Source organism: Saccharopolyspora elongata (assembly GCF_004348985.1).
In the GTDB taxonomy this organism is placed as follows: domain Bacteria; phylum Actinomycetota; class Actinomycetes; order Mycobacteriales; family Pseudonocardiaceae; genus Saccharopolyspora; species Saccharopolyspora elongata.
In genome coordinates, this window is the sequence record NZ_SMKW01000027.1 from 57,116 (window position 1) to 114,257 (window position 57,142).

Here is a 57,142-nt window from a genome sequence, read left to right on the forward strand (position 1 = left end):
GCGCGCTGGAGCTGATCGGCAGCGCCGACATCCTGATCACCAACATGCGGATCGGCGCCCTGCGCCGCCTGGGCATGGACTACGAGAGCCTCGCCGCCGCCAACCCGCAGCTGGTCTACGCGCACGCGCAGGGCTTCCGCCCCGACTCCGACCGCGCCGAACTCGCCGCCTACGACGAGACGGTGCAGGCGGCCTCCGGGCTGCTGGACGTGGCGCAGCGCGCCGGCGACATCGGCGAACCGGTGGTGCTGCCGAGCATCTTCGCCGACAAGGTCGCGGCGCTGACCATCGCCTACTCGGCGCTCGCGGCGCTGGTGCACCAGCGGGCCACCGGGCGGGGTCAGCTGGTCGAGGTGCCGATGGCCGACACGCTGCTGGCGTTCAACCTCGTCGAGCACCTGCAGGGCCGCACCTTCGAACCGCCGATGGGCCCGACCGGCTTCGCGCTGTCGATGAACAAGGGCCACCGGGCGCGGCCCACCAAGGACGGCCTGGCCATGATCATCCCCTACTCCACGCAGAACTACCGCGACCTGTTCTGCGCCGCAGGCCGACCGGACCTGGCCGAGGACCCGCGGGTCAACGGCGAGTTCGTCGACGCCCGCCTCGACGGCGAGGCGATCTCCGAACTGGTCGAGTCGGTCACCCCGAGCCTGACCACCGAGGAGTGGATCGAGGTGTGCACCAAGCACAGCATCCCGGTCGGCCCGGTGCTCCGGCTCGACGAGGCGGCCGACGACCCGTACGTCCGCGAAGGGCACCTGCTGGACGTCGCCGAGCACCCCAGCGAAGGCAGCTACCGCGTCGTCGGGGTGCCGATGAACTTCTCCGCGACGCCGGCCTCGGTCCGCAGGCACGCCCCGCTGCCCGGCCAGCACACCGACGAGGTCCTCGCCGAACTCGACGCGCGGAGGCTCGCATGACCGCCCCGAACACCGCGGTGCAGACCGAAACCGCCGGCTCCGCGCTCGTGATCACCATCAACCGCCCGGCGGCGCGCAACGCCATCGACGCCGCCGCGGCCCACGGCATCGCGGCCGCCATCGACGAGCTCGACGCCAACCCCGACCTGAGCGTCGGCGTGCTGACCGGCGCGGCCGGCACCTTCAGCGCGGGCATGGACCTCAAGGCCGCCGCGCGCGGCGAGTCGCCCACCGCGCCGGGCAAGGGCTTCGGCGGCCTCACCGAGGCCGAGACCGGCAAGCCGCTGATCGCCGCGGTCGAGGGCTACGCCATGGGCGGCGGGTTCGAGCTGGCGCTGGCCTGCGACCTGGTGGTCGCAGCCGAGGGTGCGCGGTTCGCGCTGCCCGAGGTCAAGCGCGGGCTGATCGCCGGTGGCGGCGGCGTGATCCGGCTGCCGAAGCGGATCCCGCACCACCTGGCGATGGAACTGCTGCTCACCGGCCGCGCCATCGACGCAGCGCGGGCCCGCGACCTCGGCCTGGTCAACCGGCTGGTGGCCGACGGCGAGGCCGTCCGGGCCGCGCTGGAGCTCGCCGCCGAGGTCGCCGCGAACGCGCCGCTGGCGCTGGCTGCGGTCAAGAACGTCGTCCGGCTCGCCGACGGCATCTCGGACGCCGAGGCTTTCACGTTGCAGCGCAACGAAACTCGCGCCCTCCGGGAGTCCGCGGACTTCGCCGAAGGAGTCCGGGCGTTCACCGAGAAGCGCACTCCGAAGTGGACGGGACGTTGAACCGCGAACAGATCCTGCACAGCCTCAACACGCCGCTGACCAACCCGGCCTACGCACCGGCCGTGGCGCGGTTCACCGATCGCGAGTACCTCAACATCGTCTACCGCACCGATCCCGAGGCGCTGCGGGCGGTGGTCCCGGAGCCGCTGGAGTTCGACGAACCGCTGGTGCGCTTCGAGATCATGAAGATGGGCGACGTCACCTCGTTCGGCCCGTACGTCGAGGCTGGGCAGGCGATCCCGGTGCGCCTCGGCGACGAGCACGGCGAATACCTGCACGCCATGTACCTCGACAACTTCCCGGCCACCGCGGCCGGTCGCGAGGCCAGCGCCTTCCCGAAGGTGATGGGCAGCCCGACGCTGTACGTCGACAACGCCGCGCTGGTGGGCACCCTGGACTACGGCACGCTGCGGGTCGCGACCGCGACGATGGGCTACAAGCACCACCCGCTGGACCTCGACGAGGCCAAGGCGCAGATCACGACGCCCAGCTACATGCTCAAGATCGTGCCCGGCTACGACCACCGGCTGCGCGTGTGCGAGCTGGTGCGCAGCCAGATCACCGACGTCGTGGTGAAGCAGGCCTACACCGGCCCGGCCCGGCTGCAGCTGTTCGAGCACGTGCTCGCGCCGGTGGCGGACCTGCCGGTGCGCGAGATCGTCTCGGCGAGCCACATCCTCACCGACCTCACCCTGGGCGGCATCGAGCCCGTCCACGACTACCTGGCCTGACCGGGAGGACATCATGCATCCACAATGGACGAAGGTGGCGGTCGTCGGGGCCGGGACCATCGGCCTGTCCTGGGCCGCGCTGTTCGCCTCGCGCGGCATCGAGGTGCGCATCAGCGATCCGCGCGATGACCTCGCCGACGTGGTGCGCGACGCGATGCCGATGCTGGCCGCGAGCATTCCCGGCGCCGACACCGACGATCTGCTCGGCCGCATCCGGCTCACCGGCGAGCTCGCCGAGGCCGTCGCGGATGCCGAGCTGGTGCAGGAGAACGGCCCGGAGCGGCTGGAGTTCAAGCGGCGGCTGTTCGCCGACATCGCCCGCCTCGCGCCGGAGAACGCGGTGCTCGCGTCCTCCAGCTCCGGCATCATCGCCTCGGCGATCGCCGCCGAACTGCCCGACGAGGTGGCCGCCCGGCTGCTCGTCGCCCACCCCTTCAACCCGCCGCAGGTGGTGCCGCTGGTCGAGATCGTGCCCGGCGAGCGCACGGCGGAGCCGGTCGTAGCAGCCGCGACCGAGTTCTACCGGGCGCTGGGCAAGACCCCGGTGCGCCTGCACAAGGAGATCCCCGGCTTCGTCGCCAACCGGCTGCAGAGCGCGATCATGCAGGAGTCGATCTTCCTGGTGCAGGGCGGGGTCGTCCGCGCCGACGAGCTCGACGAGGTGATGAAGGCGTCGCTCGGCGGCCGCTACGCGGCGGTCGGCCCGTTCGAGAGCTTCCACCTCGGCGGCGGCCCCGGCGGGATCCGGCACATGATGGCCCACCTCGGCGTGGGCATGGCGGAACGCTGGAAGGACCTCGGCCATCCGGAGCTGATCCCGGAGACCATCGCCGCCATCGCCGACCAGACCGAAGCGGCCTACGGCGCAGGCCCCGAGGCGTACCGGGAGCGCTCCGAACTGCGCGACCGCAAGCAGAACGCGCTCAACACCGCACTGCACGACATCGAGCACAACTGATTTGAGGATCATCGCAATGCCCAAGCCCGCCAATGCAAATCCTGACTTCTTCGGCTTCTACGACCTGCTGAGCGAGCCCGAGCGAGCCGAGCTCGCCGAGATCCGCGCGTACCTGGAGCGCGAGATCAAGCCGCTGGCCAACGCCGCGTGGGACAAGGCCGAGTTCCCGTTCGAGGTCGTCGAGAAGTTCGCCAAGCTCCAGCTGGCCGGCTACCAGTACCCCGAGTACGGCGACGGGAAGCAGCGCAGCCCGCTGTTCACCGGATTCCTCAGCCTGGAGCTGAACCGGATCGACCCATCCCTGGCGGTGTTCTCGGGTGTCCACACCGGACTGGCGATGGGCAGCATCTACAACGGCGGCGACCAGGAGCAGCGGGACCGCTGGATCCCGGACATGGCCGACATGACCAAGATCGGCGCGTTCGCGCTGACCGAGCCGGAGGGCGGCTCCGACGTCGCCGGCGGCATGCGCACCACCGCGCGCCGCGAGGGCGACAACTGGGTGCTCAACGGCGCGAAGCGCTGGATCGGCAACGGCACGTTCGCCGACCTCGTCGTGGTGTGGGCGCGCGACGAAGCCGACGACCAGGTCAAGGGATTCGTCGTCGAGAAGGGCACGCCCGGCTTCACTGCCACCAAGATCGAGGGCAAGATCGCGCTGCGCACCGTGCAGAACGCCGACATCGTGCTCGACGACGTCCGCATCCCGGAGGCCAACCGGCTGCAGAACATCAACAGCTTCCGGGACACCGCCAAGGTGCTGGCCAAGACCCGCGGCGGCGTGGCGTGGCAGGCGCTGGGCGTGGCGGTCCGCGCCTACGAGCTGGCCCGCGAGTACGCGGTGCAGCGGGTGCAGTTCGGCAAGCCGATCGGCGGGTTCCAGATGATCCAGGACCTGCTGGTGAAGATGCTCGGCAACGTCACCGCGATGTTCGGCATCGTGGTGCGCCTCAACGAACTGGTCGCGCAGGGCCGTGGCGGCGCGGAGCAGGCGGCGCTGGCCAAGGCGTTCACCACCACGAAGATGCGCGAGGTGGTGGCCTGGGCGCGAGAGCTGCTCGGCGGCAACGGAATCGTGCTCGACTACGAGGTCGCGAAGTTCTTCTCCGACGCGGAAGCGGTCTACTCCTTCGAGGGCTCCCGCGAGATGAACACCCTGATCGTCGGCAAGTCCATCACCCGCCTCAGCGCCTTCGCCTGATCGCCGTCCTGAAAGCCGTCGCCTGAGCGGCTCCGGCCCCGTGAGTGCTTCGGGTGCATAGGGCGCCCCAAAGCACTCACGGGTGCCTACTTCCGCAGCGGACCGAGCTCCTCGACGACCTTGGCGAAACGTCGGTCTCGGAGCTGGTGCGCCAGATCAGCGACCACCGCACCGGGTCGACGTCGCGGATGGCGCGGTAGGCACCCGCTCCGCGGTCCTGCCGAAGTGCAGCTCCTCGGCAAGCGTCAGCAGTACCTCGACATCCCGCAGCTCCCCGTCGGTCCCCACCGAAATCCGGCCGCCAAGCCAACCGGCGCCACAGTAATGCGGCGCGCCGGGTGGCCGCGGCCGAATGCGCTCATCCTCGTTCACGCCCGAACCGGACCAGCGCCAGCACGGCGGCGGCACCGACGAGGGAGACGACGCCGGTGAGGACGGCTACGTGGTTCCAGCCGGACAGTCGGGCGGCGATGTCGTCGTGCGGGGCGGCGGCGAGGACACCGACGACGGTGACCCCGATCGAGGCACCGACGTAGCGGGTGGTGTTGTTCATCCCGACCCCCACCGCGGCCCGGTCGGGCGGAATGGTCGCCGTGGCCTGCCGTCCCAGACCGGCGTTGAGCACCCCGGTGGCGACGCCTGCCACGAGAAGGCCGGGAATCAGCTGCCCGGCGGTCGAATCCGCGCCGAGCCCGGTGAGCATCAGCAGGCCGACACCCGTGGCCGCGAGCCCGATGGCCAACTGCGCCGTGCCGGTCAGCCGCGCGACGAGCCGGCGGCTGAGCACGGCCGAAACGGCGCTGGTGCCGGACCACAGCCCGAGCAGGGCACCGGCTTCCAGTGTGCTCATCCCCATGCTGGTGACGAGGAAGGTGCAGGCGAACGACATCAGTGCGATCACACCGGCGCCGGTGACCGCGGCCGCCGTCGCGGCCGCCGCGAAGTCACCTCGGCGGAACAGCGCGAACTCCACCATCGGCGACCGGCTCCGCAGCTGGCTGATGGCGAAAGCCGTCAACGCGACCGCCGCACCACCGGCGCAGAGCAGTGCCGGCCGGAGTCCGCCTTGGCGCACTTCGACCAGCGCGACCAGCAGCAGCCCCAGCCCGCCGGTCATCAGCGCGGCGCCGAGCAGATCCAGGCGCCGGCCCGGGATCACCGCCGTCTCGGAGAAGCACCACCGCGAGGCGATGGCAATGCCCACGCCGACCGCGGCCAGCAGCCAGTACGGCGCGCTCCACAAGCCGGCGAGATCGAACAAGCCGGTCATCAGCGGGCCGAGGGCGATGCCGAGGCCCATGCTCGCGCCCCACCAGCTGGCCGCCGCCGAGTGGGCTCGGGCGTCGCTGTTCACCGCGGCGACGAGCCCCAATCCGGTAGCGATGACACCGGCCGCGCCAACGCCTTCGACGAGTCGCCCGATGACGAATTGCGTCGCCGTGGCCGAGGTGGCGCACACCGCGGAGCCGACCGCGAACACGTACGCGCCGAGTTCGAAGACCCTGCGGCGGCCGGTCTGGTCGGCCAGTGCGCCCGCGGCCAGCAGGCTCACCGCGAGGCCGGTGCTCATCGAGCTCAGGATCCACATGGTGGCTCCCGGTCCGGCGGCCAGCGCGCCGGTGAGCGTCGCCGCGTTCCCCAGCGGACCCGAGTAGGCCAGCATCGCCCCGAACGTGCTCAGCGACGTCAGGATGAGCGCCGCCGCGAAGGACCTGCTCGCACCGCCGGTGCGCCGATTCGTGGCATCGCGAAGACTTAGTCTGTTCACCAGACCATGCTCGCACGGCGATGGTCTGGTGAACAGACCGCATCGCGGTACAATCGCGTCGTGGCACTCGGAACCGGATACGACCAGCAGGGTTGCTTCCTCGCTCGCGCGCTGGAAGTGGTCGGAGAGCGCTGGACCCTCCTGATCCTGCGCGACTGCTTCTACGGCGTGCGCCGCTTCACGGACCTGCGCGAGCACCTCGACATCTCCCGAGCCGTGCTCACCGACCGGCTCGACACCCTGGTCGAGGCGGGCGTGCTGACCCGGGACGATGCGGGCGGACACCCGGAGTACCTGCTCACGGAGGCCGGCCGGGCGCTGTGGCCGGCGATCTTCGCCCTGTCCAAGTGGGGCGAGCGGTACACCAGCGGGCCGCATCCCGCCCGGATCTTCAGCCACGCGGCATGCGACGCCGACATCGACGAATCCGGACGATGCCCCGCGTGCGGCCAGCACCCGGGCCCCGACGACCTCGTCGTCCGCCTCGGCCCCGGAACGAACGCGATGCACCGCAGCGACCGCGTAGCCCGAGCCCTGCAGAACCCCCACCGAATGCTGACCCCGATCGGCACCGCGACCGAGTAAACGACTCTCCGAGGCCAACCTGGGACACCGACCGGGACGACGGCCCCGGCCTGCCGCCGCGGCGAGGTCACCAGCGACCGACCACAGTGGACACGGCCGTCCGGGCCGACGGCCGCCGTCCCGTCACTGCACGCAGAACTCGTTGCCCTCTGCAATGCCCGAGTTTCGGCACTGTTTTAGCGCACGAAGTCGCGGCACCGTTCTCGCGGCGCCGTTCTCGATGCGGGTGAGTAATCCGTGGGATGGCTCCCTCCCTATGATGCGGCGAGAAACGCCGCAGGCGGAGGAGATCCCCGGTGAGTGACGACGGAAACCAGACCAACCCCTGGCATTTGTACGAGTACGAAGTCGGGCTGGCCGGTGAGACCGCGCGTGCCTGCGTTCACTCCCTGACCTCGTTCCTGATCGGCCTGGGTTGCGCCTTCGCGCTGATCATGGGCGTTGGCCTTCTCGCCGAAGAGGACCTGCTCGATGATCCCGGCCTCGAGGAGGCCGTCGACCACCTCAGCCGCATGAGCATGGGCGTTCTGCTGGCGTTCGTGCTGGTCGTGTGTGCCGCTGGTGCGGTGGCCAGCTTCCTGCGGGAGTCGACCACGTCCAAGGCGATCGTCAACGCGGCCGCGCGGGGCGCGTCCCGCTACGCCGTTCCTTCGCCCGACCAGGTTCGGTCCGTCACCGGCAAACCTGCGGAGGCGCTCGCCTTCTTCGGCTGGGGGAACGCGGCCCTGGCCGGCTTGCTGGGGGTGATCGGGCTGATCGTGGTGCTGGCGGAAGGAGACGACGCCGAGAGCATGCTGATCTTCTCCCTCGTCACCGGCTACGCCTTGATCATGGCCTTCGTCGGTTATGCCAGTTCCCATCTGCTCACCCCGGCCCACGAACGTCGCCATGCCCGGGTCGCCGCGCATTGGAGTTCGAACGACGAAGGACACGCCTGGAAGCCGGCGAAACAAGCACGCCGTGACGGTGCGGGCAAGAAGACTCCGTCCAGGCCGTCGATCGCGAAGCGGTGTCTCTACGGTGCCGCGGGTCTCTGGCTCGGCGGCGCCCTCGCGCTGCAGATGTCGGTCTTGACGCGCTGCACGAGTACTCCGGGGATCGGGAGGTACGAGTGCGAGGAGACCACCTACTCCTCGCCGATCGAGACCCTGATCGCCGGGGGAGTCTGGATCTTCGCGGTCCTGATCTCGTTGGGCGTGCTACTCGCGGCCATCGGCGTGCTGTTCGACTGGAGGCAGCGCAGGTCCGAACGTGCCGAGCTGCGCACGAGGTTGGCCGACCCGAGATCCGAGCGCCCGGCCGAGGACCTGCTGGCTTACCACTCGCAGCGGCAGACACATCCGCTGGCGCGTGTCGGCACGACGATGTCCGGGGCGGGCCTGGTGTTCAGCACGTCCTCCTACCTGGTCGGCAACGGTCTGGGACTGGGCTCGGAGGACGTCTTCGCCGCCTATCGCACCGAATCGCTCGCCGCGATGGTCGTCTCGGTGGGCATGTTCGTCGCCGCCCTGCTCGGCACCGGCATCGTAAACGTGCGCGGTCGCGAACTCCGCAACGCGCTCATGGAACGCTGGCCCTCGCCCCCTTCGTGGTCGGCCGATAGCAACGGGAAGGTACAGCGCGCCAAGCGCGGCCCCGCACTGCACGGCTCGCGCGAGGTCAAGGTCGGCAAGAACAAAACCTCGGGCCAGCGGTGACGCGCACTTTCCTTGGACGGCGGGTTGTTCGGAGGCGGCTCGCCAGGACGCAGAACTCGTTGCCCTCGGGATCCTGCAGGACGATGCAGTAGCCGTTGGGTTCGTCCACCTCGCGGACGTAGGTGGCGCCCGCCGCCTTGAGACGCTCGACGTGCTCGGCGATGATCCGGCGGCGCTCGGCGGTCTTGTCGAGCGCCAGGCCACGCTGGCTGACGTTGACGTCCAGGTGCACCTGGTTCTTCGCGGCCTTGCCCTCGGGCACGCGCTGGAAGAAGACCCGCGGCCCGTCGCCCGCCGGATCCATCACCGCGGCGAAGGCGTCCCACTTCTCCTCCGGCAGCCCGATCTGCCGCCCGAACTGCGCCCACGACTCGAATCCCGGTGGCGGCGGCTGGAGCTCGTACTCCAGCGCAACAGCCCAGAACGCCGCCAGCCGCGCCGGATCGCGGGCATCGAAGGTCACCTGAAACGCCAGGCCCATCACGACCACCTCCGACGCGGACCATAGCCTCGGGCACCGACAGGTCAGACGGCCGCCAGGACGACGTCGGTCTGCGGGAAAGCATCTCCGACGCAGAGCAGCGGCCGCCCGGTCACGGAGGCGACCGCGTAGGTCAGGCAATCGCCGAAGTTCAGCCCCGCCGGGTGCCGCCCCTTCCCGAATCGCTCGTAGGCCTCGACCGCGACCTTCCAGTGCCGCGCCCCGCAGTCGATGACCTCGACCCCCGCCTCCTCGAAGAAGCGCGCGAGCAAGGTCCGTCCGACCACGCCGAGCCGAGCGGCGAGGACGATCCCGGTTTCGGCGGCGGTCGGCCCGCCGACGCCCACCTCGTCCGCCTCCGCGAGCGACTTGAGCAGGCGCTCATGACCGTCCTCCTTGAGGAGAATGGCCACGATCGCCGAACTGTCGAGGATCACACGCCCTCCGGTCCGTAGCCGAGAACCGACTCGCGTTCCGCCCGGGTGACCGGTCGCCCCAGCTCGGAATGCGGCACCTGCGGCCAGGCCTCGTGCTCCAGGAACCTCTTCAGCCGGGCTTCGCGGTCGGCCCGGCGAGCCTGCCGCAGGAGCCGTTCGAGGCGCTCTTCCAGCGAGTGCCGAATCGCACCCGTCTTCGTCTCGCCCGCCAGCTCCGCGACCTTGGCGGCCAGCTCCTCGGTCCGCCCATCCTTGATATTGAGCGCCATGACACCATGGTACCGATCACGGCACCTTTACACCATTCGCTGCAGCTCGGTGTTCCAGTCCAGCCAGTCCGCCGGGTCTCCGTCGGGCTGGGCGTCGGCGTGGCGCAGGCCCAGCCGTTCGACCTCTTCGACGCGTTCCGCGTGATCGGGGGCGAGCGCTGCGCTCAGCTGCGCGCTGCGAGCGGTGTTGCGCTCGACCCTCGGCCTTCGGAGCCGCTCGTAGCTCTCCAGGCTCCCGTGGTCGCGCAGGGCCTTGGCCAGGACCACGGCGTCCTCGACCGCCATCGACGCACCCTGGCCCGTGGCCGGGGATGCTGCGTGCGCCGCGTCGCCGATAAGCAGCATGCGGCCGTTGCGCCAGCGCGGCGTCGGCACGAGGTCGTGGGCGTTGGTGGCGAACACGGTGCCGGTGGCCGCGACGATGCCCGCCGCTGGAGTCGCGTCCGGGCGCAGTGCCGCGAGCAGCCGGTCCCGCATGGCCTCGGCGCTTTCCGCGCCGTCCAGCGGCGGCGCCGGCAGCCGGCTGAACCAGTACGTCTGCCCTTCCGGCGAGACCGCGTAGCCGAAGGCGCTGCGGCTGCCCCGGATCATCTCGATGCGCGCCGGCTCGTGCGGCGGCGCGGCGTGGTCGGCGTAGCCGTAGAAAACCTGCTGGCCCACGTAGCGCTTCGACACGGGGTCGACCAACGGGCGCACCGCCGAGTTCAGCCCGTCGGCGCCGAGGAGCAGATCCCCCGCGACCTCCCGGCCGTCGGCGAAGCGCGCCACCACTCGGTCGCCGTCCTGCTCGGCGCCGACGAACCGCGCGCCGTACTCGATGGGCAGACCTCGGCGATGGACCTCCACCCGCAGCGCCTCGCACAGCTCGGCGCGGCGCAGGCAGCGGAACTCACCATCCAATGTGGACACCGCAGCCTCGGTGCCGTCGCTGCCGGTGAGCCGCAGCGAGGTCAGCGGGAAACCCGCCGCCGGCACGACGCCGATCTGGCGCAACGCCAACAAACCGTTGGCCGCCACCGTCAGGAACGCCCCGATGTCCGCGCCGCTGTCCGGATGCGCCTCGTGCACGCTCACGCCGAACCCGGCCTTGGCCAGCGCCAGCGCGGCCGACGTGCCCGCGATCCCGCTCCCGACGACGACCACGCGCATGGCGACTCCCCAGCTGCCGACCCGACGATTGCTCGCTCGCGATCACCGTAGTCCAGCTCGGAGGACCGCCGTCGGGATCGCGCTCGGCCGAGAGCCCCGGCAAGCACGTCCACCACCGAGATCGGGCCGGTCGCCGACGCGCCGTCACTCGATTCCGGCGGCGTCCATGCCGCGGATCTCCTTCTTCAGGTCGTGGATCTCGTCGCGCAGCCGCGCCGCCAGCTCGAACTGCAGCTCGCGGGCCGCGTTCATCATCTGGTCGTTGAGCTGCTGCACCAGGTCCGCCAGCTCCGCGCGCGGCATCGACTTGATGTCGCGGTCCTCCAGCAGCCCGGCGCTGGCCACGGACTCCCCGGTCGGCTTCTTGCCGCGCGAGACGTTGCGGCCGGAACCGCCGACGGCCACCGACTCCTCGGTGTCCTCGGACTCGGAGTACACCCGGTCCAGGATGTCGGCGATCTTCTTGCGCAGCGGCTGCGGGTCGATGCCGTGCTCGTCGTTGTAGGCCATCTGCTTGGCGCGGCGCCGGTTGGTCTCGTCGATGGCGTGCCGCATCGAGTCGGTGATCCGGTCCGCGTACATGTGCACCTGGCCCGACACGTTCCGGGCCGCGCGGCCGATCGTCTGCACCAGGCTGGTGCCGGAGCGCAGGAAGCCCTCCTTGTCGGCATCCAGGATCGACACCAGCGAGACCTCCGGCAGGTCCAGGCCCTCGCGCAGCAGGTTGATGCCGATCAGCACGTCGTACTCGCCCAGGCGCAGCTGCCGCAGCAGCTCGACCCGCCGCAGCGTGTCCACCTCGGAGTGCAGGTACCGCACCCGGATGCCCAGTTCGAGCAGGTAGTCGGTGAGGTCCTCGGCCATCTTCTTGGTCAGCGTGGTGACCAGCACCCGCTCGTCGCGCTCGGCGCGCTCCCGGATCTCGTGCACCAGGTCGTCGATCTGACCCTCGGTGGGCTTGACGATCACCTCGGGGTCGATCAGCCCGGTCGGGCGGATCACCTGCTCCACGAACTCGCCGCCGGCCTGCGCCATCTCGTACGGACCTGGCGTCGCCGACAGGTACATCGTCTGGCCGATCCGATCGGAGAACTCCTCGAAGGTCAGCGGGCGGTTGTCCAGCGCGCTGGGCAGCCGGAAGCCGTGCTCGACCAGGGTCCGCTTGCGGGACGCGTCGCCCTCGTACATGCCGCCGATCTGCGGCACCGTGTAGTGCGACTCGTCGATGACCAGCAGGAAGTCGTCCGGGAAGTAGTCGATCAGCGTCGCCGGCGCCGACCCGGCGGGGCGGTCGTCGATGTGCCGGGAGTAGTTCTCGATGCCGGAGCAGAACCCGACCTGGCGCATCATCTCGATGTCGTACTGGGTGCGCATCCGCAGCCGCTGCGCCTCCAGCAGCTTGTTCTGCTTCTCCAGCAGGCCCAGCTGCTCCTCCAGCTCGGCCTCGATGCTGCGAATGGCCTTGTCCATCCGGTCCGGGCCGGCCACGTAGTGCGTCGCCGGGAAGATCCGCAGGTCGCGCACCTCGCGCACGACCTCGCCGGTCAGCGGGTGCAGGTAGTGCAGCCGGTCGATCTCGTCGCCGAAGAACTCCACGCGCACCGCGAGCTCCTCGTAGGCCGGGATGATCTCCACGGTGTCGCCGCGCACCCGGAACGTGCCGCGGGCGAACGCGATGTCGTTGCGGGTGTACTGGACGTCCACCAGCGCGCGCAGGAACACGTCGCGGTCGATCTCGCCGCCGACCTCCAGCGGGATGGCCCGGTCCAGGTACGACTGCGGGGTGCCCAGGCCGTAGATGCAGGACACCGACGAGACCACGACGCAGTCGCGGCGGCTGAGCAGGTTCGACGTGGCGGAGTGCCGCAGCCGCTCGACGTCCTCGTTGATCGACGAGTCCTTCTCGATGTAGGTGTCGGTCTGCGGGACGTAGGCCTCGGGCTGGTAGTAGTCGTAGTAGCTGACGAAGTACTCGACTGCGTTGTCCGGGAAGAAGCCGCGCAGCTCGTTGGCCATCTGAGCGGCCAGCGTCTTGTTCGGCTCCAGCACCAGGGTGGGCCGCTGGATGCGCTCGATCAGCCAGGCCGTGGTCGCCGACTTGCCCGTACCGGTGGCCCCGAGCAGCACGACGTCCTTCTCGCCGGAGTTGATCCGGCGCTCCAGGTCGGCGATCGCCTGCGGCTGGTCGCCGGCGGGCTGGTAGTCGCTGACCATGCGGAACCGGCTGTCGGCCCGCGGGATGTCGCTGACCGGCCGGAACTCGGAGCGGGCCAGTACGGGGTACTCAGTCGCGAATGCCACGACAACCAATGTACGAGCCCACCCCGACATCGTGTCGCGTCACGGGGTGCTCAAACGGCCACCAGGGCAGATAATGGATTGCGTCACCCCAGTGCAGGAGGTGGTGTGATGTCGAGCAGCGCACCGATCGCTGGGCATCCGGATCTCACCGAGATGCGCCTGCGCTACGAGCGGGCGGCGGAAACTCCGACCGCTCAGGTGGCGGACGGCTTCACCGTGCTCGGTGGCCTGTTCGTCGCATTGTCGCCGTGGATCACCGGCTTTCACGCAATGACGCCGTCGTTGACGCTGAACAACCTGGTCACCGGTCTGACCGCGACCGTTCTAGGGCTCTCGTTCGCGGCCGCCTACCACCGCACGCACGGCATCGCCTGGACCGTACCGGTGCTGGGTGTGTGGACGATCGTGGCCGTATTCATCATGAGCGGCACCGCCATCATGACCAGCAGCGTGCTGTGCAACGTGATCGGCGGAGCGGTCCTGATCCTCGCGGGTTTGGGCACGATGGCTCCGGCCTACGCCACCCGCGCGACGACCTGACCCCGACCGATCGGAGGTGAGGGAGCACAAGTGGTGAAGGAATAGCGGGCGCGACGACCTTCGGACGTCGCGCCCGCCCGCATACAGTGGCAGGGTGACCACGCAGCGCGAGATCGCCGAACAGCTCGGCCTGCCCGTTCACCCGCCGAAGGTCGAGGTCTTCGACCTCGTGGCGAACACCAACACCGACCCCAAGGGCCACGTGCGCCCCGTGACGCACTACGCGCGCGAGCCCTTCGGCCTCTACCTGGCCCGTCCGATGCCCGGGCATCCCCGCATCGCCGCCCTCGAATCCTGGCTGCTGCCCTCGCTGGGGCTGCGCGTGACCCGCTGGTACTGGCATCCGGGCCACGAAGACGACGTGGACTACTACATCGACGTGGCGGACGTCGAGCCGGGCGAACGGCAGTGGCGGACCGTCGACCACTACCTGGACATCGTGGTGCGGGACGGGCGCGCGGCGGAACTGCTGGACATCGATGAATTCGTGATCGCGGTGCGCGCGGAACTGCTCGATCCGGAAACCGCGGAACGCGCGATGCGCCGCGCCTGCGCCGCCGTCGACGGCCTCGCGAGGCACGGGTACGACCTGCCGAAGTGGTTGCGCGACAACGGGATCGAACTGTCGTGGCGTGGGCAACCCGTCCAAGATCCCGTACCGGACCAGCGGACGCTACCGCCATCCCGGTGATGATCCCGCCACGCACCGAATCGATATTCGACGAGCTCTGAAAAGTTACGTTAAAAACTGGTGCTGTCGATCTTTCAACGCTGTTTTCCCGTTACTGTCTGACGCCGTGAGCGCTGCGATTTCACCCCAACTGGTTGAAGTTATCGACGTCTTCAGCTCGCAGCGTAGGCAGTCGTCCGGTGTCGTCGCGCCGCTGGAGGTCTGCCACGTCGAGCGCTGGGGACTCTCGGTGGAATGCCCGACACCGGACGCGGCGGACCACGCCGCCGAGATCACCTGGCTGCTGCCCGATCTCGGGCTGCGGCTGACCCGCTACCGCCCGCGTCGCAGGCACTCCCGCCGCGGGCCGAGCCTGCTCACCGCGGTCCACATCGAGCGCGAAACCCGGTCGTGGACCACCACCGACCTGCTGCTCGGCCTGGAGGTCGGAGAGCACGGTCGGCCGCGGATCACGCGCGCGGCCGAGTTCGCCGCCGCTGTCGACAACGGCCTGATCCGGCTCAGCGAAGCCGACTACGCGCTGCGCACGGTGCACCGCACGCTCGACGAGGTGACCCGCCACCGGGACATCAACCAGTGGCTGGCCCACCGGGGCATCTTCGACATCTGGTGACCAGAACATGTTTCCAGGCTCGTTCTGCGTAGCGGTGCGGGTAGCGGCCCCCCTGCGGGAGTTACAGAGGCCTTCTCGGCTGTGGGATCCCCGATTTGTGTATGACCAAATACGCGGCATCGGGGCTGTCCTCGCGAGAAGACCTCTGAGAACCCGCGGCGGTGCCGGTTGCGTACGTGGGCTAAGCGGCTGCGCCGCTTCAAAGACAAGACCAGCGAGGTCCCAGCCAGTCTCCCCAGCACTCGTGAGCGTTTTGGAGTGCTCTAGCGCTCCAAAACGCTCACGATCCTTGGCTTGCAGAGGCACCGGTCAGCGGGGCGGGCCGCCGTCGAGGCGGATGAGGCGGCGCTCGACTGCCGCGCTCACCGCCGCCATCCGGCTGTCCACCCCGAGCTTCGAGTAGATGTGCACGAGGTGCGTCTTCACCGTCGCCTCGCTGATGAACAGCTTCTTCGCCAGCTCCTTGTTGCCCAGGCCCTGCGCCAGCAGCTCCAGGATCTCCACCTCCCGGGCGCTCAGCGACTGCTCCGGCGCGCGGCTGCGCTGCAGCAGCCGGGACGCGATCTCCGGCGAGAGCATGGTCTTGCCCTGCGCGGCCGCCCGGATCGCCTGGAACAGCTCCTCCGGCGGGCCCGCCTTGAGCAGGTAGCCGGTGGCGCCCGCGTCGATGGCGCGGGTGATGTCGGTGTCGGCGTCGTAGGTGGTCAGCACCAGCACCCGCGGCGGGGTGTCCAGCGCCAGCAGGCGCCGGGTCGCCTCCACGCCCTCGACGCCGTCGCCGAGCTGGAGGTCCATCAGCACCACGTCGGGCCGGAAGGCGTCCGCCTGCCGCACGGCCTCCACTGCGGTCGCGGCCTCGCCGACGACCTCGATGCCCGCATCCCCGGCGAGCAGCGCCTGCAGCCCGGCCCGCACCACCGGGTGGTCGTCGACCACCAGCACCCGCACCGCGTCCGTCACGAGATCCCTCCCACCGGCAACGTCGCCGCCACCGCCGTGCCCTCGCCGGGCCGGCTCTCCACCGCCAGCGTGCCGCCCGACTGCTCCACCCTCGCCCGCATCCCGGACAACCCGTAGCCGCGCCCGGTGCCGGGGCTCGGGGCGGCGGGGTCGAAACCGGTGCCGTCGTCGCGCACGTCCAACGTGACCTCATCGTCCAAATAGGACAACGTCACCCCGGCGATGCTCGCCGCGCTGTGCTCACGGACGTTGGCCAGCGCGCCCTGGGCGACCCGCAGCAGCACCGCGTCGTCGGCCGCCCTGGTCGGCAGCGGCTCGCCCACCACCTCGAAGCGGACCTCCACGCCCGACTCCGCCGCAGTCCGGTCGGCCAGCTCGCGCAGCGCCTCCGGCAGCGACTGCCGTTCGAGCGCGGCCGGCGCGAGCCCGCGCACGAACCGGCGGGCCTCGGCGAGGTTGTCCTCGGCGACCTCGCCCGCGCGCCGCACGTGCTCGTTGGTGTCGCCGCCGCGCTCCGCCGCCTGCAGCAGCATCCGGATGCTGGACAGGCCCTGGGCGATCGTGTCGTGTATCTCGCGGGCCAGCCGCTCGCGCTCCCAGCTGATGCCCGCCTCGCGCTGAACTTCGTCCAGTTCACCGCGCGTGCGCACGAGCTGGTCGATCAGCGCCTTGCGGCGTTCGCTCTCCCAGCGCAGCTCCAGGAACACCGCGGTGGCCATCGTCGCGACGGCCAGCGGCACCAGCACGTCGACGACCTCGAACTTCGGCGCCAGCCGCAGCTGCCCGAAGATCACCGTCGCGGTCAGCAGCACCACGGCGATGATCAGCGGCTTGGGCCGCAGCAGTCGCAAGCAGACGAAGAACAGCGGCACCGCGCACCAGCTGAAGCTCGGCGCCACCAGCACCAGCGCGCACCAAAGGGCGACCACCGCGGCCAGCCACAACTGCCGCACGCGCTTGCTCTGCCCCCAGAAGACCACACCGAGCACGTAGACCACGACCAGCGCCCCGGAAAGGCCCAGCAGCAGCGGGGTCACGCCCGCCAGGCCGTGCGCGGCGACGTAGCGCGACGCCGAAGACGCGAGCAGCACGAAGAAGCCCACGTGCATCGCGCGGTACAGCCAGCCTCCCGGCCGGAGGTCCTCGGTCAATGCGGTCCTCTCGTCGCGTCGAAGACACGAACCTAAACGGCGCGCTGCGAGCCCGCATCAATGGATCGGTTGATCCGGGATCCACCGGGCAAGGCCGTCGAACGATCCTTTCCGACGACGTCCGGAGCCCTCCTGCGACGGAAGCTCGAAGCACAAGCCAATCGGACCTAGGAGCGAACTCCGATGCAGTCCACCACCCGCAACCGCGCCATCGTCGGCACCCTGGTCGGCCTCGGCATCCTCGGCGGCGCCACCGGCCTGACCGTCGCGCAGGCCGACCCGGTCCAGCAGCAGGCCCCGCAGCGCCCGCCGGCCGCCGTCCTGCAGCAGCCGGTGCTGAGCATCGACGCCGCCACCAAGGCCGCGCAGGCCGCGCTCGACGCCGCCGAGGCCAAGGGCCAGCGCGTCACCGTGTCCATCGTGGACCGCGCGGGCAACGAGCGGGTGCGCCTGACCGGCGACGGCGCGGGCCCGCAGAGCGGCGAGTCGGCGAAGCGCAAGGCGTTCACCGCGGTCGCCTGGGGCCGCGCGACCTCCGAGCTGGGCAAGCAGGCCACCGGCGACGGCGCCACGCTGCGCGACATCCCGGGCACGCTGTTCCTCGGCGGCGGCGTCCCGGTGACCGCCGGCTCGCCGATCGCGGGCATCGGCGTGGCCGGTGCGCCCAGCGGGGACCTGGACGAGGAGTTCGCCCGCGCCGGGCTGCAGGCCATCCAGGCCGAGCTGCGGTAACACCCCCGGGCCGGTCCCCGGTGTCGCCGGGGACCGGCCATCACCCGAGCAGGAGGACCCGATGAGGACCGCGCACACCGGCGCGATCGGTCGACGAGTGGCGGTCGGGATGTTCGCCGCGATCGCGCTCGCCGCCTGCGCCCCGGCCGAGCCGCCGACGGCACCAGCGACTCCCCCGCCGCCCGCGGCACACCAACAGCCCGCCCCCGAGCAGCACGCGCCCAACCCCGCGGCGGATCAACAGCTGCTGAGCGCCGCCGACGACGGCGATCTCGAGCAGGTGCGCGTCGCGCTCACCGCCGGGGCCAACGTCGAAGCCCGCGACGAGCGCGAGCGCACTCCGCTGCTGCTGGCCGCGCTCGCCGATCACGTCGACGTCGCCCGCGAACTGGTCAAGGCCGGTGCCGATCCGGACGCGCAGGACGACCGCCGCGACAGCGCCTTCCTGGTCACCGGCGTGACCGGCAGCGTCGCCATGCTCGAAGCTCTGCTGCCCGCCAACCCGGACTTCACGGTGACCAACCGCTTCGGCGGCATCGCGATCATCCCGGCCAGCGAGCGCGGCCACGTCGACTACGTGCGCGCAGCGGCCCGCGCCGGCCTGAACGTCGACCACGTCAACCAGCTCGGCTGGACTGCGCTGCTCGAAGCAGTGATCCTCGGCGACGGAAGCCGCCCGTACCAGGAGATCGTGCAGATCCTCCTCGACGCGGGAGCGGACGCGAACATCCCCGACCACGACGGCGTCACGGCGCTCCGGCACGCCGAGAACCACGGCTACGCCAAGATCGCCGAGATCCTCCGCTCCGCGACCTGAGGCGAGCTCAGCCGGCCCAGCCGGTGTGCTCGGCCCACTGCCATGCCCTGGGGAGCGCCTCCGCGAACCAGGGTTCCTTGGCGTCCGCGTAGGCGCCGTGGTCCGGGTCGGCGGCGTGCTCCGCCGCCACCTTCCGCTTGAGCGCGAGGTATTCGTCGCGGGCGGCTTCGTCGGCGCGCAGCCACGCCGGGAACAGCAGGGCGACGCGCTGACCCGGCGTTCCGTCGACCCGGACGTGCAAGTTCGCGTAGCGGCCTGGGTCGGCCGACACGTGGATCCGCTTCTCCCAGAGCGCCGGATCGGGCGCGAAGGTGTGCGGGGTGTCGCCGAGGATGCCCGGCAGCACCGGGAAACCGGCGTCGCCCAGCGGCCCGGCGAGCGCATCCGCGTCGGCCAGCGACCGGACCGTCAGCTGCAGGTCGATGATGTCCTTCGCGGGCAGGCCGGGCACCGAGGTGGAGCCGACGTGGTCGACCCGCACGGCCTTGTCGCCCGCCGCCCGCTCGATCCGGGCGATCAGCCGCCGCGCCTGCCGCGGCCAATCCGGATCCGGATCGACCAGCTCGGGCGACCGCTTCGGCGGGCGGCGGCGCAGCCGCACGTTCTCCTCGAACGGCACCAACCGGTCCCGCCACAGCGCATCGACCTGGGCGTGCACGGCATCGACCGAACCGCTGTTGTCCAGCCACACGTCCGCGACCTCGCGCCGCTGCTCGGTGGTGGCCTGCGCGGCGATGCGGGCGCGGGCGTCGTCCTCCGACAGACCGCGGTCGATCAGCCGCCGCACCCGGTCGGGCTCCGGCGCATCGACGATGACCACCAGGTGGTAGTTCGGCGCGTAGCCGACCTCGACGAGCAGCGGCACGTCGTGCACCACGACCGCGTCGGCGGGCGCCTGCGCCATCCGCTCGGCCGTCAGGTCGCGGATCTTGGGGTGCGTGATCGCGTTGAGGTCCGCGCGCGCTTCGTCGTCGCCGAAGACCTTGCCCGCCAACGCCGGGCGGTTCAGCGCGCCGTCGGCGTCCAGGATGTCCTCACCGAACCGCTCGACGAGTTCGGCCAGCCCCGGTGTGCCGGGCTGCACCACCTCGCGGGCCAGCGCGTCGGCGTCGATGAGCACGGCGCCGCGCTCCACCAACCGCCGGGCCACCGTCGACTTGCCGGACCCGATTCCACCGCTCAGTCCCACCCGCAACACGAAACCCATCTTGCCAGCCCACCGGGACCGAGCGGGCCGAAGGTGTGCAGCGAACGGCCTGTCCGCCTCGACAGACGAGACGAACAGGCCGTTCACCTCGACAACTCCAGGGAACGCGCCGCGGGTTCCGGAAAAGAAGCACGGCCCCGCACCTCGGAAGGTGCGGGGCCGTGGTGTTGCCTCAGCCGCTAGGCGTCAGGCTCACGCGCCGCCGGAGAGCTTCTCCCGCAGCGCCGCCAGCTGCGCGTCGCTGGCCAGCGAGCCGCTGTCCTGCTCGTCGCTCGAAGCCGACGAGTAGTTGCCGCCACCGCTGGCCGGCTCCTCGCCGCCACCGGCCGCGGCGGCCGCAGCGGCCTCCGCGTCGGCCTGGCGGGCCTTGACGATCTGGGCGATGTGCTTCTCGTAGCGCGTGTGGGCCTCGGCGTACTGCCGCTCCCATTCCTCACGCTGCTTCTCGTAGCCCTCGGTCCACTCCTGGGTCTCCACGTCGAAGCCCTCGGGGTAGATGTAGTTGCCCTCGTTGTCGTACTCGGCCGCCATCCCGTACTGGGTGGGGTCGAACTCCGAGTCGGGGCTGAAGCCCTCGTTGGCCTGCTTCAGCGACAGCGAGATCCGGCGACGCTCCAGGTCGATGTCGATGACCTTGATCATCACCTCGTCGCCGACCTGGACGACCTGCTCCGGGATCTCCACGTGGCGCTCGGCCAGCTCGGAGATGTGGACCAGACCCTCGATGCCCTCGTCGACGCGGACGAACGCACCGAACGGCACCAGCTTGGTGACCTTGCCCGGCACGATCTGGCCGATCGCGTGGGTGCGGGCGAACTGGCGCCACGGGTCTTCCTGGGTGGCCTTCAGCGACAGCGAGACGCGCTCGCGGTCCATGTCCACGTCGAGGACCTCGACGGTGACTTCCTGGCCGACCTCGACGACCTCGCTCGGGTGGTCGATGTGCTTCCAGGACAGCTCCGAGACGTGCACCAGACCGTCAACCCCACCGAGGTCGACGAACGCACCGAAGTTGACGATGGAGGACACGACGCCCTTGCGGACCTGGCCCTTCTGCAGCTGGTTGAGGAACTCGCTGCGGACCTCGGACTGGGTCTGCTCCAGCCAGGCGCGGCGGGACAGGACCACGTTGTTGCGGTTCTTGTCCAGCTCGATGATCTTGGCCTCGAGCTCGCGGCCCACGTAGGGCTGCAGGTCGCGGACGCGGCGCATCTCGACCAGCGAGGCCGGCAGGAAGCCGCGCAGCCCGATGTCGAGGATGAGGCCGCCCTTGACGACCTCGATGACGGTGCCGCGCACGGGCTCGTCCTTCTCCTTGAGCTCCTCGATGGTGCCCCAGGCGCGCTCGTACTGGGCGCGCTTCTTGGAGAGGATCAGCCGGCCTTCCTTGTCCTCCTTCTGGAGAACAAGCGCCTCGACGAAGTCGCCGACGGTGACGACCTCGGCGGGGTCGACGTCGTGCTTGATCGACAGCTCGCGGGAGGGGATGACGCCCTCGGTCTTGTAGCCGATGTCAAGCAGCACCTCGTCGCGATCGACCTTGACGATGGTGCCCTCAACAATGTCCCCATCGTTGAAGTACTTGATGGTCTGGTCGACGGCGGCGAGGAAGTCCTCCTCCGTCCCGACGTCGTTCACTGCGACCTGCGGCTTGGTGGCGGCTGCAGTCGGGACGGTGGTGGTGTCGGTGGACATCAGGTGGGTTGCTCCGGTACGGATAGTTTGGTCGCTGGATCTACGTTGTTGCCGCGCCCCGGGCCGGGACCAGTGACTCGCTGGACCAGCGAGATCCCGCTCCATAGACCGTCCCTCACCACCGGTGCGACCCGGTAGCCGGAACCGTCGACGGAAGACCCACGACGCGGGCGGTATCGTACGCGCTTTCTCGATCGTCGGGCAAACCGCGGTACACCCGAACGACCGACCGGTCCCGGGCGAGGAGAATGCCCCACGTCCGAGCAATACCCGATATCGGCGGGGAGAACCCTTGGCACGAGCCGATGACCCGGAACACGACGAGCTCCAGAGTAGCTCCGCGGAGCGGCTGTTGGGCACAACGGGTGTGAGCAAACGCACTGTCGACGCGGCGGAATCGCGGGGCGCGAGCCGGCTGTGGTGGGACGCCGACGCCGACGACTACCAAGCCGAGCACGGCGCGTTCCTCGGCGACAGCGATTTCATGTGGTGCCCGGAGCGGTTGCGCGAGGCCGACGCCGGGCTGCTCGGCGACGTCCGCGGCAAGCGGGTGCTGGAGGTCGGCTGCGGCGCGGCGTCGTGCTCGCGGTGGCTGGCCGACCAGGGCGCGCACCCGGTGGGGCTGGACATCTCGGCCGGGATGCTGCGGCACGCGGTCGCGGGCGGCGAGCGCAGCGGGACCGCGGTGCCGCTGGTGCAGGCGAGCGCGGATTGCCTGCCGTTCGCCGACGCCTCCTTCGACCTGGCCTGCTCGGCGTTCGGCGGGGTGCCGTTCGTGGCCGATGTCGGGGCGGTGTTCCGGGAGGTCGCGCGGGTGCTGCGGCCGGGCGGCCGGTGGGTCTTCGCCGTGACGCACCCGATGCGGTGGATCTTCCCCGACGATCCGGGGCCGACCGGGCTGACCGCCACGCACTCCTACTTCGACCGCACGCCGTACCTGGAGGTCGACGACGCGGATCGGGCCACCTACGTCGAGCACCACCGCACCCTCGGCGATTTCGTCCGGGAGCTGGCCGGCGCCGGATTGCGCCTGGTCGACCTGATCGAGCCGGAGTGGCCGGCGGGGCACACCCAGACCTGGGGGCAGTGGAGCCCCCTGCGCGGCCGCCTGTTCCCCGGCACCGCGATCTTCGTCTGCCACCGCTGAGGGAGAATATTTCCAGGCTCGTTTTGCGTGGCGGTGCGAGTTGCGAGGGCGGGCTAAGCGCCTTCGGCGCTTCAAGAACAAATACCCGAGTCAACAGTCGAGACAGCGCTGAGGGGAAGTCGTGGCGACTGCACAGGAGTTGATGCGGGCGCAGCTCGCGCGGTTCGCCGCGCTGGACCCGCAGCTGCCCGACGCCCACCAGCTGCCGGCCGGCGCCGAGGCGATCGTGGCCCGGATCCCCGGCGGCGGCACGGTCGCCGGGCTCGCCGCGCGGAACTCGAGCCCGCCGGGGTCCGCGCAGAGCCTCTGGCAGGCCGGCGAGGTCTTCGAGCTCTTCCCGATCCTCGGCGAGCAGCCCCACGCCGGCATGGACGCGCTGCTGCACACCTGGCGCGAGTGGCTGGCGACGCAGGCGCCGGGGCCCAACTCGGCCTGCACGGTCGTGTGGCCGAGCCGGGACGTCGAGGCGACCAGGGCGTTGCTGGATCACGGTTTCCTGCCGCTGGCCTGCCTCGCCGTGCGCCCCACCTCGCCGGTTGCATATACGAAACTGTCTGGTACCGTAAACATACGTCGCGCCGGACCGGCCGACCTCGACGCCGTCGTCGAACTCACCCTCAGCGAGCTCGAATACGCTGCCATGGTCGGCACGTCGACGTACCGACCAGACGCTCCGCAGCTGAAGCGGACCGCTGCGCACGTGCGCCTGCACTCCAGCGATCCGGTGTGGCTGGCGGAGCAGGACGGGACGCCGGTCGCGGTCGCGGAGTGCGGCTGGGTCGACACCGCCAAGTCACCCGGTGGCTCCCGGCTCAGGCCCGGCACGTGGGCGTACGTCAACTGCGTGTCGGTGCAGGAGAAACTCCGCGGCACCGGCGTCGGCCAGCAGCTGATGGCCACGGCTCACAACGAGTTCGCGCGTGCCGGAGCCGTCGGCAGCTTCCTGTACTACAACCCGCCCAACCCGTTGTCCTCGGTGTTCTGGCCCCGCCAGGGCTACCGGCCGCTGTGGACGATGTGGGAGGTGCGTCCGGCCACCGCGCTGCGCTGAGGCTCGCGCGGCCGGCGCACCGGTCGTGAAAGTCGAGGAGACTGCGTGGAGATCGTCGCCACCGGCGTCGAGGTCATCGGAGCGCACGGGACGCTGCTGGCGCCCACTTCGCTGCGTGCCCGGACCGGGCAGGTCCTGCTGGTCACGGGCGACCCGAACTCCGGCCGCACCGCGCTGGCCCTGGCCCTCTCCGGTCGGCTGCGCCCCACCCGCGGCACCGTGCGCCTGGACGGCGCCATCGACGCGAGCGCGCTGCGGCGCAGCGTCGCGGTCGTCGACGCGCCGCAGATCACCGAGCCCGACGACGCGCTGGCGGTGCGCGACGTCGTCGCCGAAGGCCTGAGCCTGGCGGGCCGCAGATCCGGCCGCCGCCGGGCCCGGGACTGGCTGTCGGCCCGGGACTGGCTCCCCGAAGGCTCCGGCGAGCGGCGCTTCGAGCACCTGGCCGGGTACGAACGCACCCGGCTGCTGACCGAACTCGCCTGCGAGGGCCGCGCCACCAAGGCCCTGGTGCTGGACTGCCCCGACCGCCACGGCGGCGACCCCACGGGCTGGTACTCCCTCGCCGCCCGCCAAGCCGAGCGCGGCCTGGCCGTGATCGCGCTCTGCTCCCCGCACTCCGCCGACAAGCTGGGCATCCCGCCCGCCCGCGTCGGCACGGACAACCCCGAACAGTCCACTCTGGATTCTGCTGAAGGTCTGCGATGACTACATTCCGGCTCGCCGCCACCGAGCTGCGCCGCCTCACTTCGGGCAAACTGCCCAAGCTCGCGCTGCTCGCGGTCACCCTGGTGCCGCTGCTGTACGGCGCGATGTACATCTACGCGAACTGGGACCCCTACGGGAAGCTCGACTCGGTGCCCGCGGCCGTGGTCGTCGAAGACGCCGGCGCGCAGCGCGAGGACGGCACGCGGCTGGACGCCGGCCAGGACGTCTACCAGGAGCTCCTGGATTCCGGCACCTTCGACTGGACCCGCACCGACGCGCAGGAGGCGCAGGACGGCGTCGCCAGCGGCCGGTACACGTTCGCGCTGGTGGTGCCGAAGGACTTCTCCGGGGCACTGGTCTCCCCCGCCGACTTCGAGCCGCGGCAGGCGAAGCTGCAGCTGATCACCAACGACGCCAACAACTACCTGGTCGGCACCATCGCCGACAAGGTGGCCTCCGAGGTGCGCAAGGGGGTCGCGGCCAGCGCCGGGACCGAGGCGGCGAACCAGTTCCTGCTCGGGTTCAGCACCGTGCACGACAAGACCGCGGAGGCCGCCGACGGCGCGGGCCAGCTCGCCGACGGCGCGGGCCAGCTCCGCGACGGGCTCGGGGAAGCCCGGCAGGGCACCGACCAGCTGGCGTCCGGCGCGCACCAGCTCGTCGACGGCCAGACCAAGCTCGCCGACGGCGCCGACCGGCTCGGCGACGGCACGCAGCAGCTGCGCAGCGGCCTCACCGAACTGCAGCGGTCGACCGCGCCGCTGCCGGAGCAGACCGCCAAGCTGGCCGACGGCGCAGCGCAGGTCGCCGCCGGCAACGAGCAGCTCGCCTCCAAGGCGGAGACGCTCGGCGGGCTCTCGCAGGAGATCGTCGACAACCTCAGCTCGACCAAGAAGGACATCGCCGACCAGCTCCGCAAGAACGGGGTGGACGAGGACGCGGTGCAGCGCATCGTCGCGGGCATCGACGAGCTCAACAAGCCCATCACCGACGCCAACGGCAAGGTGCAGACGCAGGTCGGCCAGTTGCGGAAGCTCGCCGACGGCTCCCAGCAGGTCGCCGACGGCAACCGCGCGCTGGCCAACGCGATGCCGACGATGACCAACGGCATCGGACGCCTCGCCGACGGTGCCGTCCAGGTCGACAACGGCGCGCAGCAGCTCCGGTCCGGTGAGCAGCAAGCGCTGGCGGGCACCAAGCAGCTCAGCAGCGGTGCGGACCAGCTCGCGGGCGGCACCAAGCAGCTCTCCGACGGCTCCGGCGAGCTCGCGGACGGTTCGAGCACGCTCGCGACGAAGCTGGGCGAGGGCCTGAACGAGATCCCGAACCCCGACGAGGACACCCGCAACGCCACCGCCGACACCATCGGCGACCCGGTCGCCATCGACACCATGGCCCAGGTCAAGGCCGGCACGTACGGGGCCGGGCTGGCACCGTTCTTCATGGGCCTGGCGCTGTGGATCGGCGGTTTCGTGCTGTTCCTGCTGATGCGCCCGCTGTCCAGCCGCGCGCTCGCCGCCGGGGTCGCGCCCTGGCGGGTCGCGATCGGCGGCTGGCTGCCCGCGGCGATCGTCGGGTTCGTGCAGGCCGTGCTGCTCTACCTGGTCGTGGTCTTCGGGGTGGGCGTGCAGCCGGCGCACACCTGGTGGACGCTCGGATTCCTGATCCTCACGTCGTTCGCCTTCACCGCGGTGGTGCACGCGCTCAACGCGGCGTTCGGGCCGAAGGGCAAGTTCATCGCCCTGGTCATCCTGGTGCTGCAGCTGGTCACCGCGGGCGGCACGTTCCCGTGGCAGACGATCCCGGAGCCGCTGCACCCGCTGCACCAGGTGCTGCCGCTGGGCTACGTCGTCAACGGCCTGCGCCACCTGCTCTACGGCGGGGCGGGCACGGCGGCGGCGACGACCGCGGCCGGTGTCCTGCTGTGCTACCTGGTGGCGTCGCTGCTGCTGAGCACGATCGCGGCCTGGCGCCAGCGGGTCTGGACGCCCACCCGCCTCAAACCCGAACTGTCCCTCTGAGCTTGTTGTTTCCAGACTTGCTTTGCGTGGCGGGGAGGGTGGCGATTTCGCGCGAAATCGCCACCCTCTCCGCACGTCGAGGGTTGATTTCGCGCGAAATCGACCCTCGACGTTCCAGGCGGCGCCGGGGCGCTGATCAGGTCAGCGGGATCGCGACCTCCATGCCGACCGCGTCGCCGGTCTCGTCGAGCCGCCCGACCTGGCGCATCGCCGCGAGGTCCAGGTCGGCGCCGCGCCGCTCGGCCTCGGCCAGCAGCGCGACGACGGCGGGATGCACCGCCGAGTCGATGACCGCCACGCCGTCGTCGTGCCGCCAGCCCACCACGAGCTCCGGCCCCGCCCGGACCTCGCCGCGCACGACCGCCAGCCCCGGGACCCCCCCAGTCCGCGGGCATCGGCCGAGCGACCGGCCAGCAGCACAGCAGCTCGACGTCGTCCTCAGTGGAACCGGCGCGGATCGACGACCAGAACGGGCCGACCGGCGCGTTGTCCGCCGCCGCCAACGCCTCCCACAACGCGCCGAAGGCGGCGTTCGCCTGCTCGTCGGTCAACTCCTCGTCGGCTCCGTCGGAGACCGGCAGCGCCACACCCACCCAGTGCTGCGCGCCGGCCCGCCGCTCCTGGATCTCCCAGTCCGGCGCGTCGCCGTCGAGCAACGCCGTCGCCGCCTCCAGCGCGGCGTCCTGCCGCCGCCGCTGCTCGGCCAGCCGGGCCCGGTGCTCTTCGAGCACCTCGACCGCCTCGCGCCGACCGAGCAGCGCACGCTCGGCCTCCGCCAGCCCGATGTCGGCCGCGCGCAACGCCTTCAGCCGGATCGCCATCTCCAGCTGACCCGCCGAGTAGCGCCGGTAGTTCGACCACGGATCGACCGCGGCGGGCTTCAGCAGCCCCTGCTTGTCGTACAGCCGCAACGCCTTCGCGCTCAAACCGGTCAACTGCGCGAAATCCCCAATACCGAGCATGCGTCCAGTCTGGACCTTGCCCCGGGGACAGAGTCCAGCCTCGTCAGTTCGGCCAGGCGAGGGCATCGTCGGTGCGGCGCGACGCGCCCCGCGACCGGTCGACGCCGGGCTTGCCCCACTGGCTCGACCCGGTGAGGAAGATCCGACGGGTGCACAGCAGATCCCGCAGCGTCACCAGCACGCACATCTCGTAGACGGCGCGTTCGATGCGCCCTTCCTGATCCGCCACGGCGTCCTGCCACTCCTCCGGAACCACGTCGTCCACTGGGATGTCTCCGGGTGAGTCGTAGAAGCGGCCGGTGCCCCAGGACGCGGTGTAGTCGCTGACCAGCTCGCCGAGCGCCGCCATGATCGGCCAGCAGCCGACGTCCCGGCAGCGGAACTCCAGGCCCTCCAGCACCAGCCGGAGAACCTGTTGGTAGTGCGCGGAATACGCGCCCCGCAACACCGTGCGCTTGCGCCGGCTGCGCACGGCTTCGCGGGCGTCGCTGTCGCGCGTCAGCTGCCTGAGCAGCTTCTCGCCGGCGATCGGGTACAGAACCGCTCGCACGGTGTCGTCGGGACGATCCAGGGCAGCCTGGGCTAGCTCGACCAGGAGCAGCTCCCGCGCCTGCGCGTGCGACGTGGCTTCGGCGGCGACGTCGAGCCGCTGCTCCACCCGCTGCCGGAGTTGTTGCAGCAGGCCGACCAGCACCCGCCCGAGCAGATCGGTGATCTCCTTGCGGCGCACGGAACACAGCGCACCCAGCAACGTCACCCGCACCGCCCGCGGCTGCGACCGCAGTTCGTCGTGGTGCGCGCGGGCCGCCCGCACGCACCACGCCTCCACCAGTTCCGCCGGAACGTCGTCGAAGAGCTCCGCCGGAAGCCGGAGCGCCTGCACCACGGCCTGCTTGTCGACCTCCTTCAGGAGTGCGCCCAGCCAGACCTGGCTCGCGGTGTTCTCCTCCAGGTCGACCAGCAGCTCGGACGGCAACCCCAGCGCCTGCAACGACATCAGGCTGTCGATCTCCAGCAGGAGTTCCCGCAGGTCGATCCGGCCCACCTCGGACCGCAGCTCGGCCAGCGACCACTCGGGATGCTCCGGGGGATCCGCCAGCAGCACCTCCAACTGGTCCGCCGAGTCGCCCATGCGAACGGCCACGCGGTGGCAGAGCAGCCTTTCGAAGTCCTGTAAGACCCGGCTCGCCACCTCCCGGGCCTGGTCGGGCCCGGGAGGCTCGACCTCCGTCGCGCGGCAGTGCGCGACCAGCGCGGTAGCGAGCTCGTCTCGGCCCCGCCCTGGACGGACGGTCTCGTCCGTCAGCCACGCCAGCCACTGCCGCTCGTCGCCCAGGCCCACCGGGCATCTGAGCGCATCCACTATCTGCCCCGTCAGGAGCTCAACTGTGTCCCTCGTGAAAACCGAGGTCGAATGCACTTTCACAACCCCGCCCCATGCCCGTGCCCCCAGCACGGATCTTGCCCCGTTGCGCGCAAAGGTAGCGCCAACGCCGACGCCACGATCGAGCGATCACTACACGCCTGGCGGGCGGGGGGCAGGAAGGGGTGCTACTCGGCCGCGGTTTCCTCGGCGGCGTCGTCGTAGCGGGCGATCTCGATCAGGTTGCCGTCCGGATCGCGCAGGTAGAGCGAGGTGATCGGGCCCTCCGCGCCGATCCGGCTGACCGGGCCCTCCTCGATGCGCACCTCGTTCGCGCGCAGGTGCTCCTGCACCTCGGCGAGCGGGTTGGGCGTGACGAAGCACAGGTTCGCCGAGCCGGGCACTGGGTGCGTCGCGGTCGGCTCCACCAGTTCGCTCGCGGCGTGCAGCTTGATCGTCTGCCTGCCGAAGCTCACGGCGCGCCGCTCACCGGGGAACTCCACCGGCGTCATGCCGAGGATCTGCTCGTAGAACTCCACTGCCCGATCGACATCGGCGACGGTGAGGACCAGGTGGTCCACTCTGTCGATGCTGATCATGCTCCTCCTCGGGGTTGGCGCGGATGGCCGCGCCCGACCGACGCCCGGTCCGCACGTGTCCGGCAACGCGCGTACGGCAGGCTATCCGCACCGATTCGACGGGGGGTCGGGCGGGGCCACCGACGGTGACATCCGCCATTCAAAGGGGATGCGCCGCACCGACTCCGGCGAGTGATCACTTCGTGACAGCGCCGAAACGCGAACTCAACGAGTGACGGCCGTCATCCGGGCATGCCTCAGTGCGCGGCGGCGTCCCAGGAGCGGCCGACGCCGACCGAGACCTCCAGCGGCACGTCCAGCTCGTAGGCCGAGCCCATCTGCTCGCGCACCAGCTTCTCCACCTCGTCCCGCTCGCCATCGGCGACCTCGATGATCAGTTCGTCGTGCACCTGCAGCAGCATCCGCGACCGCATGCCGCTGTCCTGCAACGCGCGGTGCACGCCCAGCATCGCGACCTTGATGATGTCGGCCGCGCTGCCCTGGATCGGCGCGTTGAGCGCCATCCGCTCGGCCATCTCCCGCCGCTGCCGGTTGTCGCTGGTCAGGTCCGGCAGGTAGCGGCGGCGCCCCAGGATCGTCGACGTGTAACCGTCCTTGCGCGCCTGGTCGACGACCTCCCGCAGGTAGTCGCGGACCCGGCCGAACCGGGCGAAGTACGCGTCCATCTGCGCCTTGGCGTCCTCGGCGGAGATCCGCAACTGCTGCGCCAGCCCGTACGCCGACAGGCCGTAGGCCAGGCCGTAGGACATCGCCTTGACCCGGCGGCGCAGCTCCTGGTCGACCTCGTCGATCGGCACCCCGAACGCCTTGGACGCGACGTAGTTGTGCAGGTCCTCGCCGGTGCGGAACGCCTCGATGAGCCCCGCGTCGCCGGAGAGGTGCGCCATGATGCGCATCTCGATCTGGCTGTAGTCGGCGGTCATCAGTTCCGCGTACCCGTCGCCGACCACGAAGACCTCCCGGATCCGGCGGCCCTCCTCGGTGCGGATCGGGATGTTCTGCAGGTTCGGGTCCGTCGAGGACAGCCGGCCGGTGGCGGCGATGGTCTGGTTCAGCGTCGTGTGGATCCGCCCGTCGTCCGAAATGGACTTCACCAGGCCGTCCACAGTGGTCTTCAACCGGGTGGCGTCGCGGTGCTCCAGCAGGTGCTGCAGGAACGGGTGCTCGGTCTTCTCGTACAGCGACTGCAGCGCCTCGGCGTCGGTGGTGTAGCCGGTCTTGGTGCGCTTGGTCTTCGGCATGTTCAGCTCGTCGAAGAGCACCACCTGCAGCTGCTTCGGCGACCCGAGGTTGATCTCCTTGCCGATCACGCCATAAGCGTCCTGCGCCGCCTGCTTGACGCGCGCGGCGAAGCGCGCACCCAGCTCGGCGAGCTGCTCGGCGTCGACCGCGATGCCGGCGCCCTCCAGCTCGCCGAGCACCACCAGCAGCGGCAGCTCCAGGTCGGTGAGCAGCGCGCGGCTGTCGATGCGGTCCAGCTCCGCGTCCAGCGCGTCGGCCAGCTCCGCCACCGCGCGCGCCTTCACCAGCTCGGTCGAGGCGGCCTTCTCCTTGGTCTCCGCCTCGTCCTCCAGCAGCGACAGCTGCCCGTCGTCGTCGCCCTGCTCCGCGCGCAGCTCGCGCTGCAGGTAGCGGACCACCAGGTCCGGCAGCTCGAAGGACCGCTGCCCGGGCCGCACCAGGTACGCGGCCAGCGCGGTGTCGCTGGTCAGGCCCGCCACCGTCCAGCCGCGGTCGCGGATGGCGTGCAGCGGCCCCTTGACGTCGTGCCCCGCCTTCGTCGTCGCCGGGTCGGCCAGCCAGGCCGCCAGCGCCTGCTCGTCCTCCAGGGTCAGGGCGGCGACGTCGACGAACACGCCCGCGCCGTCGGCGGTGGCCAGCGCGACGCCGGTCAGGTCGCCGTGACCACGGGCCCACTCGCCGGTGCACGCCAGCCCGACCCGGTTGCCGTTGCGGGCGTGCTTGTCCAGCCACCCGGCCAGCTGGCCGGGCTGCACGACGCCGCCGGAGATCTCGAAGCCCTCCTCGACCTCGGGCTCGGCGCTGGAGAGCGTCGCGAACAGCCGGTCGCGCAGCACCCGGAACTCCAGGTCGTCGAACAGCCGGTGCACCGCGTCGCGGTCCCAGGCCCGCACCGCCAGGTCCGGCGGCGCCAGCTCCAGCTCGACGTCGCGGACCAGCTCGGTCAGCTGCCGGTTGAGCAGCACCGACGACAGGTGCTCGCGCAGCGAGTCGCCGACCTTGCCCTTGACCTCGTCGACCCGGTCCACCAGGTCGGCCAGCGAGCCGAACTGCTGGATCCACTTGGTGACGGTCTTCTCCCCCACGCCCGGGATCTTCGGCAGGTTGTCCGACGGGTCGCCGCGCAGCGCCGCGAAGTCCGGGTACTGCTGCGGCGTCAGGCCGTACTTGTCCTCGACGGCCTGCGGCGTGAAGCGGGTGAGCTCCGAGACGCCCTTCGTCGGGTACAGCACAGTCACGTCGTCGGTGACCAGCTGCAGCGCGTCCCGGTCGCCGGTGCAGATGGCGACCTTGAAGTCCGCCGTGGTGGCCTGGGTGGTCAGCGTCGCGATGACGTCGTCGGCCTCGAAGTTCTCCTTGCTCAGCACCGGGATGTTCAGCGCGGCGAGGACGTCCTGGATCAGGCTGACCTGGCCGCGGAACTCGTCCGGGGTGGCGCTGCGGTTGGCCTTGTACTCGGTGAAGGCCTCGCTGCGGAAGGTCTTGCGGGAGACGTCGAAGGCGACCGCGAGGTGCGTGGGCTGCTCGTCGCGGAGCAGGTTGATCAGCATCGAGGTGAAGCCGTAGACCGCGTTGGTGTGCTGGCCCGTGCCGGTCTGGAAGTTCTCCTTCGGCAGGGCGTAGAAGGCGCGGTAGGCCATCGAGTGGCCGTCGATGAGCAGCAGGCGTCGGTCCTCGGAATGCATCACGGCGGCGAGTCTAGGCTGAAGCTCTGACAGCTTGTACCGGAGGCGACAGGAGGACCCAGGCGTGGCTGCGCTCAACGACGGCAATGCTGTGACCAGCGAGAACGACCGGTTGAACCGGGTGTTGACGGCCGCCGAGGAGCAACTCACCGCGCTGATGGGCATCGAAATCGTCGATTGGGCCCCCGATCGGGTGGTCGGCACCATGCCGGTCGCCGGCAACCGCCAGCCCTACGGGCTGCTGCACGGCGGCGCGAACGCGGTGCTGGCGGAGACCGTGGGCTCCATCGCCGCCGCGCTGCACGCGGGCGACGAGCGGATCGCGGTGGGCCTGGAGCTGACCTGCACGCACCACCGCGCGGTCACCGAGGGCGTGGTCACCGGCATCGCCACGCCGGTGCACCTGGGCCGCGCGACGGCGACCTACGACATCGTGATCACCGATGAGAAGGACCGGCGGACCTGTTCGGCGCGCTTGACCTGCGTCCTGCGCGACCAGCCCCCGGGGCAGTAAGCCCAGCGGGAAAGCACGGGGCCGTGAGTCCTTTGAGCTGCTATGGCAACCCAAGGGACTCACGGCCCCGGAAGCAAGCCCCTGTTACGACAGGTTCTCCAGCACCGCCTGGGCGACGGCCTTCATCGTGGTGCGGCGGTCCATCGCGGTCCGCTGCAGCCAGCGGAACGACTCCGGCTCGGAGAGGTTGTGCTTGTTCATCAGCAGGCCCTTGGCCCGCTCGATGGTCTTGCGCGCCTCGAGGCGTTCGGTCAGGTCGGCGACCTCGGCCTCCAGCGCCTGCACCTCGGTGAACCGGGACACCGCGAGCTCGATGGCCGGCACCAGGTCGCGCTTGGCGAACGGCTTGACCAGGTAGGCCATCGCGCCCGCGTCCCGCGCCCGCTCGACGAGGTCGCGCTGGCTGAACGCGGTCAGGATCACCACCGGCGCGATCCGCTCACCGGCGATGTTGGACGCGGCCTCGATGCCGTCCATCTTCGGCATCTTGACGTCCAGGATCACCAGATCGGGGCGCAGCTCCTCGGCGAGCCGGACGGCCTCCTGCCCGTCCCCCGCCTCCCCGACGACCTGGTAACCCTCTTCGCGGAGCATCTCCACCAGGTCGAGCCTGATCAACGCCTCGTCCTCGGCCACGAGTACGCGACGTTCGACGGGCTTGGCCTCGCGTGTGTCCTCGGCAGCCGGCGTCGTCACCGGGATCCTCCAAAAATCGGGTCCACCGATGCGGTCTGCATCGGGAAACCGCAGCTTACCGGCTGTGACTTCACGCCGAGGTAAACACGCGACGTGACCATTGCGACATCGCGACGATCATGCCCGCGCGCCCCGCCGACGCACGAACAGGACGTAGATCAGCAGGATGGCGGCGAGGCTGATCAAACTCAGCGTGAGCTGCGATCGGACCTCCTCGATGGCGCCCATCGTGACCACCACGGCGACGATCACGACCAACGTGGCCCAGGTCAAGTAGGGGAAAAGCCACATCTTCAGCTTCAGCCGCTCCGGCGCCTCCCGCTCCAGCCTGCGGCGCATCCGCAGCTGCGAGGCCGCGATCATCCCGTAGATGAACAGCGCGACGGCACCGGCGGAGTTGATGATGAAGTAGAAGATCGTGTCCGGCGAGACGTAACTCGCGGCAACGGCGACGTAACCGACCAGTGTGGACAGCAGGATCGCCTTCCACGGCACGCCGCGGCGGTTGATGTCGCGCACCCAGCTCGGCGCGAAACTCCGCCGCTGCAAGGCGAAAAGCATCCGGGAGGCGGTGTAGAGCCCGGAGTTGAGCACCGAGATCACCGCGGTGAACACGACCACGTTCACCACGACTTCCGCGGCGGGCAACCCGAACCTGGCGAAGGCCGCGGCGTACGGGCTGCTCTCGCTGGGGATCTCCTGCCACGGCGTGATCATGACCAGCAGGGTCACCGAACCGACGTAGAACAGCAGCACCCGCCACACGACCGCCTTGGTGGCCTTGGCGACGGCCTTCTCCGGCTCCTTCGACTCGGCCGAAACGATGGTGACGATCTCGGTGCCGAAGTAGGAGAAGACCACGATGACGACGCCGTGCAGCACGGCGAAACCGCCCTTGGCGACGAACCCGTCCAGCGCGATGTTGCCGACCGAGAACTCCGCGCCCGGCCACAGCCCGAGCACGAAGATCGTCCCGCACACCAGGAAGATCACGATGGTGATGACCTTGATGGACGCCAACCAGAACTCGGTCTCGCCGAACGACCGCACCGAGACCAGGTTGGTCGCGGTGAGCAGCAGCATCAGCACCAGCGAGATGACCCACTGCGGCACGACCGGCACCAACGGGTTCAGCAGCTCGGCGCCGACGACGGCCTCGAAGGCGACCACGCCGACCCAGTAGTACCAGTACAGCCAGCCGATGGTGAACCCCGCCCAGTTGCCCAGCGAGCTCCGCGCGTACTCCATGAACGACCCGAGTGTGGGAGCCGCGGTCGCCATCTCGCCGAGCATCCGCATCACGAGCACGACGATCAGCCCGCCCAGCGCGTAGGACAGCACGGCCGCGGGCCCGACGGTGGAGATCACCGCCCCGCTGCCGATGAACAGGCTGGCGCCGATGATGCCGCCGAGCGCGATCATCTGGAGATGGCGGTTCTTCAGGCTCCGCCGCAATCCGATGTCGTCGCCATCGCCTGTCATGGACTCGATCCTGGTTTCATCGACCATCACGGCCCCCCGTGTTCGACCGGCCACCCGGAGTAGAGGCTGTGAACCTAACTCGCGAAGATCACCACCACCAGGGTCCCGAACCAGGACAAACCGCCCGGAGAAGTGGCACACACCCCTGAATCGAGTGGTTGATCAAGGGTCACGTATGCTGACGGAACAAGCCCCCGTAGCCCAATCGGCAGAGGCAGCGGACTCAAAATCCGTCCAGTGTGCGTTCGAGTCGCACCGGGGGCACGCATCAGTGCAGGTCAGCCTACATGCGGCTGAGCCTGCCATTTGGCGTACCATGGGTCACCCATCCTAAACCCATCCTTTTGGGAGATGATCATGGCCCGCCCTCCACTTCCGCTTGGCACCTGGGGCTCGATCCGGGTCCACGGCAGAGTCGACGACGAGTGGGTTCCCAAGGCGGAGATCCCCCCAGAGACGAAGATCACAAGTTGGCGAGCCATGGCCAAGTACAGAGCACATGACGGTGTCACTCGACAAATGGAGCGCCGGAGCAGTAGCGAAACGAAGGCGCGGCGGAGTCTGCGCGAAGCACTCGGCAAGCTAGTCAGCCAGCAGACCGCGCTCGACTCCGGCACGCGCTTCAAGGATGCCGCAGCGCTTTACCTCGACCAGATCCGGACCCGCCGCCGAGGCACTACATACGACAGGTACAAAGGAAGACTAGAGAAGCACGTCTTTCCAGAAATCGGACACCTACTTCTTCGCGAATGCACCGTCAATCGACTCGAAAAGTTCATGACCAAACTCGAGCACGATGAGGTCGCCGCCAACACACGCCGAGGAATCCGAACAGTACTGTCCGGCGTGATCCAGTACGTCATTCGCAATGACGAGACTGGGACCATAAAACGAAACCCTGTTCACGACCTCTCAGACATCGAGGGCTCCTCCAAGAAGCCAGTGGCGATGACGGCCGAGCAACTGAGGGACTTTCTAGCCAAGCTCGACGCCGACAAGGTTGCCAAGAAATCTGACCTGCCCGACTATATCCGGTTCTTGTTCGGCACGGGAACCAGGTTCGGAGAGGCACTCGCCGTTCGATGGCGAGACCTCAATCTCACAGACGAAACATGGAATATCCAGGTTGAGGATACCTCATACATCATCCCACCAGGACATTTGTTCGTCTCGGGCAACATCGTCGCCGTGTCAGGAAAGGGACTGGTCCGGCACGAGGGCAAGACGTTCAAAGCAAGGCGCGTCATCAAGCTGCCCTACTACCTGTATACACTACTACTAGTGCGCAAACCCATCGATGCCAATGAGAACGATCCCGTGTTCCCGTCTGGCACGCTCGGTTGGCGCCACCCAAGCAACATGCAGCGATCCGTTCGCCGAATGCGGGAACGCATCAAGTACCCAGGCTTCACCACGCACGTCGGCCGCAAGACAGTCGCCACCATCCTGGACATGTCCGGGCAAACCGCCCGCGAGATCGCCGACCAGCTTGGCCACGCCAACCCGGCTATGACCCAAAACGTGTACATGGGCCGCGGCGTACAGAACCCCGCTGCCGCCGCCGCGCTTGACGCCGCTTACAGGTAGATGACGACCGGCGGACCCGGCATTCAGTTCCTATTGCTCCGGGTCCGCCGCAGCCTAAATCCCACCCCTTGTAACACTCCGCGACTGCTAGCGACAACGGCAGTCCCTACTACGCAAATGCATCCCATTCCAGGTCCCAGCTATTGAGACAGGAGCGCCACCGGAGCACACCAACGGGCTCCATCCAGCAGATGGATCGGGTTGCCTCGGGCACATCGCGCCACAGCGACGCCGCGGGGCAGGCTGTTCGCGCCCACGACCAGCGCTGGGACACCCTGCTCACGGCAAAGTGCCGGTACTGACCACCGTGACACCCGAGTCGGGGGCTTCCAAAGTCGCGAGGGCGTCACGTCGAGCTGCCTGGTGTCTCTACGGGTTTGCCTAACCGCCTGAACGGATGTGGGCTGAGAAGGTTGTGGCGAGAAAAGGGCTTTGTCGCGACGCAAGGCGAACACGACGTCACAGCGGCATCCTGCTCGCTTGCCGGAAGGCGGAGTCGAGGGCAGCCGCGGCTGCCGGATTGACCGATCCACGCCCCAAGTAGTGGTCCTGGGTGGTCGACGGCCGGGAATGGCCCAGGACGTCGGCGATCTGGCGTGCGGTCAGCTTCGCATCATCGAGCAGAGTGGCAGCCGTCCTCCGGAACACGTGCGGCGTGACCCACTCGAGACCGATCACCTCCCGGATCACTCGCCAGCCGCGCCGCACGTTGTTCGGGTTCCTCCACCCCAGCGTTCGGGACGGGAACACAGACTCCTCGAGACGGTTGGCCATGAACGCCTGGCCGCGCTCGACCTGAACGGTGCCCTCCGCTCCCCCAGCCGGATGCTCCTGCCTGTCCGCCTGGTCGAGCGTCCCGCGCGGGTCCACACGGAGCCGCTCCGCCTGGGCTGCCGACCACACAATGAGCCACCGCACCGTCAGCATCGTGACGACGAACTCGGGCAGGGCAACCATGCGGACGGCGTTCTCCGTCTTGCCGCCGTGCCGGACCAACCCCTTGCCCTTGACGTTGACGATGTTGCCGTTGATCCAGACTGAGCATGGCGGAATTTCCGTGCCATCAACGACCACGGGCTTGTCGGTGAGATTGACATCCTTCCACCGCACCGCCACGGCTTCGCCGATGCGGCAGCCGGTCCCAAGGAGGAACCGGACGAGGTCCGGGAGATCCGCCCCACTGGAGTAGCAGCTCTCGACGACGAACCTGTCCATGCCCACGAACAGCCGACGCCTCTCCTCCGTGGTGACAGGCGACGCCTCTCCTCCGTGGTGAGCGCGCGGACCTTCCGCGGACGGCCCTCGATCGGGCTGACCTCCCGCATCGGATTGCTGTGCAACAGCCCATGACGAACGGCGACCTGGAGGGTGCCCCGGACGGTCGTGCGGACCGATCGCCGGTAGCCCGCCGAATACCCGTCCGCTTCGAGCTTCTCGAAAAACTCTTCTAGGTCCGGAATGCTGATCTCCCGCAGACGCAGGTCGCCGATCCGGTCGAGCACGACGCTCTTCAAGGTCTGCTCATAGGTGTCGCGGGTCATCTCCGCCCGGCGCTGCGCGACTTTGCCCAGCCATACCTCAGCCACGTCACGGAACTTGAAGTCGACGGTCAGTCGCGTCCTGGACTTCTGCAGCTGCTCGATCGCGGACTCCAACCGTTCGACGGCTCGCTTCTCCGTCTGGCCGGAGCGCTCGACGAGCCGCGTCTTGCCGTCGAAGGCCCGGAACCGCGTGCGCGCCCGCCAGGCGACGTCGTCCAACCGCGTCGTGTTGATCTTGCCGCGAGTGCCGATCTGGAGGGGCGGTCGACCCATCTCCGACTCCCTTGCCCAGGACTAAAGCGATGAGTAGACGATGGATACCTCCACCGTCCCGCTAGCCCCGAAAACGCCTCTCCAGGTCACTGACCTGCGAGGACTAGTGCCCCCGGTCGGGTTCGAACCGACACTTGGACGCCACCGGCTGCTGGCCACCGCCGCCCGACTCGCCCGCACCGGCCGCAGACTCATCCTCCGCTACGCCCGCACCTGGCCCTGGACACCCCTACTCACCAGCGCATTCACCCGACTCCACGCGCTCGACCACCCCTGAGACACCACCACAGCCCGAGTTCCGACGATCAAGGACCACAGTGGAAGCACCAGCGGACACGGCCAGGCTGGAGACTACCCCTGCCCACAACCCGGGACCGCACCCACACACTCAAATCCAAGATCATCAAACACCGACGTGAAAGGCCGAGGTATAGCTTCGTTCTCGCTCGTCGCCCGCGCGGATAGGTTCCGGGTCCGCTGGCCCGGCGTGTGTCTCACGAGCCCGGACTCCGCCGTTCGTGCGAATGATCACCAACCGGCCGTGCACCCTTTCTCGACGTGCCTAGGGTGTGCCTTGACCTGGAGACGAGCCGAGGACGGAGCTTGTTGGTGGACGGCTTTCGCGTCGACCTGACCGCCTTAACCCACGCGTCGGAAGGCGTGCGCGACACGATCAACGCGATGAACCGGCGCAAGGTCAGCGACATCGACAGCCCAGCGGACGCCTTCGGCCACGACCGGCTCGCGACGACCGTCGCGGACTTCTGCGACCGCTGGAACGAAGGCGTCAGCAACCTGACCGAGGACGCCAAAGAGATCTCCGGGCGACTCGACCACTGCGTCCAGGCCTACCGGCACACCGACGAAGCCGCCCGGGCACACTTCGAGGGCATCCTGCAGCGCGCTGGCGGCGACGACCCGGCGGCCCAGTAGTGGCAGCCGAACTCGGAACCACCACCGACCCCAAAGCCCTAGTTCCCGGCTTTCCGGACGCAGTCGGCGAAACCGCCGCTGCAATGAAGGCGTACGGCGACAGCCTGCACGAGGCCGGCGACGGCCTCAAACGCATCGACAGCTCCGAAGGCTGGGAAGGCGAGGCAGCCGAGCAGTTCCGGTCAGCGTTCGACGGTGAACCAACGAAGTGGCTCGAAGCCGGAGACTGCTTTCACCAAGCTGCCCAGGCGTTGGAACGCTACAGCGGAACCCTGGCATGGGCACAAGAGCAAGCCAGAGAAGCGATCACACTGTGGGATGCCGGCGAGGCCCAAACCAACTACGCCAAGAAACAGCACGACCGCGCGGTCTCCCAGGCCGAGCAACAAGCGCCCCCGGGTTCCGGCCCCGTCAACATCCCCTTCCAAGACCCCGGCGAAGCCAAACGGCAGCAGGCACGCGACATCCTCAACAGCGCTCGCAACCAGCTCGCGGTTGCGGCCGAGCAAGCCGCCGACGTCGTCGGTAGCGCACGCGACAAGGCCCCTGAACGAAGCTGGCTGGCACAAGCCGGGGAGGTCATTGGCGACGCCGCCGGCGCCGCGGTCAATGCCGTTGCCTCGTTCGGCAACGCCGCGCTCAACCACCCCGAAATGGTCCTCGGCGTCGTCGGCGGTGCCGCGCTCACGGCTGTCAGCGCCGCCGGGGAGACCGCCGGTGTCGCACTCGACGCCACCGGTGTCGGCGCGGTCGCCGGAGTCCCGCTCGGCGCCGTCTCCACCGCTGGAATCGCAACCGGCGTGGGAATGATCGGGGTCGCCATGGCCGGCTTGGGCGCCGAAGCGGCAGGCAACGACTACACCGAAGTCATCGACACCGACGAAGCAGACGCGGCGGCGGAAGAAGCAACGCAGGACCCGGCAGAGCTGTCGCCGTCAGATCGACGTTCCGTCGAGTCATACGAACGACTCATCAAGGAACACGAAGACAAGCTGGACGCCTACAAGCGCGATCCGGAAGCCTACGACAACAAAGGTATTCTCAAGAACGCCCCGAACGACGAGGTCCGCCAGCGGATCATCGACGGCCGTGTCAGGCATCTGGAGAAAGAGCTCCAGACATTTCGGGAGAACATCGACAAGATCTACAAGGGTGCACGATGAGCGACGACGAGTCCGTGGTGTCGGTCGAGGTCCTACGCCAGGTGCTCAACCAGGCACTGGACAGCCTACAACGACAGGTGGGCGAGACCGTCGAACTCGACAAGGACTACTTCTGGTCGATCCCGCCGGAAGCGACCTACGACATCTACACCCAGCCGGACCCGGAACAGCTGACCGTGGGCCAACTCTCCGAGTCCTGGAACAACCTCACGCAGCTGCTCTCTCGCGGAGAACCGGTTCCGCCCTACGCCCTAGTGTGGATCTCCGATGTTCTCAAAGCTCTGGGGCATCAGGCCCGTTGACGGTCTCGGTGCGTTCGATTCGAGCGCGCAGCCACTCCGATAGTTCCTCGAAAGCTGCGCCTCTCGTAGGGTCCCTACGTTACCGAGCCGCCCTGCTCACCCGGCCAACACCACGGCTGGGAGGCAGGCACGTACGTCGGAGCACCGGCGGAACGATCCCCGCACTCGTGAGGTCGGCTTGCGGGCATCCGCATGGTCGTTGCTCTGGTCGGAACAATCCCCGCATGCGTGGGGCCGACTGGACAGGAGCTGGGTACCGGCGGACTCGGCGGGGAACCATCCCCGTGTGCACGGGGCCGACGCGCCGAAGAGGTCCGCTCCGGCGCCTCCGACGAACCATCCCCGTGTGCACGGGGCCGACTCATCCGACAGCGCCCACGCCACCGACACCGACGAACAATCCCCCGCGTGCGCGGGGCCGACAACACCCGTGAGCCCTCGTCACTGATCTTTCCGGAACCATCCCCGCGTGCGCGGGGCCGACGCAGCTATACCTGGCGCGGCTAGATCGTGCCGGGAACCATCCCCGCGTGCGCGGGGCAGACTTACGGATCGCCGCCTGGCAGCTGACCGAGGCAGAACCATCCCCGCGTGCGCACGGGCCGACGGGATCTTGCAGGCCACGAGTAGGTGATCGAGGGAACCATCCCCGCGTGCGCGGGGCCGACAAGCCCTGGCCAAGTCGGTCGGCGTCCTGCGCAGAACCATCCCCGCGTGCGCGGGGCCGACGCGTAACCAGGCGACATGTCGTTCTCACTCCCGGAACCATCCCCGCGTGCGCGGGGCCGACCTGGTGGTGGTCTTGCCGGTCCCCGGTTTCAAGGAACCATCCCCGCGCGCGCGGGGCCGACTGGATATCCCACTGCCGCACGTCGTCGACCAGGGAACCATCCCCGCGTGCGCGGGGCCGACGTCGCGCAAACTGTTTCTAGGGTCGCAGTCCACGAACCATCCCCGCGTGCGCGGGGCCGACGTGGTGCCGTCCGGCTCGCCGAGCTGCAGATGGGAACCATCCCCGCGTGCGCGGGGCCGACGACGACGCGACCGTGGCGGCTGCACTGGCCGAGGAACCATCCCCGCGTGCGCGGGGCCGACCACCCCAGAATCCCGATGGAGGCGGTCGCGTCGGAACCATCCCCGCGTGCGCGGGGCCGACGCCCAGTTCGACGCTCGATGCAGCTGCCAGGAGAACCATCCCCGCGTGCGCGGGGCCGACTCTGCGCTGGCCGCGATCGTGACCATGAACGTGGAACCATCCCCGCGTGCGCGGGGCCGACCACCAGACGATCTACCAGGCGATTCTTGATCTGGAACCATCCCCGCGTGCGCGGGGCCGACGCTGGAGGAGACGGCCAGACGGATGGGCTACCAGGAACCATCCCCGCGTGCGCGGGGCCGACTTTGAGGCGGTGAACCGCAGCTCTTCCTTCAGGGAACCATCCCCGCGTGCGCGGGGCCGACACTTGTTGACCAGCGACGTTAGCGGCGGGAGCGGGCGGAGAGAATGAGTCCGTCGTAGTCAACAGGGCGCCATCTGTCACGTCCGGCGGTTCGTACAGTCCAGCCTTGTTCGTTGTTCGCGGGTTCGACGAGAACGGCTTGGCCGTCTCCGATACGGGTCGCGAGTAGCTCCCAGAGGCGATCACGGATGCGTCGGCTGGGGTTACCGACGAAGACGCCGACGTTGACTTCGACCATCCATCGGGTGAGGTGTCCGCGTAGTCCTTCAGGTGCGGCGATGAGGACAATGACGGTCATCTCTGCTCCGGTGCCGCGCTCGGTTCGTCGAACTCGGGGCCGATGACGGTGATGTGTTGTTCTCCCATCTCTGGCTGTGTCGTTGGGCACTGGGGTTGGTCGGTGGGGTCGGCGTAGTTCACGCCGCCTGGTACCTGGCCGAGTCGTTCGTCCCAGAGCTCGTTGACCTCTGGTTCGGTGTCATCGACCTCGCCGCGTCCGAGGAGTGTCTTGATGTCTCGCACGATCCGGACTATCAGGCGGCCTTGAGTGATGCGGTCCCGAAGGCCCACGCGTGCGTCGCGTTCGTCGGTGACGCCGCGGGCGGCGAGGTCGAAGGCGAGAGGGATGGTGTAGTCGGCTTTGTAGAGGTCGGCGATGTCCATGACGAACGACGTGGCGGCGCCGGTATGGACGAATCCAAGCCCAGGGCTCGCACCGAGTCCTGTGATCACAGCGTGGCAGACGCCGTATAGCGCGGCGTTGGCTGCGGAGAGGAGCCGGTTGAGGTCGTCGCCAGCGGCGAAGGCGTCGCCAGGTTGGTACTCGCGGCCGCTCCAGGTGACGCCGGTTCGACGGGCGTGGTCTCGGTAGAGCTGGCGTATCCGGGCTCCTTCACGGCCGCGGAGCTGCTGCATGGTGAGGGCGGAGACGTCTTCGCCGGGAAACCGCATGCCGTACATGGCTCGGGCGACAGCGAGCCGTTCCTTGGGTCGGCTGACAAGCCACGCTTGGCGCTGCAGGAGTGCGGTTCCACGGCTGGGGCCGATGCCGGCGGCGTACATGCGGACGCCTTGTTCACCGACCCAGCAGACCGCGGTACCGGAGTCGGCGAGGAGCCGGATGGCGCCGTGGGTAACGCGGGTGCCGGGGCCGAGCAGCATCACAGCAATCATCGCCGCCGGGACGCGCACGGTCTCGCGCTTGTTGATGACCACGATCGCGTTCTCGTCGCGGTCGAGATGGCTTCGTTCGACGTAGACGCTGGAGACCCGGTCGACGAGGCGGTGCAGGTCGTGAGGGTCTGCCTTCCACCAGATGTCGGCCATGACTACGGGTTTCCCTCCTGCGGATGCTGGCCGGGTAGTGGCGCGAGGGTGAGGAGTCCGCAGCCGTAGGCCTTGGCGGGGCCGATGCCGGCAAGAAGGTGCTGGGTGAGCAGCTGGGGGTCGGTGACGCGGAGGTGCCCTTCGAAAGTGGCGGTGTGCAGGACGACGGGTGGTTTGCCGCGATTCTTGCTGAAGGAATGCCGGTTTCGGGCAGTAATCCGGACTTCCCTCGCAGGCCCGGCATCGCGGTCGGGTTGAGTGGTGGGGGTGAGTCCGGGGGGGTGTCGGTGTGGGACTCGGGGATCTCGAAGCCCCATCGGCTGGTGCGGACGAGGAACCAGTCGAGCTGCGCGGCGGCGGTGCGGTGCCCGATACGGAACGAGCGGGTGTTGCCATCTGCGGCGCGTTCGGCTTGGCGTGGGGTGGTTTTGGTGGGCGTGGAAGTGTTCTGGACGGGGTTCGCGGTGAGGCGGAAGGCGAATTCCCGGCCGCTGGCGATGCGGGCGAGTAGTGGGGTGTAGTCGGCGACGGCGGCGTGCTCGCCGTCGGCGTCGGGCCAGCCGGCTTGTTCGATGAGGTGGGTCCAGTCGGGTTTGCTGTGGGTGAGGACGAACAGCATGGGCCTGCGGGGGTTGTCGGTGTCCAGGCGCCACAGGGTGCGTTCGCCGGTGGGGTTGTCGGCGATGCCGCCGAGGACGGCGCCGTGGAGCTTGCGGGGGCTGGCCAGCAGAGGCCGGCTGGCAGCGCGGAGCGGGTTGATGCGGATGCGAGACAAAAAGGTCATGATCACCAGCCCAGTAGGGCGAACGGGTCGTGGCCGCTGTCGCCCGGGTCGTTGCGGTCAGCGGCGGAGTCCGGGGCAGGCAGTCCGGTGGGGACGGTCAGCCAGATGTGGCGGATCCGGCGGCTGGTGAACGCGCGCCGGTGTGGGTCGAAGGAGCGCGGGACGTCGTTGACGAGGTCCTCGCCCTGGTCGGGGTCTTCCAGCGTGGCCGACAGGTCGACCCAGTGCCGGGCTTGGGATCGCTGGCCGTAGGCACGGCGGGTCCTGTCAGTGACCTGCCAGCGTTCGGCCGCGAGGACATCGTGGAGGGTGCCTTCGCGGAGGCCGAGGGAGATCGGTTGTGTCGGCACGCAGGACCTTCTGCCCAAGGCCAGGGGGAACGCCGGGTGCCGTACCGCCTCGTCGAGGGTCTCCAGCAGGGCGCGAGATCCGGCGACGGCGGCGAGGAACACGGCGTCCTGCAGGTAGAAGCGGGTGGTGACGTGGGTGTGTTTGGCCGGTGAGGTCAGCTTCTGCACGCCTTTGCTGGACACCCCGGCCTGCGGCAACGCGCGCCCGCGGTAGTCGCTGACGGTGTGGTAGTCACGCAGCAGCGTGCCGGGCTGGTCGACCCGCACTCCCAGGCGTAGGTCGACGAGGTCGTTGACGGGTTCTTCGCGGGCGCGGCCGCTGGCGGCGGCCAACAGGCCGATGACTCCGGATTTGGTGGGCTCGGGGCGGGTATCGCGCCGGTTGAAGGAACTGCGGTCGCCCCAGGACTGCAGCGGCCCGGCCAGGCGCAGCAGCAGTACCGCATCATCAGGGCCGGGCATCAGTTGTTCTCCCCGCGCTCTGCCAGGTGTGTGCGGAGGTCGGCGACGAGCTGGGGGAAGGACCGCGGTTGGCCGAAGGCGTCGGTGAGCGCGGAGGTGGTGGTCTCGTCGTCGGCGTCGAGGGTGCAGCACAGGCCAGTGAAGGCCGGGGTGTCGCCCCAGGTGGAGGTCGCGGTGGTCTGTTCCCGGGCGAGCCTGCGTGCGGAGGTCGTGGCGATCCCGCCGGCCGCGCGGCTTCCGTTGCCGGTGGTGACGGGGTTTTCGAAGGCGGAGACGAGGTTGACCGGCTGGTCGTCGCGGACCACGACCGCCACCAGGTGCGGGAGGGTGCGGTGGGCGAAGGAGTTGGTGTATCCCGACGGCATCGAGCGGGCGAAGGAGGACACGAACAACTCCACGGCCTGCAGCGCGGTCTCGTGGTCGCCGCCGAGGTTGTCCTGCAGCTGGTGCAGGCCGATGGTGGCGAAGCGGTAGAGCGTGGCGGAGTTGAACCCGATGGTGCCGATCATCCCAGCGCCGGTTTCTCCTTCGGGGTTCTGGTCGTCGACGGCGGTGTAGTAATCGAACTCCAACTCCGTGGCGTGCGTGGACACCGCGTGGGCGACCTGGGTGGCGGCGTCGACCTTGAGGGTCGCAATGTCGGCGACCATGCGCCCGAACAACGCCACGTCCACCGGGTGCCCGGTGCCAAAGGCATCCTTGACCGGAAGGTCCTTGACCGCCGCGGCCAGCTCGGCGTCATCGAGCGCGGCCAGCTCCTCGGCCCGGTCTGCCACCAGCTTGGCGACCTCCTCCAGCTGACGGTGCCCATAGAACAGCAGGTAGGCGGTGTCGCCTGCCTTCTTCCCCGCCTTGATCTCCAGTGTCCCGAGGAGCGCTCCCGCCAAACGTGCCGCCGCTTCCTCTTCGAGCGCAGTGCGGTCCAGCAGCAGATTCGTCAGCTCGGCGGCGATCTTCTTCGTGCGGGTGCCCAGGTCCAGCTCGTCGATGCCCCGCTCCGCGAATGCCAGGCGGGTCGCGCGCTTCCACGCCTGCGACGACACGCGGGAACGCCGGACCCCACCGAAATACGCCTCCTTCGGGTTCCCTTGGTCATCGCGGTTGAGGTTCGCCGGGGGCACGGTCTGGAGGATGTGCACGTCGATGTAGCGGCGCTGAGTCATCAGTGGTCTCCGTAACTCTGGTTCGGCTGCGGCGCACCTGCCGCAGCCGTTCGATTCGTATGGCTCGAAAAAAGAAGCGTGCAGATCAGTCCTGTGAGGACCCGGACTCCTCATCGCCTGGTGTCGCTGGTTTCCACGCGTAGTAGCCCAGACCCCAGCGGCTGCGGGCGCGCAGCCGGGCGTCGGAGTAGTGCCAGTCGCGGATATCGTTCATCAACTGGTCGTAGTCCACTGGCTGGCGGACCGTGCGCAGCTGCTCGATCAGCCCCCGCAGCCGGTACAGCAGCGCCGGCACGCTGGTGGCGGTCGCCGCCGCGGCGACCCGCGCATCCAGCGCCACCGGGCTGACCTTCTCTTCCTTGCCCCGCAGGACTTTCAAGGCTTTGCCCAGGTTGATCTTGGGACGGTGCATCGGAATGGACTGGGCCTGCTGGTGCAGTCCGAACAGGGCCAGGGCGGCGTGCTCGGCGGCCTGCTCGACCGAGACGTCGCCGCGCAGCGCGGCCTGTTCGTCGACCGGGCAGGTGTAGAAGGGCCACAGCGCAGGCACCGACCCGGCGGGGCGGCCGAGGCCTGAGCGCATCGCGGCCAGGTCTTCACCGGGTGGCTGCAATGGCAGTTTCGTGCGGGGGTCGGACCGCCACGTGCCGTCGGGGTTCACCCGCTGGCTCCAGTAGCGTTTCGGGGTGGTGTTGGTCATCTCAGGTGGTCCTCGCCTGATCTAGGTCGGGTGCGGGGAGCTCGGCGGCGTTGCTTTGGACGCGGGTGAGGATCTGCCCGATCCGGGCCCGGAAGTTGCTTTCGGCGGTGGCCTGCCGGTAGGTGAGCTCCTTCTCGCCTTGTTTGATGGTGCGACCGGTGAAGGCACTGGGGGCGACGGTGGCGAGCACACGTTCACCAACGCGGAGGGTGATGTGCTTGGCTTTCTGCTCCCACGCAGTGAGTCCGCGTTCAAGCAGATCGAAGTCCTCCCCCACCGTCCGGATCCCGACCATCACCCGCCGCACCACCGGGTCCAGGGCGTGCAGGACGAGTTCGCCCGGCCGGTGGCCTTTATCCCACGGGATCGGCTCGGCACCGGCGGCACGCCGCAGGTCGGCGGACAGATTGTTGACGGCCTGCGCGAGATCCTCCGCTTGCGCGGTCATCTCCAGCAACGCGCCCGGCACCCGCGAGTCGGTGTCCAGTGCGGTCAACGGCAACGGGATGGAGTCGAAGTAAACGTCCTCGAACACCGCCGACTGCGTGCCGTACACCATGCCCAGCAACTCCAGCTGCACGGGATAGTCCGAGGCCATCAGCTCACGGCGGGCCCGCAACTCGTTGATCAACCTGCTGGTGGCGAAACCCGCGGTGGTCGCGGTGGCCGCCCGGTCCTGGCGGTCGGTGGCCAGCAGCGCCTCCAGACCACGCCACGCCGCTTTCCCCTGCGGGTGGCGCCGAGGCCGCCGCGGCACGCTGGTTCCGTTCTTGCCGCCGGTTTTACCCGCGGAGGTGAGATTCCAGGCGGTGTGCGGCTCCACATCCGGAGTCGTACTGAGGCGGTCGCCGGCGGCCAACACCACCCGGGTCACCCACGGCCCGTCGGGGGTGGTGTCCGGGATGAGCCGGACCCGGCGCGATTGCCATGTCCACACATCCAGCAGGCCTGCGGCTTCGCGGGTGTGCCACTCCGAGCCCGCCACCGACAACTCGCTGCGGGTGTCAGGGGTGCGACGTTCCCACTGCGGCAGGTCATCGGAGCGCAACGCCGGGCCCGAGGGAACGTTGAGCAGCAGCGTGTCGAACAGCGTGCGCCCCATCGGGACGATCACCCCACACTGCCCCAACGGGCCCGTGGGATTGCCGGTGGTTTTCCCCGCCTTGACGTTCGGGTCTCCCACCACACCCGTTTTGATCGCCGCGGTATCCCAGCAGTGCGCGTGCAGCAACCACCGTGCCGCCTGCGCCGGCGTCAGCTCCAGCGGATCAGCGTCACTGCGGGAGGCGAAGAACGGCACGTTGTTGCCGCTGGCGGCCGTGGCCACCAGCACCGCGGACCCCTTCGTCTCGTCCTTCACGGTCCGCAGCCCCGCCACCTGCCCGAACGGATCACGCGGGTGGAACAGGTCGAACCGCTCCCGCTGCGCATCGAGGTAGCGGTGGAGATCATCTTGTTGCTGTGGCGTGAATTCCCCGGCCTGGAACCACCGGGCCCACGCGCGGGTGTTCTCCGGGCGGCCCAGCGCGCGCACCACGACCGGCAGCAGCACCTGCCGCAGCAGCGCCGGTTTCTGCGTCGGCAGATCCACCACCAGGTCCTCGAACAGGTGCGCCTCGCAGATCGCCTGCCGCAACGACACCTCCACCGCCGCGCCACCACCCACCGGGCGCACGACCAGCCACGGCTGGTCAATCAGGTTGAACGACACGAACACCCCCAGACACCAACACCCACTCCTTCCCTTTCACGACAGCCGGCCAGAGTCGACCGGGCTTTCCTGTGCTACTGCTTGGTTTCTTCCACCAGGCCGAGCTCGGTGTCGTAACGCACCACCGTCTCCCCCAGCTTCTTCCGGTGCTGCCCGTCGAGTTCGAGTGCGAGGCTGTAGCGCAGCCACGGATGCCCCTGCCAGCCCGGCAGGACCCGGCATTCCTGCACCGCGGCCTGCGACAACGTGGGCGGCAGGCGAACGGTGGCGCCCAGCACCTCGTCGAGCACCCCGTCCGGCACCTCACCGTTGGGTCCCAGCGCCCGCCCGGCCAGCGTGCGGTACCGGTCGCCGTCGGCGACCACGAGGATCACCTCCACACCCCGCTCGCCGTCACGGACCACAGCCTCCATCAACGACTCGCTGCCCCCACCGGACACGCCATCGGAATGCAGCCCCTCCAGCGTCGGGGCTTCGTGTTCCCCGAGCCGGGTCAGCAGAAACGGTGTCGCCCCCGCCGCACGAGCCGACTGCTCCTGCTCCCAATCCGTGCGCGCGGCGGTCTCGGCCTCCACCCAGCCTTCCGGCACCAGCGGCTGCCCGGAATACACCCGGTCCACCAACTCCGGCACTACTGTGGGAATGCGCCATCCGGTCTCGCGGGCGCGGCTGACTTCCGCCGCGGTCCGCAGCAGCAGGTAGCGGCCGTAAATCTTCTCGCTGGCATACAACAACCGCGGCGGCCGGTCACCGGTGTCGTCGAACCCGGTCACCACCACCCTCGGCTGCTCCACTGAGGACGGACGAACGGTTCCGGCGTGGCGGTGCAGGCGGCCGATCCGCTGCAGCAGCAGGTCGATCGGCGCCAGATCGGTGACCAGCAGATCAGTGTCCACGTCGAAGGACTGCTCGGCCAACTGGGTGGCCACCAGAATCAGCCGGGCCGGACGCGGCGGCCTCGGATCGTCCCCGGGTTTCGGTGGCGGCCCCAACAGCTGCAGGCAGTCCTCGGTGCGATCCGCGCGGGCCTGCACCGTCAACCGTGCGTGCAACAACCGCACATCGTCACCGAACCGGGCCTGCAGCTCCGCGAACGTGGACTGCGCACGAGCCACCGTATTCCGGATGACCAACGCACACCCTCCCACGGCCAGCCACTGTTCCAGCAGGTCGGCGACCGCACGATCACCCGCATCCAGCGCCGCCCGCCGCTGCTCGGTCGTCGAGCCCGCACCGAGCATCTGCTCGGACAAGATCTCCACTTCTACCGGCACATCCGGCCGCCACGCCGCCGCTTCCCGCACGTCGAAACGCGGTGCGGCACGGTCGTCGTCCAGCCAGGCCGCGGTGACCCGCGGATAGCCCACCGGCTCCGGCGGGGCGGGAAAGGCTGCTTCCTCCTTCGACGCCGCCCCCAGCAGGTAGGCGTCGATGAACTCCCGACGCTGGGAGGGCGGCAACGTCGCCGACAACAGCACCACCGGCACCCCGGCCTGCCCCAACCACCGCAACCCCTCGCGCAGGAACTGCGACATGTAGACGTCGGCGGCGTGGACCTCGTCGAGGATCACGACTTTGCCCGCCAGGCCCGCCGTCCGCAGCATCACGTGCTTGGTACGCGTCGCCGCGAACAACAACTGGTCGATCGTGCCCACCACGAACGGACACAACAAACCCCGCTTCGACCCCAGAAACCACTGCGCCGGCGCCTGCCGCTCCGCCACCGCGTCTGCCGGAGCCTGCGACACCGCCGCGAGACCATACTCATCGTCTCCGCAATGCATGCCGTACTCGTCGACACCAGCGAACCGGCGATCCAACTCCGCATCGGCGGCCAGCAGCGCCGTCCACTCCTTGTTGAACATCCGCTTGCCATGCAACAACGCCACCTGACCCGCCAGCCCGGCATCGATAGCGCCCGCCCAGGACCGCACCTGGCTGAACATCGGGTCGCTGGTGGCCTGCGTCGGCATCCCCACAAACACCCCGTCAGCACCGAACCGGGCCGCCAACTCCTCCGCCGCCACCAGCGCGGCTTTCGTCTTGCCCTCCCCCATCGGCGCCTCAACGACCAGCAGACCCGGCGCCTGCATCGCACGCGCCGCCTCCAGCACCGCCAGCTGAGAATCCCGTGGCGCGTGCCCGAAACGGGCCTCGAACACCCCACTCGCCGGTGCGGTCAGGGATCCCCAGCCGCCGCGCAGCCCCAACTCCGCCCACGCGCGCCCAGCCCGCTTCCGGGCCGCCTCCATGCTGACCTCATCGAGGTCATCCACGCCGACGAAGTGGTGCTCGTCGCTGGCGATCCAGTCCGCCATCACCACCAGACCACTCACATGCAGCTGCGCCGCCCGCGACGGCACCGACACCGGCTGCACCGCCCCGACACCGGCGAACCCCAGAGCCTGGGTAAACCAGCGAACCAACTCCTGCTGCACACGCGGCCAATTGCCCTCGCCCCGCAACTGCCCCTGAGCGCGCCGCGGCTCGGGCAACTGCCCCTCCGCCGGGAACAGCCCATGATGCCCCGCCACCAGCGGCCACACCCACTCCACCTGCTCCGGGCTCCACCCCGCATCGGAAAGCACCGACCTCAGCAGAAACCCGCCCGCCCGGTCATGTCGCCACCGGTGCTTCGCCGCCGTCGGCTCATGCCACGACAGCCCGGCCTCCCGAACAGCACGCGCGCCTTCCGGCCACAACCGCTGATGCGCCGGCGTTGCCTTACCGCAGTCATGCACCCCGCACAACCACGCCAACAGCACCCGGCCCCGCCCCGGCCCGCCGGCCACCTCGTCCAACCAGGCTCGCGTCGACGGTGCCAGGAAGTGGTCCCACAGCAGCTCGCCCACCGCCGCCGCATCCACCAAATGCGACACCAGCAGATTCATCCGGCCAGCGGCCTTCTCCGGCGACTTCCCCCACAACACCCCCAACCACCGGAGAACATCCGCATCGAAGCCCTGCACTCAACCCCCTGAACAGCGACCAGTCACCAACAAGGCACGCACCGTAGCCGACAGCCCCGACAACCCCCACCCCCAGGCGAGAAGCCCCAGCAAACCCACGAAGCGACGCCAACCGATGCGAGCCCAAGTTCAGGAACGAACCCAGGTCAGCGCCGGGCCGACGACCGCATCGTCTCCAGCACCACCGACCGAAGAACGGCGTAGGCCGATGCGAGTTCCACGTTCTCCCGCCGCAAACGCTCCAACTCCGTACCCTGCTCCGACGCACGCTCCTGCCACACCCAGCTCGCGACCGTTTCGCAGCTGATCCCCAGCTTCCTGGCCGCCTGCTTCACAGCCCTCCCTTCTGATTCAAGAATCGCCTGCACCGTACGAATGCGAACGTCCGCCCCATGCCGCTTCGGCACCTCAACTCCTCACTGTTGACATCCGAACGATCACCGATCGTAGCGACATGGGCGACGTTGATCAAATAAGGTTCGTATTCGAAGTCGCCCATAGCGTTTTGCGTGGTTCAGCTTGCGAGATCAGACGGCTGTGCCGATGCGGGCCAGCCGTCATGTTTGAATGCAGGGCACGGCCCTGCTCGCTCTCGGCATGCACCCGAGAAAGCGGGGATGGTCCAAAGGTGCGTATTGCCTTGATGACATGAAGACAGTTAGGCCCCGCAATGCGGGGAACACAGCCCGCAGGACAAGCCCCTGCGGGCTCCTTCAACCCCGCCAGCAACCAGCAAGCGGACTAAACCAAATAGCCGCTATCAGCAGCTAAACACGCTGGTCAACGAGCGTCGGCCCCGTGTCGCGGGCGGGGATGGTATCCAGGCGGCCAAGATCTACAGCCCGGCTTACGTCGGCCCCGTGTCGCGGGCGGGGATGGTTCTCGCGCGCCGGGAGCGGAGCGAGATATGCAAAAGTCGGCCCCGCGCTCGCGGGGATGGTTCGTGGGTGATCTGGTACTCCACCGCCGAACTGTCGTCGGCCCCGGCGCTCGCGGGGATGGTTCCCGCAGCGACTTTGCCCTGATTGTCCTGTTCTTGTCGGCCCCGCGCTCGCGGGGATGGTTCTCGCTTCGGGACAGAGATCCACGATGTCGGCCGGTCGGCCCCGCGCTCGCGGGGATGGTTCGCAGTATCGGCGCGCGGTGTCGATGGCCGAGGAGTCGGCCCCGCGCTCGCGGGGATGGTTCGACGTGTCCCATGAACCCGAAGCCCTGCACCGTGCCGGCCCCGCGTTCGCGGGATGGTTCCGCGCAGCAGGATACCGCGAGCAGTTCCCGCCGTCGGCCCGCGCTCGTGGGGATGGTTCCGCGACAGTCCTGGATTCCGTGGCCGCCGCCAGGTCAGCCCCGCGTTCGCGGGGATGATTCCAAAGAGCAGGAGACTGACAAGGTCAAGGCTCTGTCGGCCCCGCACACGCGGGGATGGCTCTCAGCTCGCCCTTGCGCCATCTGTAGTTGAGACGTCGGCCCCGCGCACGCGGGGATGGTTCTTCGTCGAGGTCGACGAACCTCACCACCGCGGTGTCGGCCTCGCGCGCGGGGACGGTTTCATCCGAAAGCGGTTCCCGATTCGCGAGGGAGTCCGCCCCGCGCAAGCGGGGATGGTTCAGGGTCCTTGGTGCGCATGACGAGCCCATGTCCACAACGCATCGCGTACGGTTGCCGACGTCATCGTGGCTGATGCGTCACGGAAAGGACCGACGGAGACATGACCGGAACCACAATGCAGGCACTGAGCACGGTGACCACTGCAGGTGTCATGGTCGCACTCCTTTGCACGTCGATCGAGATCGCGTTGCGCCGCCAACACGGAATGCCGTTGCGGTCGTTGCGGCCCCTCCCCTGGCTAGCCTTGGCCGCGATGGACTTCGTCGCCGTCTACCTGCTGCAACTGTCTACAGCATGGGTCCCGCAGGGATTCTTGGTGTTGTCGATGCTGTTCGGTGGATTGATCGGCATCAACATCGTCTGGGTGCTGGCCTGGCGGCGGGGTCGGCGAAAAGCACCGGAAAACGCCGCAGTTCTGGACTCGTTTGAAGTCGGCGAGGGCGACCGAGACGATCTGCGGTAGCTCGCCAGATTGCCGCTGCTACCCGACCCTACGTCGAACCGCACACGCTTTGATCGTGACTGAAGCCATCATCATCGCTGAATCTGGGCGGCTGCGCAGCAGTAGGTTCGTCATCAAGCCGGGGCAGCTACTCCCCACCGCGTACCTGAGCTGAAATGCACCAGCATGCTGTCACGGTTCTGGGTGAGCCGCTGTTCTGTGCGGCTCCGCCCAGACCCGTGACGTGTTGGCTAGCGCTGCAGCATGCCCTGCACCACGGCCCGCGCAACAGCTTGGGCCGCCGCGCCGACCGCTAGCCAGCCGTCCGAGGCGTCAGCACTCCACTCCATGACCCTGTACTGCTGGAGCAGCGCTGCCAGAGCCGGTGACGATTCCGCTGGGAGCGCTGTGCCTTCGCGAAGCATGGAGATCGCTTGCCTCTGGTCAGAGACAGCGTGGCCTCGCTCGGCGAGTAGGCAACGAGCCACATCCAGACTTTTCATGTCCGCGCTCAGCCACCCCGTGGGTGGATTTAGCCCGACGGAGATCGTGATCTGGGCCTCGATGAGGTCAGCGAGCAAGCTGGATGACTCGGCCGGCAGCGTCGCTCCGGTCTGCAGGACGTTGATCGCACGGTCCATGTCGTCACCACTAGCCACGTCGATCTCCCCACCGTGTTCGAAGGCTTCTGCCAACGCATTCTCCGTGTGTCCTATTGCGACACGCCGATCAGGTCCGTCGTAGCGACGAGCTCACCCAGGAATCACCGGGGCGTACACCTCTGGCCACGGATCGTCACGATCCGGCTGGGCCGCCGCACTGTGCCTTGTTACTGGGGGGATGTCCAGCAAAACGCGCTGGACATCCCCCCCAGCAGCAAGGCCTTCGTATTCGGCCCCGCCCGGACGCGCGACGTCTCCATATTTCCGTCACGACCGGAATCCCGGGGAGGCAACCCACATATTCCACACCAATGAGAATCGGAGTGAATGATGCCGACGTACACCGTCGCCGGTTTGACCAACCCGACTACGAGAGCCGTGCTCATCTCGGCCGTCTTCAAGGGGAGCCTGAAAGAGGTTTCAACGCGGCACAAGTGCGGAGAGTGGGGTCAGTGGACCCGGTTCACCGACGTCGTTGAGGCCGAGAACCCCGCACGAGCGGAGGCGATGGTCAGCGCCCGCTTCACGATGCCGTTGAGCGTCGCCGAGCAGCCCGTCTGATCCTTGATCGCCACGGCCGCCCGTGTACGACAGGTGGGCGGTCGTGGCGACGTGCCGGGCGCCGGCCTCAACGTAGTACGCGGCGGTCTACTCCTGCGATCCCGCTCCCATTTCAGGGCAACGACAGCGCCGGCGAGCGAGGAGGCACCCGAGAGCGGCGCATTACGTCGCCTTTTCCGGTTGCTGCGGCTGGCTGAACCCGCCCAGCCGTAGGAAAAATGAGGGTCTTCCGAGGTAGTGGATCAGTTGGCTTCCCGGCCCCATTCGGGCTTCAGCAGCTGCCGTTGGAACGCCGCCTGGGTCTGCGGCCGCAAGCCTGTCGACTTGGCTTCTTTCCGCGTATCAACGGGCGTGCTCCGGGCGGAGCCGCCGCACCGTGCCTTGCTGCTGTGGGGATGTCCAGCAAAAAGCGCTGGACATCCCCACAGCAGCAAGGCTTTCGGGTGCGGCCCGCCCGGAATCATGACAGTCACGCACTCCTGATGTCCGGGCTGGGAGGCCAAATCCCTGGTATCCACTCAGATCCACAGCCAAGGACTGATCATGCGATCAACATCTGTATGGAAGAACGCCCGTATCGAGGTCGTCAGCCCTAAGTCGATCGTGTTGAAGGACAACGCGCGCACCATCGGCGACATCAAGACGGAGCGCCCGGACCTGATCGAGAGCATCCGCCAGTTCGGCGTGCTCGTCCCCCCGATTGCCAACGAAACCGAAACCGCCGGTCATTTCGCCGCCAAGGACGGCTTCTCACGCATCCTTGCTTCCCTGGTCGTCTGTGAAGAGCCAGAGAACGACGACGACGCGAACCTCGAGATTCCGGTCATCGTCACCACCTCGCAGAACGAGGAGGAATGGCAGCGACTACGCGATCAGTTCATCATGAACGAACTCCGCAAGGGTTACGACTCTGCGGACAAGGCGCGAATCATGGAGCAGTTCACGCTGTTCGGATTCAGCGATGAGGAGATCGCCCGGCAGCTGAGCCTCGAAAGCGAGCAGGTCAAGGCCGGCCTCGCAGTTCAGCGCAGTACAACGGCCAAGAGCCTCATGACCGAACACCCGCAACTCGACCTGCTGCAGCTCGGTGCGATCACCGAGTTCGAGGACGACGAGGAGGCCTTGGCCAGGCTCCAGGACACGTTGTATGACGAGCCGGAGCAGTTTGACCACGAGGTCGCCCGACTGCGCTTGAAGCGCGCCGAGAAGGAAGCGCTCGACCAGCTCACCCGCGAGCTCATCGAGCAGGGCATCACGGTCGTGGCGAAGACCTACGACGGGGCTCAGGCGCCACTGTCCCGCCTGAAGCTCAGCAAGAGCAACCCCCTCGAACTCGGCAACTCCCCGGAGGCCCATGCCGATTGCCCTGGCCATGCAGCTTGGGTGGAAACGGTGTGGTCATCGCGGGAGCCCCGCGCGACCTACATCTGCCAGGACTGGAAGGCACACGGTCACGCCGAGACCCACAGCGCGAACGGCTCCTCGGCGAGGCAACCGAAGTCCGACTTCGAGAAGGCTGAGCTCAAGCGAGCGAGAGAGAACAACGCCTCCTGGCGTGCAGCGGAGGAGGTGCGTCGGGCGAAGCTGGCTGAGATCGTGCAGCGGAGCACGCCGCCGAAGCGGACGCAGCAGTTCATCACCACCGCCATGATCGAGGGCACCTACGAAGTGGGCCGTGCGCTGGACCAGAAGCACGCCTACGCGTGCGAGTTGCTTGGTCTTCCCAAGCCCGCCTACGGCAAGAAGCACCCGATGCTGTCCAAGGCGCGGAAGGCCAGTGCGAACGGCGCGCTGATGTTCCAGCTGGCGATGGTACTGGCGGCCTTCGAAGACCGGACCAGCGTCCAGACCTGGCGTGGCAATGACGAGGCGCAGAAAGAGTACTTCAGCTTCCTCCGGGACAGCTGTAACTACCCGCTTTCCGCTGTGGAACGGCTCGTCCTCGACCCGACCGAGGACTTCCAGCGGTGGCCGCACCTCCAGGAGTCCGCTGCCTCCA

The 57,142-nt window shown here is 68.9% G+C and carries 52 protein-coding genes, 1 tRNA gene, 3 pseudogenes and 1 CRISPR repeat array (2 of these 57 cut by a window edge); of the genes and pseudogenes, 26 read left to right on the forward strand and 30 right to left on the reverse strand.

Going from position 1 to position 57,142, the window contains the following annotated elements; all coding sequences use genetic code 11:
• The 5 genes in view from E1288_RS20800 to E1288_RS20820 are tightly spaced (at most 16 nt apart) and all read left to right on the forward strand, a layout consistent with a single transcriptional unit that may run on beyond the window.
• A protein-coding gene (locus E1288_RS20800) for a CaiB/BaiF CoA transferase family protein (RefSeq protein ID WP_408013663.1) crosses the window boundary here: on the forward strand, positions 1 to 923 show its 3' portion. Its footprint begins 271 nt before the window's first position; 923 of the gene's 1,194 nt are visible here — the last part of the coding sequence; the start codon falls outside the window, past its left edge; its stop codon occupies positions 921 to 923.
• The gene (locus tag E1288_RS20805; RefSeq protein WP_132487585.1) at positions 920 to 1,693 is read left to right on the forward strand and encodes a crotonase/enoyl-CoA hydratase family protein; all 774 of its coding nucleotides are present in this window, start codon (positions 920 to 922) and stop codon (positions 1,691 to 1,693) included. The genes E1288_RS20800 and E1288_RS20805 overlap by 4 nt, the downstream gene beginning before the upstream one ends.
• Positions 1,690 to 2,424 carry an acetoacetate decarboxylase gene (locus tag E1288_RS20810; protein ID WP_207954467.1) on the forward strand — a complete coding sequence of 245 codons (735 nt, stop codon included), beginning with the start codon at positions 1,690 to 1,692 and terminating at the stop codon, positions 2,422 to 2,424. Before E1288_RS20805 ends, E1288_RS20810 begins: the two co-directional genes overlap by 4 nt.
• Positions 2,425 to 2,437: 13 nt before the next feature.
• Complete coding sequence (locus E1288_RS20815) at positions 2,438 to 3,382, forward strand: 3-hydroxyacyl-CoA dehydrogenase NAD-binding domain-containing protein (RefSeq protein WP_132487589.1); 945 nt, start codon at positions 2,438 to 2,440, stop codon at positions 3,380 to 3,382.
• 16 nt (positions 3,383 to 3,398) lie between these two features.
• Entirely contained in the window at positions 3,399 to 4,583 is a 1,185-nt protein-coding gene (locus tag E1288_RS20820; RefSeq protein ID WP_132487591.1) for an acyl-CoA dehydrogenase family protein, read from the forward strand.
• 358 nt (positions 4,584 to 4,941) lie between these two features.
• Here E1288_RS20820 and E1288_RS20825 read toward each other — a convergent pair whose 3' ends face one another.
• A complete protein-coding gene (locus E1288_RS20825) occupies positions 4,942 to 6,351 on the reverse strand; it encodes an MFS transporter (RefSeq protein WP_235883696.1) in 1,410 nt (469 codons plus the stop codon).
• A 60-nt stretch (positions 6,352 to 6,411) separates the two neighbouring features.
• Between E1288_RS20825 and E1288_RS20830 the strand changes: the two genes are divergently transcribed.
• Complete coding sequence (locus E1288_RS20830) at positions 6,412 to 6,936, forward strand: winged helix-turn-helix transcriptional regulator (RefSeq protein WP_207954459.1); 525 nt, start codon at positions 6,412 to 6,414, stop codon at positions 6,934 to 6,936.
• A 296-nt stretch (positions 6,937 to 7,232) separates the two neighbouring features.
• Positions 7,233 to 8,633: a hypothetical protein gene (locus tag E1288_RS20835; protein ID WP_132487595.1), complete on the forward strand. Its 1,401-nt coding sequence runs from the start codon at positions 7,233 to 7,235 to the stop codon at positions 8,631 to 8,633.
• On the opposite strand, the gene E1288_RS20840 is transcribed toward E1288_RS20835, so the two are convergent.
• The 5 genes from E1288_RS20840 to uvrB form a co-directional block, all read right to left on the reverse strand.
• Positions 8,596 to 9,114, reverse strand: coding sequence for a VOC family protein (locus tag E1288_RS20840; protein ID WP_165968193.1), 519 nt, complete (start codon positions 9,112 to 9,114; stop codon positions 8,596 to 8,598). The genes E1288_RS20835 and E1288_RS20840 overlap by 38 nt on opposite strands.
• Positions 9,115 to 9,158: 44 nt before the next feature.
• The gene (locus E1288_RS20845) at positions 9,159 to 9,551 is read right to left on the reverse strand and encodes a type II toxin-antitoxin system VapC family toxin (RefSeq protein WP_132487597.1); all 393 of its coding nucleotides are present in this window, start codon (positions 9,549 to 9,551) and stop codon (positions 9,159 to 9,161) included.
• Positions 9,548 to 9,820, reverse strand: coding sequence for a type II toxin-antitoxin system VapB family antitoxin (locus E1288_RS20850; protein WP_132487599.1), 273 nt, complete (start codon positions 9,818 to 9,820; stop codon positions 9,548 to 9,550). The genes E1288_RS20845 and E1288_RS20850 overlap by 4 nt, the downstream gene beginning before the upstream one ends.
• A gap of 27 nt (positions 9,821 to 9,847) precedes the next feature.
• Positions 9,848 to 10,969, reverse strand: a complete 1,122-nt coding sequence (locus E1288_RS20855; protein WP_132487601.1) for an FAD-dependent oxidoreductase — start codon at positions 10,967 to 10,969, stop codon at positions 9,848 to 9,850.
• Between the two features lie 144 nt (positions 10,970 to 11,113).
• On the reverse strand, positions 11,114 to 13,270 hold the full coding sequence (uvrB, locus tag E1288_RS20860; RefSeq protein WP_132487603.1) for an excinuclease ABC subunit UvrB: 2,157 nt from the start codon (positions 13,268 to 13,270) through the stop codon (positions 11,114 to 11,116).
• Between the two features lie 108 nt (positions 13,271 to 13,378).
• Between uvrB and E1288_RS20865 the strand changes: the two genes are divergently transcribed.
• From E1288_RS20865 to E1288_RS20875, 3 genes are all read left to right on the forward strand, one after another.
• Positions 13,379 to 13,810, forward strand: a complete 432-nt coding sequence (locus E1288_RS20865; protein ID WP_132487605.1) for an SPW repeat protein — start codon at positions 13,379 to 13,381, stop codon at positions 13,808 to 13,810.
• Between the two features lie 94 nt (positions 13,811 to 13,904).
• On the forward strand, positions 13,905 to 14,501 hold the full coding sequence (locus tag E1288_RS20870) for a DUF402 domain-containing protein (protein WP_132487607.1): 597 nt from the start codon (positions 13,905 to 13,907) through the stop codon (positions 14,499 to 14,501).
• Between the two features lie 106 nt (positions 14,502 to 14,607).
• Entirely contained in the window at positions 14,608 to 15,114 is a 507-nt protein-coding gene (locus tag E1288_RS20875; protein ID WP_235883697.1) for a hypothetical protein, read from the forward strand.
• 309 nt (positions 15,115 to 15,423) lie between these two features.
• Here the strand turns inward: E1288_RS20875 and E1288_RS20880 are convergent, their stop codons facing one another.
• Both E1288_RS20880 and E1288_RS20885 read right to left on the reverse strand, forming a co-directional pair.
• A complete protein-coding gene (locus E1288_RS20880) occupies positions 15,424 to 16,074 on the reverse strand; it encodes a response regulator (RefSeq protein ID WP_207954460.1) in 651 nt (216 codons plus the stop codon).
• Positions 16,071 to 17,225 (reverse strand): sensor histidine kinase, encoded by a 1,155-nt coding sequence (locus tag E1288_RS20885; protein ID WP_235883698.1) that lies wholly within the window; start codon positions 17,223 to 17,225, stop codon positions 16,071 to 16,073. The genes E1288_RS20880 and E1288_RS20885 overlap by 4 nt, the downstream gene beginning before the upstream one ends.
• A 183-nt stretch (positions 17,226 to 17,408) precedes the next feature.
• Here E1288_RS20885 and E1288_RS20890 point away from each other — a divergent pair, with 183 nt between their 5' ends.
• On the forward strand, positions 17,409 to 17,957 hold the full coding sequence (locus E1288_RS20890; RefSeq protein ID WP_132487609.1) for a GlcG/HbpS family heme-binding protein: 549 nt from the start codon (positions 17,409 to 17,411) through the stop codon (positions 17,955 to 17,957).
• A gap of 61 nt (positions 17,958 to 18,018) precedes the next feature.
• On the forward strand, positions 18,019 to 18,774 hold the full coding sequence (locus E1288_RS20895; RefSeq protein ID WP_235883699.1) for an ankyrin repeat domain-containing protein: 756 nt from the start codon (positions 18,019 to 18,021) through the stop codon (positions 18,772 to 18,774).
• 7 nt (positions 18,775 to 18,781) lie between these two features.
• Here E1288_RS20895 and coaE read toward each other — a convergent pair whose 3' ends face one another.
• Together coaE and rpsA are read right to left on the reverse strand one after the other, a co-directional pair.
• Entirely contained in the window at positions 18,782 to 19,972 is a 1,191-nt protein-coding gene (gene coaE, locus E1288_RS20900; protein WP_132487691.1) for a dephospho-CoA kinase, read from the reverse strand.
• A gap of 201 nt (positions 19,973 to 20,173) precedes the next feature.
• Positions 20,174 to 21,676 carry a 30S ribosomal protein S1 gene (gene rpsA / locus E1288_RS20905; RefSeq protein WP_132487611.1) on the reverse strand — a complete coding sequence of 501 codons (1,503 nt, stop codon included), beginning with the start codon at positions 21,674 to 21,676 and terminating at the stop codon, positions 20,174 to 20,176.
• Positions 21,677 to 21,968: 292 nt separating this feature from the next.
• Between rpsA and E1288_RS20910 the strand changes: the two genes are divergently transcribed.
• The 4 genes from E1288_RS20910 to E1288_RS20925 all read left to right on the forward strand — a co-directional run bounded on the left by E1288_RS20910 (position 21,969) and on the right by E1288_RS20925 (position 26,603).
• Positions 21,969 to 22,823, forward strand: a complete 855-nt coding sequence (locus E1288_RS20910; protein WP_132487613.1) for a class I SAM-dependent methyltransferase — start codon at positions 21,969 to 21,971, stop codon at positions 22,821 to 22,823.
• A gap of 121 nt (positions 22,824 to 22,944) precedes the next feature.
• Positions 22,945 to 23,874 carry a GNAT family N-acetyltransferase gene (locus E1288_RS20915; protein ID WP_132487615.1) on the forward strand — a complete coding sequence of 310 codons (930 nt, stop codon included), beginning with the start codon at positions 22,945 to 22,947 and terminating at the stop codon, positions 23,872 to 23,874.
• 45 nt (positions 23,875 to 23,919) lie between these two features.
• Positions 23,920 to 24,582, forward strand: a complete 663-nt coding sequence (locus E1288_RS20920; RefSeq protein ID WP_132487617.1) for an ATP-binding cassette domain-containing protein — start codon at positions 23,920 to 23,922, stop codon at positions 24,580 to 24,582.
• Positions 24,579 to 26,603 carry a YhgE/Pip domain-containing protein gene (locus E1288_RS20925; protein ID WP_132487619.1) on the forward strand — a complete coding sequence of 675 codons (2,025 nt, stop codon included), beginning with the start codon at positions 24,579 to 24,581 and terminating at the stop codon, positions 26,601 to 26,603. The genes E1288_RS20920 and E1288_RS20925 overlap by 4 nt, the downstream gene beginning before the upstream one ends.
• Before the next feature lie 136 nt (positions 26,604 to 26,739).
• Here the strand turns inward: E1288_RS20925 and E1288_RS48845 are convergent, their stop codons facing one another.
• Positions 26,740 to 26,961, reverse strand: coding sequence for a hypothetical protein (locus tag E1288_RS48845; protein ID WP_235883706.1), 222 nt, complete (start codon positions 26,959 to 26,961; stop codon positions 26,740 to 26,742).
• An 83-nt stretch (positions 26,962 to 27,044) separates the two neighbouring features.
• Here E1288_RS48845 and E1288_RS48850 point away from each other — a divergent pair, with 83 nt between their 5' ends.
• Positions 27,045 to 27,434 carry a hypothetical protein gene (locus tag E1288_RS48850; RefSeq protein ID WP_235883707.1) on the forward strand — a complete coding sequence of 130 codons (390 nt, stop codon included), beginning with the start codon at positions 27,045 to 27,047 and terminating at the stop codon, positions 27,432 to 27,434.
• Here the strand turns inward: E1288_RS48850 and E1288_RS48855 are convergent.
• From E1288_RS48855 to polA, 4 genes and pseudogenes are all read right to left on the reverse strand, one after another.
• Positions 27,419 to 27,631: pseudogene (locus E1288_RS48855) on the reverse strand (MerR family DNA-binding transcriptional regulator); the annotation flags it as partial. The gene E1288_RS48850 and the pseudogene E1288_RS48855 overlap by 16 nt on opposite strands.
• Positions 27,609 to 28,928, reverse strand: coding sequence for a hypothetical protein (locus E1288_RS20935; RefSeq protein WP_132487623.1), 1,320 nt, complete (start codon positions 28,926 to 28,928; stop codon positions 27,609 to 27,611). The gene E1288_RS20935 and the pseudogene E1288_RS48855, both read right to left, overlap by 23 nt.
• Positions 28,929 to 29,116: 188 nt before the next feature.
• Entirely contained in the window at positions 29,117 to 29,527 is a 411-nt protein-coding gene (locus tag E1288_RS20940; RefSeq protein ID WP_132487625.1) for a VOC family protein, read from the reverse strand.
• A gap of 236 nt (positions 29,528 to 29,763) precedes the next feature.
• Positions 29,764 to 32,454 carry a DNA polymerase I gene (gene polA / locus E1288_RS20945; RefSeq protein ID WP_132487693.1) on the reverse strand — a complete coding sequence of 897 codons (2,691 nt, stop codon included), beginning with the start codon at positions 32,452 to 32,454 and terminating at the stop codon, positions 29,764 to 29,766.
• 91 nt (positions 32,455 to 32,545) lie between these two features.
• Here polA and E1288_RS20950 point away from each other — a divergent pair, with 91 nt between their 5' ends.
• Positions 32,546 to 32,968 carry a PaaI family thioesterase gene (locus tag E1288_RS20950; protein WP_235883704.1) on the forward strand — a complete coding sequence of 141 codons (423 nt, stop codon included), beginning with the start codon at positions 32,546 to 32,548 and terminating at the stop codon, positions 32,966 to 32,968.
• Positions 32,969 to 33,052: 84 nt separating this feature from the next.
• On the opposite strand, the gene E1288_RS20955 is transcribed toward E1288_RS20950, so the two are convergent.
• Together E1288_RS20955 and E1288_RS20960 are read right to left on the reverse strand one after the other, a co-directional pair.
• The gene (locus E1288_RS20955) at positions 33,053 to 33,664 is read right to left on the reverse strand and encodes an ANTAR domain-containing response regulator (protein WP_093273187.1); all 612 of its coding nucleotides are present in this window, start codon (positions 33,662 to 33,664) and stop codon (positions 33,053 to 33,055) included.
• 117 nt (positions 33,665 to 33,781) lie between these two features.
• A complete protein-coding gene (locus E1288_RS20960) occupies positions 33,782 to 35,146 on the reverse strand; it encodes an amino acid permease (RefSeq protein WP_165968194.1) in 1,365 nt (454 codons plus the stop codon).
• Positions 35,147 to 35,336: 190 nt separating this feature from the next.
• Between E1288_RS20960 and E1288_RS20965 the strand changes: the two genes are divergently transcribed.
• Positions 35,337 to 35,410 (forward strand) — tRNA-Leu (locus E1288_RS20965).
• 87 nt (positions 35,411 to 35,497) lie between these two features.
• The gene (locus E1288_RS20970; protein ID WP_132487629.1) at positions 35,498 to 36,733 is read left to right on the forward strand and encodes a site-specific integrase; all 1,236 of its coding nucleotides are present in this window, start codon (positions 35,498 to 35,500) and stop codon (positions 36,731 to 36,733) included.
• 459 nt (positions 36,734 to 37,192) lie between these two features.
• Here the strand turns inward: E1288_RS20970 and E1288_RS20975 are convergent, their stop codons facing one another.
• Positions 37,193 to 37,948, reverse strand: a complete 756-nt coding sequence (locus E1288_RS20975; protein ID WP_132487631.1) for a site-specific integrase — start codon at positions 37,946 to 37,948, stop codon at positions 37,193 to 37,195.
• A gap of 110 nt (positions 37,949 to 38,058) precedes the next feature.
• A pseudogene (locus tag E1288_RS50365) lies at positions 38,059 to 38,547 on the reverse strand (phage integrase central domain-containing protein); the annotation flags it as partial.
• Between the two features lie 609 nt (positions 38,548 to 39,156).
• On the opposite strand from E1288_RS50365, the gene E1288_RS20985 reads away from it, so the two are divergent.
• From E1288_RS20985 to E1288_RS20995, 3 genes are read left to right on the forward strand one after another with little or no spacing between them, the layout of a single operon-like run.
• Positions 39,157 to 39,480 carry a hypothetical protein gene (locus E1288_RS20985; RefSeq protein WP_235883700.1) on the forward strand — a complete coding sequence of 108 codons (324 nt, stop codon included), beginning with the start codon at positions 39,157 to 39,159 and terminating at the stop codon, positions 39,478 to 39,480.
• Positions 39,480 to 40,643 carry a putative T7SS-secreted protein gene (locus E1288_RS20990; protein WP_132487637.1) on the forward strand — a complete coding sequence of 388 codons (1,164 nt, stop codon included), beginning with the start codon at positions 39,480 to 39,482 and terminating at the stop codon, positions 40,641 to 40,643. Before E1288_RS20985 ends, E1288_RS20990 begins: the two co-directional genes overlap by 1 nt.
• A complete protein-coding gene (locus E1288_RS20995; protein ID WP_132487639.1) occupies positions 40,640 to 40,945 on the forward strand; it encodes a hypothetical protein in 306 nt (101 codons plus the stop codon). Before E1288_RS20990 ends, E1288_RS20995 begins: the two co-directional genes overlap by 4 nt.
• A gap of 640 nt (positions 40,946 to 41,585) precedes the next feature.
• A CRISPR array of direct repeats spans positions 41,586 to 42,406; the repeat unit is 28 nt; unit sequence GAACCATCCCCGCGTGCGCGGGGCCGAC.
• 18 nt (positions 42,407 to 42,424) lie between these two features.
• Here the strand turns inward: E1288_RS20995 and cas2e are convergent.
• From cas2e to E1288_RS21040, 10 genes and pseudogenes are all read right to left on the reverse strand, one after another.
• Entirely contained in the window at positions 42,425 to 42,703 is a 279-nt protein-coding gene (gene cas2e, locus E1288_RS21000; protein WP_132487641.1) for a type I-E CRISPR-associated endoribonuclease Cas2e, read from the reverse strand.
• On the reverse strand, positions 42,700 to 43,731 hold the full coding sequence (gene cas1e, locus E1288_RS21005) for a type I-E CRISPR-associated endonuclease Cas1e (RefSeq protein WP_132487643.1): 1,032 nt from the start codon (positions 43,729 to 43,731) through the stop codon (positions 42,700 to 42,702). Before cas1e ends, cas2e begins: the two co-directional genes overlap by 4 nt.
• Before the next feature lie 2 nt (positions 43,732 to 43,733).
• Positions 43,734 to 44,048, reverse strand: a complete 315-nt coding sequence (gene cas6e / locus E1288_RS50370) for a type I-E CRISPR-associated protein Cas6/Cse3/CasE (protein WP_207954461.1) — start codon at positions 44,046 to 44,048, stop codon at positions 43,734 to 43,736.
• Between the two features lie 35 nt (positions 44,049 to 44,083).
• Positions 44,084 to 44,515: pseudogene (locus E1288_RS50375) on the reverse strand (type I-E CRISPR-associated protein Cas6/Cse3/CasE); the annotation flags it as partial.
• 2 nt (positions 44,516 to 44,517) lie between these two features.
• Positions 44,518 to 45,327 (reverse strand): type I-E CRISPR-associated protein Cas5/CasD, encoded by an 810-nt coding sequence (gene cas5e / locus E1288_RS21015; protein WP_132487645.1) that lies wholly within the window; start codon positions 45,325 to 45,327, stop codon positions 44,518 to 44,520.
• Entirely contained in the window at positions 45,327 to 46,490 is a 1,164-nt protein-coding gene (gene cas7e / locus E1288_RS21020) for a type I-E CRISPR-associated protein Cas7/Cse4/CasC (RefSeq protein WP_132487647.1), read from the reverse strand. The genes cas5e and cas7e overlap by 1 nt, the downstream gene beginning before the upstream one ends.
• A gap of 85 nt (positions 46,491 to 46,575) precedes the next feature.
• Positions 46,576 to 47,190: a type I-E CRISPR-associated protein Cse2/CasB gene (casB, locus tag E1288_RS21025; protein WP_132487649.1), complete on the reverse strand. Its 615-nt coding sequence runs from the start codon at positions 47,188 to 47,190 to the stop codon at positions 46,576 to 46,578.
• 1 nt (position 47,191) lies between these two features.
• Positions 47,192 to 48,901 (reverse strand): type I-E CRISPR-associated protein Cse1/CasA, encoded by a 1,710-nt coding sequence (casA, locus tag E1288_RS21030; RefSeq protein WP_207954462.1) that lies wholly within the window; start codon positions 48,899 to 48,901, stop codon positions 47,192 to 47,194.
• Between the two features lie 74 nt (positions 48,902 to 48,975).
• On the reverse strand, positions 48,976 to 51,870 hold the full coding sequence (gene cas3, locus E1288_RS21035; protein ID WP_235883701.1) for a CRISPR-associated helicase Cas3': 2,895 nt from the start codon (positions 51,868 to 51,870) through the stop codon (positions 48,976 to 48,978).
• 146 nt (positions 51,871 to 52,016) lie between these two features.
• Complete coding sequence (locus tag E1288_RS21040) at positions 52,017 to 52,277, reverse strand: transposase (RefSeq protein ID WP_132487653.1); 261 nt, start codon at positions 52,275 to 52,277, stop codon at positions 52,017 to 52,019.
• A gap of 1,301 nt (positions 52,278 to 53,578) precedes the next feature.
• On the opposite strand from E1288_RS21040, the gene E1288_RS21045 reads away from it, so the two are divergent.
• Positions 53,579 to 53,941, forward strand: a complete 363-nt coding sequence (locus tag E1288_RS21045) for a hypothetical protein (RefSeq protein ID WP_132487655.1) — start codon at positions 53,579 to 53,581, stop codon at positions 53,939 to 53,941.
• 230 nt (positions 53,942 to 54,171) lie between these two features.
• Here the strand turns inward: E1288_RS21045 and E1288_RS21050 are convergent, their stop codons facing one another.
• Complete coding sequence (locus tag E1288_RS21050) at positions 54,172 to 54,615, reverse strand: hypothetical protein (protein ID WP_132487657.1); 444 nt, start codon at positions 54,613 to 54,615, stop codon at positions 54,172 to 54,174.
• A gap of 294 nt (positions 54,616 to 54,909) precedes the next feature.
• Between E1288_RS21050 and E1288_RS21055 the strand changes: the two genes are divergently transcribed.
• Positions 54,910 to 55,143 carry a hypothetical protein gene (locus E1288_RS21055; RefSeq protein ID WP_132487659.1) on the forward strand — a complete coding sequence of 78 codons (234 nt, stop codon included), beginning with the start codon at positions 54,910 to 54,912 and terminating at the stop codon, positions 55,141 to 55,143.
• Between the two features lie 543 nt (positions 55,144 to 55,686).
• A protein-coding gene (locus E1288_RS21060; protein WP_207954463.1) for a hypothetical protein crosses the window boundary here: on the forward strand, positions 55,687 to 57,142 show its 5' portion. It continues 200 nt past the right edge of the window; 1,456 of the gene's 1,656 nt are visible here — the first part of the coding sequence; its start codon is at positions 55,687 to 55,689; its stop codon lies beyond the right edge, outside the window.

Bases quoted from the DNA above. Each gene is read 5' to 3' on its own strand.
- E1288_RS20805 (WP_132487585.1), top strand. From the start codon at position 920: ATGACCGCCCCGAACACCGCGGTGCAGACCGAAACCGCCGGCTCCGCG.
- E1288_RS20815 (WP_132487589.1), top strand. From the start codon at position 2,438: ATGCATCCACAATGGACGAAGGTGGCGGTCGTCGGGGCCGGGACCATC.
- E1288_RS20820 (WP_132487591.1), top strand. From the start codon at position 3,399: ATGCCCAAGCCCGCCAATGCAAATCCTGACTTCTTCGGCTTCTACGAC.
- E1288_RS20840 (WP_165968193.1), bottom strand. From the start codon at position 9,114: ATGGGCCTGGCGTTTCAGGTGACCTTCGATGCCCGCGATCCGGCGCGG.
- E1288_RS20850 (WP_132487599.1), bottom strand. From the start codon at position 9,820: ATGGCGCTCAATATCAAGGATGGGCGGACCGAGGAGCTGGCCGCCAAG.
- E1288_RS20855 (WP_132487601.1), bottom strand. From the start codon at position 10,969: ATGCGCGTGGTCGTCGTCGGGAGCGGGATCGCGGGCACGTCGGCCGCG.
- E1288_RS20865 (WP_132487605.1), top strand. From the start codon at position 13,379: ATGTCGAGCAGCGCACCGATCGCTGGGCATCCGGATCTCACCGAGATG.
- E1288_RS20890 (WP_132487609.1), top strand. From the start codon at position 17,409: ATGCAGTCCACCACCCGCAACCGCGCCATCGTCGGCACCCTGGTCGGC.
- E1288_RS20895 (WP_235883699.1), top strand. From the start codon at position 18,019: ATGAGGACCGCGCACACCGGCGCGATCGGTCGACGAGTGGCGGTCGGG.
- rpsA (WP_132487611.1), bottom strand. From the start codon at position 21,676: ATGTCCACCGACACCACCACCGTCCCGACTGCAGCCGCCACCAAGCCG.
- E1288_RS20925 (WP_132487619.1), top strand. From the start codon at position 24,579: ATGACTACATTCCGGCTCGCCGCCACCGAGCTGCGCCGCCTCACTTCG.
- E1288_RS20940 (WP_132487625.1), bottom strand. From the start codon at position 29,527: ATGATCAGCATCGACAGAGTGGACCACCTGGTCCTCACCGTCGCCGAT.
- polA (WP_132487693.1), bottom strand. From the start codon at position 32,454: ATGCATTCCGAGGACCGACGCCTGCTGCTCATCGACGGCCACTCGATG.
- E1288_RS20960 (WP_165968194.1), bottom strand. From the start codon at position 35,146: ATGACAGGCGATGGCGACGACATCGGATTGCGGCGGAGCCTGAAGAAC.
- E1288_RS20970 (WP_132487629.1), top strand. From the start codon at position 35,498: ATGATCATGGCCCGCCCTCCACTTCCGCTTGGCACCTGGGGCTCGATC.
- E1288_RS20975 (WP_132487631.1), bottom strand. From the start codon at position 37,948: ATGGACAGGTTCGTCGTCGAGAGCTGCTACTCCAGTGGGGCGGATCTC.
- E1288_RS20995 (WP_132487639.1), top strand. From the start codon at position 40,640: ATGAGCGACGACGAGTCCGTGGTGTCGGTCGAGGTCCTACGCCAGGTG.
- cas2e (WP_132487641.1), bottom strand. From the start codon at position 42,703: ATGACCGTCATTGTCCTCATCGCCGCACCTGAAGGACTACGCGGACAC.
- cas1e (WP_132487643.1), bottom strand. From the start codon at position 43,731: ATGGCCGACATCTGGTGGAAGGCAGACCCTCACGACCTGCACCGCCTC.
- cas6e (WP_207954461.1), bottom strand. From the start codon at position 44,048: ATGGGGCTTCGAGATCCCCGAGTCCCACACCGACACCCCCCCGGACTC.
- cas5e (WP_132487645.1), bottom strand. From the start codon at position 45,327: ATGCCCGGCCCTGATGATGCGGTACTGCTGCTGCGCCTGGCCGGGCCG.
- cas7e (WP_132487647.1), bottom strand. From the start codon at position 46,490: ATGACTCAGCGCCGCTACATCGACGTGCACATCCTCCAGACCGTGCCC.
- casB (WP_132487649.1), bottom strand. From the start codon at position 47,190: ATGACCAACACCACCCCGAAACGCTACTGGAGCCAGCGGGTGAACCCC.
- E1288_RS21045 (WP_132487655.1), top strand. From the start codon at position 53,579: ATGACCGGAACCACAATGCAGGCACTGAGCACGGTGACCACTGCAGGT.
- E1288_RS21055 (WP_132487659.1), top strand. From the start codon at position 54,910: ATGATGCCGACGTACACCGTCGCCGGTTTGACCAACCCGACTACGAGA.